The sequence below is a fragment of the Pigmentiphaga sp. genome (genome assembly GCF_033795525.1).
Classification (GTDB): Bacteria; Pseudomonadota; Gammaproteobacteria; order Burkholderiales; family Burkholderiaceae_B; genus Pigmentiphaga.
In genome coordinates this window covers 229,016-284,948 of sequence record NZ_JARYGM010000004.1, presented here as the reverse complement: position 1 = coordinate 284,948, position 55,933 = coordinate 229,016, and the positions used below count along the sequence as shown (strand labels likewise).

Sequence of the window (55,933 nt, the reverse complement as noted above, 5' to 3'; positions counted from 1 at the left end):
GATCTGCCGGAGGGCAGAACGAAGCGTGACCGCCCTGGGGCGCGAAGAGGGCCTCCATGCAACGCCACGCCAATACCTGAACCGCCTATCGGACCTGCTGTTCGTGCTCTCCCGTGCCATCAACCGTAGCGCGGGCCGGCAAGAGGTCTTGTGGCGACCCCGGAGGAACTAGGTTAGGATCGGCCTGCCCGCCGGCGCCACTATCCCTAACCTAAGCCGGCGCTTGTTCACAGACGAGGAGAATATCCATGTTCCGAGCCGTCACGAGGGCGTCGGTGCGCCTGGTCGAACGCTATCTGCCGGACCCGTATATTTTCGTGGTGCTGCTGACCATCATTGCCGCGGCCGCGGCAATGATCTTCCAGCAAGCCTCCCCGGTTGCCGTCATGCGCATGTGGGGCGATGGTTTCTGGGAGCTGCTGACGTTCGCCATGCAGATGCTGCTGGTACTGCTGACCGGGTACATGCTTGCGAGCACGCCGCTGGTCAGGCGCTGGCTGGAAGCGCTGGCTTCGGTGGCCAAGTCTCCAGGCAGCGCCATCATCATCGTCACGCTGGTGTCGCTGGCTGCCAGCTGGCTCAATTGGGGCTTCGGCCTGGTGGTCGGGGCGCTGTTCGCCAAGGCCATCGCCCGCAAGGTTCGTGTGGACTACAAGCTGCTGGTGGCCAGTGCCTATTCGGGCTTCCTGGTCTGGCACGGCGGCCTGGCCGGCTCCGTCCCGTTGACGATCGCCACCGAGGGACACTTCGCCGCCGCGAAGATGGGCGTCATCCCGACCTCGGAAACGATTTTTGCCTTGTTCAACCTGGCCACCGTCGCTGTTCTGTTCATTGTCGTCCCCCTGGTGAACCGATTCATGCTTCCGCCGGAAAACGAATCGGTCTATGTCGATCCGTCCCGGCTGGCCGAGCCCGCGCCCGATCCCACCCTGACGACCGACCGCCCCGCCGACCGCCTTGAAAACAGCCGCATCCTGGCCTGGCTCATCGGTTTTTCCGGACTGGCCTTTCTGTTCGACTACTACGTGGTGCGCGGCCTTGGCCTGAACCTGAACGCGGTCAACTTCACGTTCCTGTTCCTGGCCATCGTGCTGCACGGTTCGTCCCGCAACCTGCTCGCCAGCCTGAACGAAGCGATCAAAGGCGGCAGCGGCATCGTGATCCAGTTCCCGTTCTATGCGGGCATCATGGCCATCATGATCAAGTCGGGATTGGCCGCCAGCCTGTCGGAGTGGATCGTCTCGTTCGCTACCGCCCAGACCCTGCCCTTCTGGACCTTCCTCAGCGCAGGCCTGGTCAACATCTTCGTGCCCTCCGGGGGCGGGCAGTGGGCGGTGCAAAGCCCCATCGTCATTGCCACCGTGCAGGCCCTGGACGCCGACATGGCGCGAGCAGCCATGGCGGTAGCCTGGGGCGACGCGTGGACCAACATGCTGCAGCCCTTCTGGGCGCTCCCGATGCTGGCCATTGCCGGCCTGAAGGCCAAGGACATCATGGGATACTGCCTGATCCAGCTGGTCGTTTCGGGGGTCGTGATCTCGATCGGGCTCACGTATTTCTGACCGGCCGGCCCGGCTGGGACGGCGGCCGTCCGGCTTAGCCGCCCCAGGGCCGCAGGCACTGCCGCTTATTTGCCCGCGGTGGTCGCCACCAGGCGCCGGGCCTGGACCGCCTGCGCCAGGCGCTCGAGCACGCGCACCGAGGCATCCCAGTCGATGCAGCCGTCGGTAATGCTCTGGCCGTAGACCAGGGGCTTGCCCGGCACCAGATCCTGCCGCCCCGCCACCAGGTGGCTTTCCACCATCACGCCGATGATGCGGTTGTCGCCGGCTTCGACCTGGCGCGCCACGTCATCGATCACCTGCGGCTGGTTTTCCGGTTTCTTGCTGCTGTTGGCGTGGCTGGCGTCGATCATGACCCGCTGGGCCAGGCCGGCCTTGGCCATTTCCTGCGCGGCGGCCTCGATGCTGGCGGCATCGTAGTTGGGCGCCTTCCCGCCCCGCAGGATGACGTGGCAGTCTTCGTTGCCGTTGGTCGAGACGATGGCCGACACACCGCCCTTGGTCACCGACAGGAAATGGTGCGGCTGCGAAGCTGCCTTGATGGCATCCACGGCAATGCGGACATTGCCATCGGTCCCGTTCTTGAACCCCACCGGACACGAAAGACCCGAGGCGAGCTCGCGATGCACCTGGCTTTCGGTAGTGCGGGCGCCGATGGCACCCCATGAAACGAGGTCGGCGATGTACTGGGGCGTGATCATGTCCAGATATTCACACCCCGCAGGCAAGCCGCGGGCGTTGATTTCCAGCAGCAGCTGGCGTGCCGTGCGCAGGCCCTTGTTGATGTTGAAGCTGCCGTCCAGGTCGGGATCGTTGATCAGCCCCTTCCAGCCGACCGTGGTCCGCGGCTTCTCGAAGTACACGCGCATCACGATTTCCAATTCGCCGGCGAAGCGGTCGCGCTCGGCCTTCAATCGCGACGCGTACTCCAGCGCCGCTTCGGTATCGTGGATGGAGCACGGCCCGATCACCACCGCCAGCCGGTCGTCCATGCCGTGCAGGATGCGATGCAGCGCCTGCCGGGTGTCGTAGACCGTGTCCGAAACGTCGGGGGTGCAGGGAAACTCGCGCATCAGGTGCGAAGGCGGAGCCAACTCCTTGATTTCTCGAATGCGCAAGTCGTCGGTGTTGTGGGACACGATCCTCTCCTGGAATGTCAATGGTGTCTATTGGGCATGCTGTGTGGTGTTTCGCCCCTTGCCGCATCGTCCAGGCACAAAAAAAGCCGCCAGGACGCTGGCGGCTTTTTTGGGGCAGGAATCCGTTAGATACGACGCTTCCTTTCCTCCGCCAGCGGCTTCGGAAAACCAAAAAAGTAAAAGTAGTAGGAAGTGACGTTCATGAAACATATGGTAGCAGGGACCGGGCGCCTGGGCAAGTGGTGGGCATCTTTCTTGCGGCGGGCCGTGTCCGCATACGCCCCAAGCCCTTCTTGCGCAAGAGGATAAGCACATGGCGACGCATGCTTCGTCCTGGACGCCGGTTCGCAGGAGGCGGCAGCCCTGGTTGTTCACCGTCGTGGCCGTGGCGGTATTGTGGCTGGGCTGGCCCATCATCAGGCCGGCGCTGGAAATTCCGTTGTACGGCCTGCGCCTGGCCCGGATGCCGGCGCCCGAAAGCCTGGCGGTACCGGTCCAGGGCGTGCGGCCGCGCGATCTGCGCGACACCTGGAACGCTGCGAGGCCGGAAGGCCGCCGCCATGAGGGAATAGACATTTTTGCCCGCCGCGACACCCCCGTGCGGGCCACCACCGAAGGCATCGTGACCCGGATCGGCACCAACCGGCTGGGCGGCAACACCGTCTGGATCATGGGACCGGGCCGGCAGATGCACTATTACGCCCACCTGGAACGCTATGCCGACATCCGGCGAGGCCAGCGGATACAGGCGGGCATGCCGATCGGCTATGTCGGCGACAGCGGCAATGCGAAGGGCACGCCTCCGCATCTGCACTATGGCATCTATACCCCGCAGGGCGCGATCAATCCATTTCCGCTGCTGGCCGGGCGCTGAGGGCCGACGGTGGGCGGCGCACCCAGAGGAATAGCCCGCTCCCCAGCACCACGAGAGTCGCCAGCGTGAAGAGGGCCCATGCCAGCTTGAGCGGCCAGCCGGCGAAGTCGCCGTAATGCAGCGGGCCGGAGATCCGCAATGCCGCCACATAGGCAGGCATGTCGCGCTTGGCCGCGAAAGCGCCTGTCTGCGCATCCACCAGCACGGGCGTGATGAGCCGGGATGCGAACATGCCGTCCCCCCGCATGAAGACGGCATAGTGCCGCGGCCCGGCGAGCGGCGTGCCGGGGAAGGCAACGAACGCCAGCTGGCGGCCGGGTGCCTGCTCGCGCGCAACGGCCACCGCCTGGTCTACCGAGGCCTGCGGCGGCGCCGGGCCCAGGCTGCGCCAAGGTGCCGTCATGGCCGCCAGTTCGGTAGCCTGCCACAGCCCGTAGACTGGCTTGGACAGGGCCAGCAGCACGCCGGTCAGCCCGACCAGCAACATCCAGAGCAGCGCGACCATGCCCACCAGGTTGTGCAGGTCGAGCCACTTGATCCGCGCCGACCGGCCGCGCCGAACCGTACCGAACGGAACGCGGGACAGGATGGGCGCATAGACGGCTACGCCCGACACCACCGACACGGCAAAGAGCACGCCCATCGCCGCCAGTACGAGCGAGCCCGGCAGGCCGGCGAACATGTCCGTGTGCAGCTTGGCCAGCAGGCGCATGGCAAGGCTGCGCAGGGCTCCCTCGTGGACCAGTTCGCCGGTCCGCGCGTCATACGTGAACAGCGCGCCGCCGGCCTTCGTGCCGGCCGGGGTCAGCGATATAAAGAGCACGGGCTCTTCGTCGTCCGCTGTCAGGAACCGTACCTGGTAGCCTGGCCGGCGCGCCGAGGCATCAGCCAGGACATCGTCAAGCGGCGCGCGGGCGGCCGGATCAGCCACCGCCGGCAAATCGAAACCTGCGCCCAGGGCATGGTCGATTTCATGGCCGAAGATCAGCGGTAATCCGGTCAGGCACAGCATCAGCAGGAACAGTGTGCAAACCAGGCTGCTCCACCGGTGCACCCAATGCCACCCGACCAGGGTGCGCGGGGAGCGGGACCGCGGCGCCGTGCGGGAACGGATACGCATCGCCGCCGCGCTCACCAGCGGTAGGTGGCCGTGGCCAGTACGGTGCGCCGATAGCCGTAGTAGCAGGTGGTGGCGCTGCCGCACGAGCCGATATAGGACTTGTCGAATAAGTTGCTGGCATTGAGGGCGAAGCCCCAATGCCGGTCGAGCTGATAATGCACGGCGGCGTCGAACAAGGTCGCGGCGCCGACCTTGAAGGTATTGGCTGCGTCGCCCCAGGTCGAGCCCATATAGCGCACGCCGCCTCCCACGCGCAGGCCCTGCAACGGCCCTGAGCGCACGGTGTAGTGAGCCCACAGCGAGGCCATGTGGCGCGGGCGGTTGGTGGGCGTCTTGTGCAGATCGCCCGAGTTGCTGCGGGTCACCTCCATGTCCATATAGGTGTAGGCGCCGATCAGCTTTAGTCCGGTGTCGAACTCGAACACGCCCTCGAGCTCCAACCCACGCGAACGGATTGCGCCCGTCTGCACGCGCGCAGCCGCGCCATGGGAGGGATCCGGGTCCGCGGTCAGCACGTTCTGCTGCCGCAGATCGTAGAGCGAGGCCACCACGTAGCCATCCGAGCCCGGCGGCTGGTACTTGACGCCGATCTCGGTCTGCTTGCCCGTAGTGGGCTTGAACGGCGTGCCCGCGTAGTCGCTTCCGGCCTGGGGCTGGAAGGACGTGGAATGGCTGACATAGGGAGCGACGCCGTTGGCGCCGCGATAAACCATTCCCAAGCGATAAGTAAAGTCGCTCTGGTCCACGGGCGTATGGGTACTCGTTGTCGCGCCCGTAGCTGTCACGATCCGCTCCGACAAGGTGTCCGAACGCGCCCAGTCCTTGCGGCCGCTGGCCACCAATACCCAGCGCTCGCCGAATTTCATCTGGTCCTGCGCATACAGGCCGAGTTGCCGCTGGTTCTGGTCGGCCCGCGTAAACGCGGGGATGGGATTGATGCTCTGGCCGTACTGGGGGGCGAACGGATCAATCAGCCCCAACCCCGCTCCCACCGTTCCATAGCCTTGCAGTTCTTCGAACTTGGCGCGCTGGTAATCGACGCCTGCCAGGGCCGTATGCTTGATTGCACCGGTGCCGAAGTCGGCCTGCAATTGATTGTCGAGCACCACGCTGTCCAGCTTGCCGCTGTCCTGCAGCGACGCTCGACGCAGATGGGTCTGGGCAGCCGACGCCCAACCGGCGGCATAGACGCCGGTGTAGTCCAGGTCGCTGCGCATATAACGGGCACTCTGCCGGAACACCAGCGCATCGCTGAAGCGGTGCTCGAACTGGTAACCCAGCGAATATTGCTTGCGATCGAAAGAGTTGAAGCCGGGCTCGCCGGTGAAGAACGACGACGGAATGGTGCGGCCGTCCACGGTCGGGATGAGCGTGCCCTCGCGCGGCAGGAAATTGATCAGTGTGCCCTGCTTGTCGCGCTGGTAGCTGGCCAGCAGCAGGAGGCGGCTGCGGTCGGACAGTTTCAGGTCCAGCGAGGGCGCAATGAACACGCGGTCATCATGCGCGTAGTCGGTCTGGGTATCGCTGTCGCGGACCAGGCCGGTCAGGCGAAAACGGGCCACGCCGTTGACGTCGATGGCATCGGAGAAATCGAAGCTGCCCTGCAGCCGGCTGTTCGTTCCTGCCTGCAGGTTGATCTCGCGCAGGGGGACATCCGTAGGCCGTTTGCTTACCAGGTTCAGCAGGCCGCCGGGCGCGTTGGCGCCGTACAGCACCGCGCTGGGGCCGCGCAGAATCTCCACCCGCTCGAGCCCGTAGGGTTCGATCAGCGGCATATTGTAGCCGCTGTTGTAGTAGTTGAGATAGAGTCCGTCCAGGAATTGCCGCGCGGCAAACCCGCGGATCACCGGGCGGTCATAGCGCACGTCGGCCGCGTTGTCACCGGTAATGCCGGCCGAGTACAAGATGGCATCGGTAACGCTCTGCACCTCGCGGTCGCGCATTTGCTCGCGCGAAACGACGGAAATGGACTGCGGCGTCTCGATCAGGGATGTGTCGGTCTTGGTGGCGGTCGCGCTGCGCCGTGCCACATAGCCCTCGACCGGGCCCGTGGCGGTCTGCTCCAGGCGTCCCACGACATGCACGGGCGCCAGCGTGCCGGCCTCGACCGCCGACGGCGCCGCCGGGCGCAAGGTATAGCTGCCGAGGTCGGTACGCACCAGTTCCAGGCCGCTGCCCGCCAGTGCCCGCCGCAATGCCTCGGCGGCATCGAAATGCCCGCGGACGGGCGCTCCCATTTTCCCTTCCAGCAGGGACGACTCGACGGCCAGCGCCAGGCCGGCCTCGCGTGCGATGCGGTTGACCGTGCTGGAGAGCGGCGCCGCAGGCAGGTCGTAGTGTCGTGGGGCGTCGGCCTGGGCGTGCGCGCCGGTCGCGGCCAGCGCCGCCCAGGTGAGCAGGCACCAAGCGGCCACTGTAGGCAGCCGGCGCCCGGCAAGACTGGACATGATGGGCAGGCCTGGACGGACCCGGCGGTCGCGGGCGGATGCTGCGGGAAGAGTCACGATTCGGCTCCGTAGGTCGACGGATTGAGGGTCTTTTCCTGTTTGCCGAACGAGAACCGGAAAGTGACAGGGGCGGCGGAAAATTTTTAATCGGCCGCCTCTTCCCGCGAATGAAGCACGTCCAGCCACACACCTGCATAGCTCCGTATGCGCACGGGCAATCCACGCGTCAGCATGGCGAGCGACCGGTCGATATCGTCCAAGGGAACCGTACCGGTCAGCCTGAGGCCGGCGGCGTCTGGCTGCACCGTCATGGGTCCGAACCGATACCGGGCCAGCTCGCGGACGACTTGCGCCAGCGGGCGGTCGTGCACGACGAGCATGCCGTCGCGCCAGGCATCGGCATGGGCATCGGCCGCGGTGGGCGCGGTCACCTCTTGCGGCCGCATGACGGCCTGCTCGCCCTCCCGTACCCGACGAGCCACGGCGCATGCCGCCAGCGCCGTCCCGCAGACCCGGGGCCGAGCCTGCACAGCCGACTCGTACACGGCCAGCCGGGTCACGCCGTCATCGCGGCGAACGGTAAAGCGCGTTCCCTCCGGCAGCAACGCGCCATCGTCGGTACGTACCACCAGGGGCCGGCGCTCCCCAGGCGAATGACCGGTGCGTACATGGATTTCGCCCCTCCTGAGCACCACGAGGCGTTGCTCCGCATCGAACCGGACATCGACGGCCGTGCGGGTATTGAGGTCGAGCTTGGTCCCATCCGAAAGCACGACGTGCTGACGCTGGCCGACGGCGGTCCGGTAGTCCGCCCCCAGGTCGGCCAAGGGCAGTTCGCGGTCCGCCAGTGCGAGCACCGCTGCCGCCAACAGCAGCACGCCCAGCAACGGGCCGGCCTTCTTCAACACGCGCCGGCCCCGCGGCCGCGCGAGCACTTGGCGCACAGCCCGACCGCGCACCGCCTCGAGCCCAGCCTCCAGCTCACCCAGCTGCTGCCAGGCGCGGCGATGATTGGGATGCTCGGCCAGCCACTGCTTCAACGCCGCCCTGTCGCTGTCCGTGGCATCGCCCGAGCCCATCCGCAGCTGCCAATCGATCGCCATATCGAGCACGTCGTCGGATACGGGTACCTGGAGCGAACGTCCGGCCATGAGGATTTCCGTCAGTCCGCTGCGGCCGGATCGGCGTCGGCGTCGGCGGCGCCGAACCGGAGCCGGTAGCAATGCCGCGCCGCCGTGGCAAGATACTGGCGCACCCGGGACACCGAAACCCCCAGGCGCGCCGCGATGTCGGCATGCGCCAAGCCGTCGAGCCGGTTCAGGACCCAGGCCGTCCTGGCCTTGGCCGGGAGGCCATCGAGCATCCTGTCGATTGCCAGCAACGTCTCGAGCACCAGCAGGCGGGTTTCGGGGGACACCTGCACAGGCTCCGGTGCCGAAGCCAGGTCCGCCAGCCATGCGCGCTCCAGCTCGGCACGGCGAAAGAAATCGACCAGCAATCCGTGCGCGATGGTCGTGAGATAGGCGCGCGGCTCGTTCAGCCGGGGCAGACCCAACTGGGCGCGCGTGGACAACAGCCGTACGAAGGTGTCCTGCGTAAGGTCGGCCGCCGCCTCGGCGCAGCCCAGCCGGCGCCGCAGCCATTGGTGCAGCCACGACCGGTGGTCGCTATAGAGAGCCTGTACCACATCGGAGGGGATCGGACGGGAAGCGGACACGGGGATACCGGTACACGTTATAAATGAGAACCACTCTCATTATTATCCGGCAACCGAATTCCCGCAACGCCCGGCGGCTTTCAGCCGAAGAACTCCAACAGCATCCGGTTGGCCGGCCCGGCCTGCTCGTACTGGGCCCAGTGGCCCGCGCCGGCAACCATACGCCATTGCCGTTCGGCACGGCCGTCCACCCACCAAGGCCCCACCCGGGCCGGATCGGCCGTCACGTCGTGCTCGCCCCAGGCGAACAGGATGGGCATGGACAGCTGGTCCAGCAATCCTTTCATCGGCCCGCTCAAGGACAGCGCCTTGCTGCGGAAGCGCGTGGTTTCACAGGCGTGCCGATGCACGGCGACGGCCAAGGCATCGATATGGCGTTCGTCGTGCAGCATCAGCGCCCTGAGGTTATGCCGCAGATCTGCCAGCAGAGCCTCTTCGCCGTCCGCCAGGCGCCAGTTGACCATTGCCATTTTCTGCCGCCGGGGCGTGCCATGGCCGGCAGCGCCAAGCAGCGCGAGCCGTGTCACGTGGCCCCGATGGACTGCCAGGTGCGCGGCGCACAGGCCGCCGAACGAAAACCCGGCCAGCCCCACCGGCGTGCCGGCGCCCAGGAGCCGGTCCAAGGTGGCGGAGGTCGTGGCAACCAGCTGCGGCAGGCCGGCCGGCGCCGGCAGCGTACCCGATTCGCCAAACGACGGCATGTCCGGCATCCAGAGGGTGTGCCGGCTCGCCAGAGCTTCCACGTTGCGTATCCAGTGTCGCCAGCTGCCGTGGCCGCCATGCAGCAACACGAGCGGACTGCCCTGCCCCGCCGACCGCCAGCGCACGGTGGTGCCGCCGTATTCGACGTCATGGACCGTCGTCATGGCCTCCACGGCCGCGATGAACTGGGCAGCCTGCATGTCGGGATGGGGCTGGGTGGGAATCGGCTCGGTGGCGCTCATGAGAATCGACGGCGGAGGACAGAGGAAAAAGCGAAGCTTAACCCGCCGCCGGGCGGCGCCTTGCAGTCCATCCACTAAACTAGCGGCTGCACCGATTCCCAGAAGCAGCCAGCATGTCCGAGCCCGTACGCCTGTCCAAACGCATGTCCGAACTCGGACTGTGCTCTCGCCGGGAGGCCGACGAATGGATCAGCCGCGGCTGGGTGCGCGTCGACGGGACGATCGTATCGGTGTTGGGCAGCAAGGTCCTGCCCCACCAGAAAATCACCGTGGAACGCCAAGCCAGCGCCGAACAGGCACGGCGGGTGACCATCCTGCTGAACAAGCCGGTCGGCTACGTCAGCGGGCAGGCCGAAGACGGCTATCTGCCGGCGGTCACGCTGGTCAAGGCCGCCACGCGCTGGAGCGGCGACCGCTCGCCCACCCGTTTCCAGCCGGGCCAGTTGCGCAGCCTGGTGCCGGCGGGCCGGCTGGACATCGATTCGGTAGGCCTGCTGGTGCTGACCCAGGACGGCCGTATCGCCAAGCACTTGATCGGCGAAGACTCGACCGTGGACAAGGAGTACCTCGTACGCGTGCAATACACGCGGCCCGGGCGGTTTCCCGACAGCAGCCTGAAGCTGCTCAATCACGGCCTGTCGATGGATGGAAAGCCGCTGCGCCCGGCCCAGGTGCGCTGGCAGAACGAGGACCAGCTGTCGTTCGTGCTGCGCGAGGGCAGGAAACGGCAGATACGCCGGATGTGCGAGATAGTCGGCTTGCGGGTGGTGGGGTTGAAGCGGGTGCGCATCGGCGGCGTGGTGCTGGGCGACCTGCCGCCAGGACAATGGCGCTACCTGCGGGCGGACGAAAAATTCTGAACCGCGGCGCCCGCAGGCCGGCCGTCAATCGAGCGATGCGCCCGACTCCTTGACCGCGGTAGCCCAGACCTTGTTGTCCTCGACCAGCTTCTGGGCAAACTGCTCGGGCGTGTTGCACAACACCGATACGCCGATATTGGCGAGCTTGGCGGCAAAGCCTGCATCCTTGCCCGCCTCGGCCAGCGACGACGCAATGCGGTCCACCACTTCCTTGGGCGTACCGGCCGGCGCCGCGATGCCGTTCCACGTTTCCGTGGCAAACCCCGGATAACCCTGTTCGGCAACGGTCTTGACCGAAGGCAGGTCGGCCGAGCGTTTCTCGCCGGACACCGCGACCACACGCAGGCGGTTGCTCTTGACGTAGGGCAGCACTTCCGCGACGTTGGCGAAATACATGGGCACCTGTCCGCCCACCACGTCGGCAATGGCCGGCGCGCCGCCCCGATAGGGCGCGTGGATCATCGACAGCCCGGCGCGCTTGACGAACATCGCCATGGTCAGGTGGCTGACCGAGCCGCTGCCGGCCGACGCGTACGCGACTTGTCCCGGCCGGGCCTTGATGTAGTCCACCAGCTCAGGCAGCGTCTTGGCTTCGAAACCGGGATGAACCGCCAGCGCGAATTCGTTGGTGGCAACGATGGAGACAGGCGCGAAGTCCTTGATCGGGTCGTACCGCACTTTCTGCAGAGAGGGCACGATGGCCATCTGCGGCAAGGTAGCCATGAACAGCGTGTAGCCATCGGGCTTGGCCCGCGCCACGAAATCGGCCGCGATGGCGCCGTTGGCGCCTGGCCGGTTATCCACGACCACGGTCTGCTTGAGTTGCTGCGTCAGCCATTCCGCAGTAATGCGCGCGATGCTGTCGGTATTGCCGCCGGCCGCGAAAGGCACGACCAGCGTGATCGCCCGCTCCGGCCACGCCGCCTGCGCACTGCCCGCCATGAGCAGTGTTGCTGCCAGAAATGCTTTCCACTTCATCTTCATCTCGGTTCTCCCGTGAGTCGAACATCAGGCAGCCGCGTTCATGGCGCGGTAAACATCGCGCGCTTCCGTCTCCGCTGCCTTCACGTGGGCGACGGCGGCTGCGCGCGCGGCCCGCGCGTCGCCTTTTTCCAGTGCTGCATAAATGCTTTCCAGCTCGCGCACGCTGTGCTTGGCGCGACCCGGGCTATCCATGGTCTTGGCCCGCAGGAAATTGATGCGGGTCAGCAGGCCGTGTAGCACTTCCCCCATGACCGGGTTGCCGCAGGCCTCGATAATGACTTCGTAGAAATCGGCGGTGGCCGATATGCGGGCCTTCCAATCCTGCTTTTCGACGGCATCGGCGAAAGCATCCAACGCACCGCGCATGCGCTGGAGGTCGTCAGGCTGGACGCGCGGGGCCGCCAGCGCCGCGGCCTCGCCTTCGAGGAGCGCCCGCAGGTGGTAGATGCCCTCGGCCTCCTCCCAGCTGAGCTCGGCCACCGAGGGACCCTTGTTCGGAACGATGGTGATGAGCTTTTCGGTGGCCAGCACGCGCAGCGCCTCGCGCACCGAAGTTCGGCTCACACCCAGCATGCTGCACAGCTTGGCCTCCACCAGCCGTTCGCCCGGCTTGAAATAGCCGCTGGTAATGGCTTCGCGCACCAGGCGCACTGTTTCCTGCTGCACCGAACGCGGCGATATCTTCAAATCCATATCGGTCTGCTTCCCCTATCAGAGCGGCGGCGTCTGCCGGCTCCCGTGGCGATCGAACAGCCCATATTCGCCCTTGAACCATGGCTGTGCAGCGAGGCGCTCGCGCCACGGCGTGGCACGGGCACGGGCCCGCTCGGGCGACTCCAGGGCGGAGACGTCGTCGAGGTAGTGCAGCGCCAGCCGGTTGTAGCGTCCGGGCTCGCCATCCTTGACGTGGAAACGCCGTACGGCGCGCCATTGCGGGCACTCGAGCAGGATGGGCACGTGGTCCTGTTCGTACCAGGCGTCGAAATCGGCCAGGTGTTCTTCCGGCACGTTGAACCAGACGGGATACAACACCGGAGCGTCGATGGCCTGGGGGGAAGGATCGCCGGCGCTGCTGATTTCCTCGCACAGATAGCGCGTGAATCCCGAGACGTTGCTCAGCATCCAGGCGGTTTCCTCGGAAGGATGCTGCTTGATGGCCTGGTAGGCGACCGTGCGCAAGGCGGCCAGGTCGTCCATTTCATAAACCGCCAGGTAATTGCGTTCGTCCGCCTGGTAGCGCTGGGCGCTGACGAAGCCGCGCAAACCCATGCGGATGGGGATGTGTTCCTCGTCATACCAGCGGTTGAATCTGTCTTCCCACTCGGGGGCCGGCGTCATTTCGGAAAAAAGGATGGCACGTCCGCGCATGGAACTCTCCGTTTTTGGCTTTCGATTGACTTTATGATTGTATGACAATAACATCGTCGAACAGTCAGTACAACAAGAATTTCCAGACCCCTCGCCCTTGGGGGGAACGCCAGACGTCAGGAGCGATGCATGCAAATGAAAGTACGCAGGTGGCAAGCGGTAGTCGAAGAAAAGCTGGAAGAAGCCGGCCGGCCGGCGGACGTACCGCTGCGCAAGGCCGCCATCGTCGCCTTTGTCGAGAACCCGTATGCCGGGCGCTATGTGGAGGACCTGTCCCCCATGATCGAGGCCAGCCCCGAACTGGGAGAGCGCATGGCGGCCAAGCTGATGGAGGTCTACGGCGACCATCCCGTGCTGTCGTACGGCAAGGCCGGCGTGGTCGGCCTGGGCGGCGAGCAGGAGCATGCCAACGCGCTGCTTACCACCCCCGCGGCCGAACCGCTGCGCCGGGCCATAGGCGGAGGCAAGGCATGGATTTCCTCGGTCACCAAGATGGGCGGTCCCGGCACCGTGCTGGACGTGCCGCTCGCCTCCAAGGATGCGCTTTACGTGCGCGGCCTCTATAACGCCATGACGCTCTATTTCCCGGACGGTCCCCTGCCCGACGAAATCGCGCTGGTATTCGCCGTTTCCAACCGCGAGCGCATCAACGCGCGGGTCGGCGGGCTGCAATTGAAAGACGTGCAAGGCAAGGACGGACTCATTTGAGGAGAACGCGATGAAACTGGCTATCGTCAACCTGGGCCGCATCCTCACCGGCGAGTGGCGCGAGCCCTATGCCGCGGGTGACGCCATCCTGATGCAGGACGGTCTGATCTCCAAGGTCGGAACGCTGTCTGCAGACGAGGTCGAAAGCGCCGACGTGGTGATCGATGCGGCAGGCACTACCGCCATACCCGGCCTGATCGATTCGCAGGTGCACAATACTTTCGGCGACTACACCCCGCGCCAGAAAACCGTCGGCTTTCTCGAAAGCTATGTTCACGGCGGCGTGACCACCGCCATCAGCGCCTCCGAAGTGCACGTGCCGGGACGGCCGAAGGACCCCGCCGGCGTGAAGGCGCTGGCCGTGGCCGCACTCAAGTGCTTCGAGCATTTCCGGCCGGGCGGCATGCGTGTCTACGCCGGTTCCATCATCATCGAACCCGGGCTGACCGAGCAGGACTTCGCCGACGTCGCCGCCCAGGGCGTATGGCTGGCCAAGGCCGGTTTCGGCGCCGTCAAATCGCCCTTCGAATACGCCGAGATGGTGGGCTGGGCCAAGAAGCACGGCATGATCACCACGGTCCATACCGGCGGTTCGTCCATCCCCGGCTCCTCGGGCATCTGGGCCGACCACCTGATCGCGATGCAGCCACACGTGTCGTTCCACGTCAATGGCGGGCCGGTGGCCATGCCCGACGAGGACTTCCCCAAGCTTGTCCATGAGTCCCAGATCGCCTTGCAGGTCTGCACCGCCGGCAATCTGCGCACGACGCTCATGCTGGGCGACATGGTGCGCGCCGCCGACCAGTTCGACCGTTTCCTCATCGCGACCGACACGCCCACCGGCAGCGGCATCATGCCGCTCGGCATGATGTACACCATTACGCACCTGGCCAGCCTCACGGACATGCCGGTCGAATGGGCCATCGCGGCGGCCACCGGCAACAACGCCCGGGTCTACGGCATCAACAGCGGCTTCATCCAGCCGGGCAAGGATGCCGACGTCATCCTGCTCGACGCCTGCGTGGGCGGCTCCAAGAGCGACCCGCTGGACGCCCTGCGCAATGGCGACATCGCCGCGGTGTCGGCCGTCGTAACCGACGGCGTGCCGCGCTTCGTGGGCAAGAGCCGCAATACGCCCGCCGGCAACCGCCCGGTGCGCGTGGCCCGCTGCAACATCCCGCAAGACTACTCCACCGGAGGCCATTGAATGACCAAGCATATCGCCATCGTCGGGGCCGGGCCGGTCGGCGTCGTCGCGGCGCTGGCTGCCGTCCAGCAAGGATTCCGGGTCTCGCTGTACGAAGCGGAATCACGCGTCGACGACAGCCCGCGCGCAGCCACGACGCATAGCTCCACGCTCGAGATGATCGCGCGCGTGGGACTGATCGACCGCTTCATCGCCGAAGGGCTGACCGCGCGCTACTTCCAGTTCTGGGACCAGGTGTCCCAGCGCATGGTCGCCCAGTTCGACCATGAAGTCCTGAAAAACGACACGCCCTACCCCTTCGTCGTGCAGACCGAGCAGCACAAGCTCGCCAACATGGGGATAGAGAAGCTGCGCGGCTATGCCGACGCCTCGGTACACTTCCAGCATCGCATCACGGCCGTATCGCAGACCGACGATGGCGTAACGCTGACCGCCGAGGCGCCGGACGGCGAAGTCCGCATCCAGGCCGACTACGTGGTCGCCGCGGACGGCGGCCGCAGCACCTTGCGCAAGGCGCTGGACATCCCGTTCGAAGGCATGACCTGGCCCGAGCGCTTCATCGTCATTACGGTCAAGGACGATTTCGAGCAGTTGATGGGCTGCTGCTACCGCAACTACCTGGCCCACCCCGACGCCTGGACCAATCTCTTCAAGATATCGGGCGACGACATGCAAGGGCGCTGGCGCGCGGTGTTCCCATCCCAGGTCGACGAGACCGACGAACAGGCGCTGAGCGATGCCGCCGTGGCGCGCCGCCTGGCCCACGTGTTCCCGAAAGCAGAGCCCTACGAGGTGCTGCACCGGAACATCTATCGCGTCCACCAGCGTGTGGCGGCCCGGTTCCGGAAAGGGCGCGTATTCCTGGCGGGTGATGCCGCGCACGTCAACAACCCCATCGGTGGGCTGGGACTGAACTGCGGAATCCATGACGCCATGGAACTGGTCGATATGCTGGCCGCGGTGGAACGTGGCGAAGAGGACGCCTCGGTGTTCGACCGCTACGAGCGCCGGCGCCGGCAGATGAATATCGAGTTCGTCCAGCAGCAAACCGTCAACAACAAGAAGCGGCTGGAGGAGAAGGACCCGGTCATCCGCGCGCAGGCGCTGGACGAAATACGCAAGACCTCCGAAGACCCCGACAAGCATCGCCAGTTCCTGCTGCGCAGCTCGCTCATCGATAGCGTGCGCAAGGCCCGGACGGTTGCATAGAGGAGGCGCCATGGACTCGCCTGCTTTGCGCGTCACCTCGCCCTACGATGGCAGCCCGGTCGGCGAGATCCCGTACACCTCGCCGGCGGAGATCCGACTGGCCCTGGACGAGGCCGATGCCCTGTTCCGCAACCGGCCGCGATGGCTGCCCGCCGACGATCGCGTGGCCATCCTGCGCGCGGCGGCGGCGTTCATGCTCGAGCGCCGCGATAGCCTGATCGAGACCGCCATACGCGAAGGCGGCAAACCCTATCGGGACTCTGCCGTGGAAGTGGACCGGGCCATCGACGGCATGCGCAACTGCGCCGAGCTGATCCGCTCCGAGGGCGGCCACGTGGTTCCCATGGGCACCACCGCTGCCTCGCGCGGCCGCATCGCGTTCACCCAGCGCGAGCCCATCGGGCCGGTGCTGGCGCTCAGTGCGTTCAACCACCCGGTCAACCTCATCGTCCACCAGATCGGCCCGGCCATCGCCGCGGGCTGCCCGGTGCTGGTCAAGCCGGCGCGCGACACGCCGCTATCGTGCCTGAACGTGGTGCGCGCCCTGCGCGACGCCGGCCTGCCCGAAGCCTGGTGCCGCATGCTGGTGCCGGCGTCGCACGACGACATCGACATGCTGATACGGGACGGACGGATCCGGTTCCTGTCGTTCATCGGCAGCGCCGAAGTCGGCTGGAACCTGCGTGCCCGGCTGGCGCCCGGCATGCGGTGCGCGCTCGAACACGGCGGCATTGCACCGGTCCTGGTCGACCGGGGGGCCGATCTCGACCAGGCAGCCGCGGCCGTGGCCAAGGGCGGTTTCTATCATGCGGGCCAAGTGTGCGTATCGGTCCAGCAGGTGTTCGTGCATCGCGAGGTGGCCGACGGCTTCCTGGAACGTCTTGCCGTCATGACCAGCGGGCTCAAGACCGGCGATCCGCTGGAACGCGACACCGACGTGGGCCCTTTGATCAAGACCAGCGAAGCCGACCGCGTCGAGGCCTGGATAGCCGAGGCGCGGGACCAGGGCGCCACGGTGCTCGCGGGGGCAACGAGGCTCTCCCCCTCCTTGATTGCGCCGACCATCCTGCGCGACGCCCCCGGGCATGCGCAGGTGTCGTCCAAGGAGATCTTCGGCCCGGTGGTCAGCGTGCAAGTCTACGATGACCTGGATGACGCCTGCCGGCGCGCCAACGTGGGCGGCTACGCTTTCCAGGCCGGCGTGTTCACGAACTCCATCGACATCGCCACCCGGGCCTACGCCGGCTTGAACGCGTCGGCAGTCATGATCAACGACCATTCCGCCTTCCGGGTGGACTGGATGCCTTTCGCCGGATTGAACCAGTCCGGGTTGGGCGTGGGCGGCATTCCCCACACCTACCGGGAAATGACCATCGAAAAAATGATGGTGCTGCGCGGCTGATGCCCGTCAGCTTGCCGCGCAATGCGGCGCCGTGCCGCCGCCAGCCAGCGCACGCTGGCTGGCGACGATCGCATCGGCCACCTGCGCAACCAGCTGCTGATGGGCCACGACGACGTCGCTCACCGACTGCCCGGCGGCCGCCTGCTCGAATCGGCCCAGGCAGACCCGGCTGCGGTCTGCACCGAGCTCCTTCACCGACCACGCCACCGCGGCTTCCACAGGGCCGCCCAGACGCGCGTCCAGCCTCGAGAATTCCACGTTGATACGATAGACAGGCTTGCCGCCGGCGCCGACCTTGGCCACGTCCACCGCGTGCAAACGGCTCTGGAGCGCCGACGACAACGCGTCCTGCAGCTCGTCATCCAAGGACGCGGACCAGCGCTGCTGTTCCAGCGTCCGCACCTGGGCCCCGTCCTCCCGCAGCACGATCTGCCGCCGGCGCAAGCGCTCCGGCAATTCGACCGGGGCAAGATCGATGGACATCCGCGGGCCCTCCGCCGCTGATGCGGGCGGCGCCGCCACGAATTCGCTTTGCAGCGTATAGGTGTCGGGCACCGACGGCGCGGCGCAACCGGACAAACTTCCTGCGGCGGCCAGCGCCGCCATCGACAGAACGAAGTTCTTCATCGGTCTTCCCTGGGCTTTCCACGCAGCAAGGACTGCGGATTCTCTTCGAGGTAGTCGGTCAATTGCCGCAGCGAATTGGCGGTGCGCATCAATTCGCGCAGGGCATGGCGCAGATCCTGCTGCAACGGCGCGTCGGCCGCGAACGTGCTTTCGGCCGCCTTGAGCGTCTTGCGCGCGTCTTCCATGGTGGCGACGATCTCGGGCGCCACCTGGCCATCGAGGCGCCGGACCAGCTGATCGGCCGATGCCATGGTGGCGCGCATGGAGACCAATGCCGACGCGAGGTCCTGGCCAATGGTATCGAAGGGCACCTTGCCGATCTTGTCGACGATCTCGGCCAGCTTGCCCTGCAGCTCGTTCAACGCGCCCGGTATGGTCGGGAACTCCGGCAGGCCCTGGCTCTCCCCTAGCTGCGGAGTCGCCGCGCCCTTGAAGAAGTCGATGGCCACGTACAGCTGCCCCGTCAGCAGGTTGCCATTGCGCAGTTGCGCGCGCAGGCCCCGTCTAACCAGGACGTCCATCAGGTGGCGTTGCGCCGCCTCGTCCAGCGCCCCGGGCTCGCCCGCGTTGCGCAGCCCCAACCGCGAAGGATAGAAATCCACCACCACGGGAAGCCTGAAGGAGTTGGTTTCCTTGCTGAACTCTATGCCGATGGAACGGACCTCGCCGATCACCACGCCGCGGAAATCGACCGGCGCCCCGGCCGACAGGCCCCGTACCGACTGCTCGAAGTACATGACCACGCTGACCGGCGGACCATCCTGGACCCTGAGCGCCGCTTCCTGGTTCTCGGCCAGCTGGAACACGGCGTCGTTCTGCGCCACCTGTCCGGGCGGCAGGTGCGGCGATTCGATGAACGACACGCCGCCCAGGAGGACCGTGGCCATCGCTTCGGTGTGCAGCTTGAGCCCGTCGGCGTCCAGCTTCAGGTTCACGCCGCTGGAATGCCAGAAGCGGGTACTGGTGGTGACGAACTCATCGTAGGGCGACTTGACGAACACACGCACCGTCACGCCTTTGCCGTCCTGGTCGAGATCGTAGGCCACCACCTGCCCCACGTTGACGCGGCGGTAGTACACCGGCGACCCGATGTCGAGCGAACCCAGATTCTCGGCGTGAAGCACGAACTGCTTGCCGGGCGTGTCGGCGGTAACGATGGGGGGCACCTCCAATCCCGTGAACGACGTCGCGCGTTCCTTGGACCTGCCCGCGTCCACACCGATATAGGCGCCCGACAGCAAGGTCCCGAGCCCGCTCACCCCACTGGCCGCGATGCGTGGCTTGACCACCCAGAAACGGCTGTCCTCGACCGCGAAACTCGCCGCGTTCGCGGTCAGCTCGACTTCGGCGATGACGTGCGAGCGATCCTCGGCAAGGCGGACGGACTGTACCTGGCCGATGTCGACTTCCTTGTAGCGGACCTTGGTCTTCCCGGCCTCGATACCCTCGGCGGAACGGAAGCTGATCTCGATGGTCGGGCCGCGGCTGTACCAGCTGTCGATCGCAAAGGACAGGCCGGCGAGCGCAGCCACGATCGGAATCAGCCACACGAGCGAGGGCAGCCAGCGGCTCGGCTTGCGGCGCACGGGATCGTCGGGCATTGCGCCGGGAGGGGTTTCAGGGGTGGGTGTCATGGGTGTCTATCGGGTCCCAGATAAGGCGAGGATCGAAACTCATCGACGCCAGCATGGTCAGTATCACGACCAGGCCGAAGGCAATCGCGCCGGGCTCGGGCCGGACCGTCGCCAGCGCTTCCAGCCGCACCAGTGCCGCCAGCAAGGCCACGACGAACACATCGACCATGGACCAGCGGCCGACCGCCTCGACCATGCCATAGAGCCGGGTGCGCTCCCGCGGCCGCCACGTCGAGCGGGCCTGCGTCGTCACGACCAGCATGAACAGGACCGCCAGCTTGAAGATGGGAATGACGATGCTGGCGCAGAAGACCACCGCGGCGACGAAGTACGACTTCTCATGCCACAGGTAGGTCACGCCGCTCATGATGGTGTTGGTCTGCGTGCCGAGCAGCGTTCCTGTGGTCATGATGGGCAGCAGATTTGCCGGCAGATACAGCGCCATGGCGGCCAGCAGGAAGGCCCACGTCCGTCGCAGGCTGTCCGGCTTGCGGGGATTCAGCGCCGCGCCGCAACGGGTACACCCCTGGCCGGCGCGGGTCCGGGGATGGATGGCGGTGCATTGCGGGCACTCCACTACGCCCGCCTGGGAGGCCGTCTGCACCGGCCTCATCGGGCCTCCCGGGCCGCGGCCGGATAGGCCGGTTCGCCGCGCTCCGCATATTCCCAAAGGTCGGCCGGATCGAGGCCCACGACGATCGCCAGCAATACCGTCAGTACGCCGAACGACCAGAGCGCGACTCCCGGGATGATCGCCGCCATGGCGGACAACTTCACCAACGCCGCGACGATCCCCAACATGAAGACTTCGATCATCCCCCAGGGCCGTCCCAGGCGCATGACACGCACGGCCAGCCCGAAACCGGGGGGCACGCGGCCCAAGCCCATCGGCACCAGCAGGTAGATCAGGAGCGCGAGTTCGAGCAAGGGAAACAGGATGATGGTGGCCAGCACCAGCAGCGATACCGACAGCATCTCCTCCAGCGCCAGCACCCTGACCGCTTCCCAGACAGTCGCTTGGGTGCTCGCTCCCTGGATTTCCATCGTAACGATGGGAAAGACGTTGGAGAGCACGAACACGATGAGGCTGGCCAGCACCACCGGCAGCAAGACGCGATAGCGCCGCTCGTTATTGCGATAGAGCTCCGTGCCGCAACGCCGGCAATAGGCGCGTTCGCCGGGCGCAAGCGCCGTCCGCCGGTAAACGGCATCGCAATGCGGGCACAGCTTCAGGGCCGTATTGGCACCAGAATGGGAAGGATGCGGCATGAATCAGACGACATCGATACAGAGCCGACCTGGCCGGCCGAACGGCGCACATACAAACACAACTGTATGTAAATACCCCTGCATGATATAGCAGAACCGGTCCCGCTCCTTTTCCGTATGTTTCCGCCCCGGCGACCTCCTATTCTCCTGTTGACGGACGCTGGCCATTTACTTATCCTGCATCACATACTTGAGTCTTTTATATCGACATGCTGACGCCTTATCACACCGCCATCGAAAGTTTCCGCCGCGGCACCGACACGCCCCGGGATTATCTCGAGCGAACGCTGGAACGGTTGGAAGAACTGGAGCCCCGCCTCAAGGCCTTCGCATCCCTGGCCATCCCCCGTGCCCGTATCGCGGCCGACATGGCGACCCAGCGCTGGAAAGCGGGCACGCCGCTATCGCCCATAGATGGCATGCCCATAGGCATCAAGGACGTGATCGAAACTTTCGACCTGCCCACAGCGATGGGCTCGCCCACTTACGATGGATGGCGGTCGGGGCGCGATGCCGCGTCGGTATTCGCGCTTCGGGACGCGGGAGCGGTCATCCTGGGCAAGACCAAGACGACCGAGTATGCCGGCAGCTATCCCACCGATACCCGCAACCCTCATGACTATGACCGGACCTCGGGCGGCTCCAGCGCCGGTTCGGCCGCCGCGGTCGGGGCAGGCATCGTGCCCGCGGCGCTGGGCACCCAGGTCATGGGCTCGATCATCCGGCCCTCCAGCTTCTGCGGGGCGTTCGGCTACAAGCCTACCGTCGGCGGCATCAACCGAGGGGGCAGCCACGACTTCCAGAGCCACAGCTGCATAGGCGTAATCGGCGCAAGTCTGCAGGACATATGGGCGACGGCGCATGCCATCGTCGAACGCGTGGGCGGTGACCCGGGCGCCATGGGCCTGGTCGGCACGCGCGATCTGGGCGCCGCTGCCCAGCCCGCACGGCTCGCGCTGTTCGAAACCCCGGGCTGGAATACCGCCACGGCGCAGGCGCGCGAAGGCTTGCTGGACCAGGTCGAGCGCTTGCGCAAGCAAGGCGTGCAGATCATTTCCCGGCGGGATGATCCGCAGATGGAAGCACTGGAAAGCGCGCTGGCCGATATACGCGAGCTGGGATCGGACATCTTCGGTTTCGAGTCCCGCTGGCCTGCCAACAGCGCCATGTACCGCGACAGGCTAGGGCTGAGCCCACTCATCCACGCCAGCATGGAACGCGCCAACAAGCTCGGGCTCGAGGGCTATCGCGCATGCCTGGAAAAACGGGCGCAGCTTCGCCGGCAGTTCGAAGATATCGCGGGCGGGGTCGATGCCTTCATCACGCTCAGCGCGCCGGGTGCCGCTCCGCGCGGCATCCAGTGGACCGGCGATCCCATCTTCAACGTCTCGGCCTCGGTGCTCGGCGCGCCGGCCGTCTCGCTCCCTTTGCTGCAGGACGACGGCATGCCGCTCGGCCTGCAGCTGCTGGGCGCCCAACACACCGACCAGCGCCTGTTCCGGACCGCTCTATGGATCCAGGGACAGAACCGCTGAGCCCCCGGCATTCGCCGTTCTCCACAAGGACTCTCTACATGTCTAATCCGCACGCTGGTATCTCGGGCCCTGGCTTTCTATATTCCGTCGAAGACGGCTGGGGGCACCTGCAACTGGACCGGCCGGACGCCGGAAACCGGGTGGGCCTGGAAATGCTCGTCGCCATGACGGAATTGCTGCGCACCGAGCCTCAGCACGCCGGTGTGCTGCTGATCTCGGCCGCCGGCAAGGACTTCTGCCTGGGCCGGGAGCGTGCGGAACAGACCACCCCGGTCACGCCGTTCGATGCGTTCAGGCCGGTGGCCGCCTTCTATCGCGCGCTGTCCGAATTCCCCGGCCTCACCATTGCCGCCGTGCAGGGCCGCGCAACAGGGTTCGGCGTGGGCATGGCGCTGCGGACGGACCTTTGCCTTGCGGCAGACGATGCCAGTTTCACGCTGGACGAGATTCCGCATGGTATTCCACCAATGTTCGTATTGAGCGAACTGGTCGACCACCTGCACCCCAAGCACTTGATGGAAATGATTTTGACGGGCCGCACGGTCGCGGCGCCGGAAGCGCTTGCCATGGGCCTGGTGTCGCGTACCGCGCCGGCGGCGGAGCTGCTGCCCACCGCTCGCGACACGGCGGCGGGCCTGGCTGGCCCCAAGGCACCGCTCGTGGCCTCCTGCAAACAGTACATCAGGCAGATACGCGCCGTCCCGCATGCAAGCCGGCTCGACGCGGCATTGAGCGCGCAGACGCTTTATGCGGTGGGCAACTGAACGCCGGACCCGCTCACGCCAACTCCAGCCCGTATCCGGCGTAGAAGGCGAAGATCTCCATGGCGGCGCGCTGATCGGCCTCCGAGAGCTTGCTGTGGAAGTACTGCACTTCCTTGTGGAGGTCTTCGACAATGGCGTGCAACACTTCCACGCCCGTGGCGGTAGCGCACGCCCAGGTCGCGCGGCGGTCTTCCTCCGATGGCACGCGGCGCACGTAGCCATTCGCTTCCAGCTTCGTCACCAGCCTCGAGGCCAGCGCCGATGAAGAAATATCCAGACGCTCCGCCACCTGCCCGATCGGCAGGCGCTGGTTGGGCGAACCATAGATCTGGACCAGTGCCTGCTGCTCCAGCGGTTCGAGCCCGTGCTTGCGCACGCAGTCGTCGATGATCCGCTGAACCCGCCGGATGACATACCGGGCGGCCGCCACATTCTGCATGTAATCGTGGAACTCGTAGGAGTGAAAACCGTGGTTCGTGTCCACCCACTTGACGAATCGTAAACCGCTCTTTTCCGGGCTGACGCGCTTTCCGGCCATCTGTCGTCCTCTCGATTTTTTCTGCCGCGCGCATGGCGAGGCGGGCAGCCAGGCAAAACTTGCCTTCAGTAGTGTATCAAAAACACTTACCTGAGACGGGCAGCCCCTACCGCCGCCACCCATGATTCCCCGCCGATGAAGCACCGGAGCGGCATAGCGACGATCTCACACTTTTATATTTGATTTAAGTACGGTATATTAATCATGTATTTTGGGCATTGAGCACGCGGCGTAGCGGCCGTGCATAGCGCGAGAACAAGGCATCCCATGGACAAGACGACGGATGAAGCACTTCCCCGCTGGCCAGAGACGCCAGGCCGGGTTCCCTATTGGGTCTATACCGACCGGCGGGTGTACGAACGGGAGCTGAAGCGCATCTTCAACGGCTCTACCTGGAACTACGTGGCGCTGGAATGCGAGATTCCCGAACCCGGCGACTACAAGCGCACCTTCATCGGCGAGCAATCCGTGCTGGTGGTCCGGGACAAGGAAAGGCGCGTGAACGTGCTCCTCAACCGCTGCGTGCATCGCGGCGTAGAACTGTGCCAGGCATCGTCGGGCAAGGTGAAGGACTTCATGTGCCCATACCACCAGTGGGTCTACGACCTCGAAGGCAGGCTCCGGGGCGTCCCGTTCAAGCGTGGCGTGCAAGGCAAGGGCGGCATGCCGGAGGATTTCCAGACCGGCTCCGTTTCCTTGAAGCGGCTGGCCGTGCACGTACGCGGCGGCGCCATATTCGCCAGCATGGGCGACGATCCGCCGCCCTTCGAAAACTACCTTGGGCCGACCATACTTGGGTTCTATGACCGGGTGTTCGACGGACGCTCCTTGCGGCTGCTGGGCTATCTGCGCCAGAAGATAGGCGGGAATTGGAAGCTCATGCTGGAAAACATCAAGGATCCCTATCACGCCAGCCTGCTGCACGTCTTCTTCGTGACCTTCGGCCTGTTCCGCGTCGACAACCCGTCGCGCGTCGTGATGGACGAGTCCAAGCTCCACACTGCGCTGGCCTCGCAACGCGGCAAGCAGGAACTGAACGACGGGACCTCGCAGATGAAGTCCTTCAACGCCAAGCTGGTCCTGAATGGTCCTGAGCTGCTCGACGTGGAGCGGGAATTCCCCGGCGAATCGACCGTGGTCATGCACACCATCTGGCCTAACCTGATCCTGCAGCAGCAATCCAACACGCTGGCCTGCCGCCAGATCGTGCCCTGCGGTCCGGACGCCTTCGAACTCCACTGGACCTTCTTCGGCTATGCGACCGATAGCGATGAAATGATTCAGCGCCGCTTACGGCAGGCCAACTTGATGGGACCGGGCGGCCTGGTCTCGATGGACGACAGCGAAGTCGTGGCGCGCATCCAGGACGGCATTCGCGCCGATTCCAGCGACGCCGGCATCGTGGAAATGGGCGGACTGGGCACCGAAACCGAAACCGACCACATGGTGACCGAAGTCGCCATCCGGGCCTTCTACGAAGGATATCGAAAGGTGATGGACCTATGAACGTGACCCAGCAAGAGATTTGCGACCGCGTTTATCTCGACTATGCCGATGCGATCGACAACGGATCGCTGGAGACCTGGCCGGATTTCTTCACCTCGACGGCCGTCTATCGCATCGTGTCCAAAGAGAATTACGACCGCAATCTGCCGTTGAACCTGATGTACTGCGATGGGATGGGCATGCTCAAGGACCGCGCCCATGCGAGCGCGAGCCTGAACGTCTACGCGCCGCGGACGTGGCGCCACCTGGTGTCGAACATACGCATACGGCAGAAAGAAACGCTGTTTACCGGCTGCGCCAACTTCGCCGTGTTTGAAACCATAGAAGGCAAATCGACCCATGTCCTGGCAAGCGGCAGGTACCTCGACCTGATCGTATGCGGCGAAGACGGGATACGGCTCGCGCGCCGGACAGTGGTCTACGACACGGGGCTGATTCCGGGATCGGTCGTCTTTCCGCTCTGATCCCGTGTTCCTGGCTGGCCGCCTCGCGCGAGGCGGGTCCGCTCATTCCGGGAAAATGCCCGCCGTTTCCGCGATCTGCTTCCAACTGCCGACCGCTCCCCGCAGCAGGCCGGCAAACTCGTCCGGGCTGGTGCCCAGCGGTTCCGCTCCCTCGGAAGCCAGTAATCGCGCCACTTCTTCATCGCGCAACAGCGCGCGCAATTCGGCATTCAACTTGGCCACGATTTCAGGAGACGTCCCTTTGGGCGCGGCCAGGCCATGCCAGATGCCATTCTCCAGGTCGACGCCCTGCTCCTTGAAGGTCGGCACGTCGGGCAGCAGCGGCGAGCGGCGTCCCGCCGCGATGCCAATGGCACGCAGGCGCCCTTCGCGGATATGGGGCAGGACCGGAACGACGCTGGTCACGCTCATCTGCGTTTCGTTGGAGATCGTGGACAACAGCGCAGGCGCCCCACCGCCATAAGGGACGTGCACCAGTTTCATGCCCATGGTGGTCTGCACCAGTTCGGCAAACAAATGATTGACCGTTCCCTGCCCAACCGAGGAATAGTTCAAGGTGCGGGGCGGCAAGGTATCGGCGTGAGCCTTGAACGTCGCCAGCGAATCGGCCGGCACGCTGGGATTCACCACCATGACGAAGGGCGCCTTGGCGATGAGCGAAATCGGCGCGAAATCGTTCATGGGATCGAACGGCACGGTCTTGAATATGCTGGGGTAGACGGGCAGCGCCGTGCCGGCCCAAAGCAGGGTGTATCCGTCCGGCTTGGCCCGGGCCACGTAGCTGCTGCCTATCATGCCGGCCGCACCGGCCCGGTTTTGGACGACCACGGACTGCTGCAAGCGCTCTTCCAGTTTGTGGGCGATGAGCCGGGCCACCGGGTCGACACCTCCTCCGGCCGCGTATGGCACCACGATCGTGACCGGACGCGATGGATACCGGTCCTGCGTCTGCGCCGGCGCGCCCCACGCAGCCAGGACGAGACCCGCCCCCACGCCCATCGCGCTACGCCTCCACACCGTAGACCGGTACCCGACGACAGACCACGATACGGCAACATGCCCCATGCTCATTTCGCTCTCCGGGACGCCGATCGCGTCCGATAATTACTCAAGTCTCCTATTTAAATAAATATCTCGTATACATAAATAAGCACTGTCGATGATTGACAAGCCTATTCATAGTATTTATCTTAGATAAGACACTCAAGTCATAAAATAAGCGGGTAAGCGATCCGGGAGAGAAGGTCATGATCATCGCCATATCGGATACCGCGGCCAGACAACGCTCGTCGCAACTGGCGGCCGGTGGCGTCATCCCGGCCAACCGCATCGAGTACATCGGCAGCCGCCCCGCGCGCGGCGGCGCCGGGCAGCCGCAGGCATTCACCATCGAAATGTCGCCGGAGCAGGAATTCGGCCCCCATTACCACACGGTGGACCAGTACCAGGTCATTCTCTACGGGGATGGGCGTATCGGCCGCCGTGAACTGTCCACCTATTCCGTCCACTACACCGACCGCTATACCTCGTACGGCCCGCTGGTTGCCGGCAGCGGGGCCATGCACTACATGACCTTGCGCGCCCAGGCCGACCCGGGCCCTCAGTACCTGAGCCAGCCCGGAGCCAGAGAGCGCATGCAGCCCTCGAAGCGGCGGTTCCTGCTGAAAAGCGGGATTCCCACGCTGGCCGCCGGCGAGCTCGCCGAACTCCAGGCTCCCCGCGTCGATACGCTGTTTCCGCTTTATGACGATGGCGTGCAATCGCAGGTATTCAGGCTGGGGCCGGGCATGAGCGTGCCCTTGCCGGACCCCGCGCAAGGAGGCGGCCAATTCCTGCTGATCATGGACGGCGAAGTCCTGCTCGACGAGCCGCTGGAACGCCATTCGACGATCTTCGTGGCGCCCGGTGAACAGAGCCGGCCGCTGCAGGCGGGCGAGACGGGCGCCCAGGTCCTGCTCATGCAATTCGCCAAGCCCGAACCGCCGCAGCCGGCCGCCGCCGATCGCGCGTAGCGGCGGTCCCGCCGGCACGGTTCAACTCGGCAGGCGGGCGAGCCCGTAGCCGTTGAGCTGGGGAAAGTCGGGCGGCAAGGGGCGGCGCTCGCGGCACGTCAGCCAGAGCCGCAACATGTGCCGCTCACGCCCGGGCTCGGGCCAATCCTCGAAATCGGTACGCGAGTGCAGCATCGTGTAGTTGTTGCACAGCTGGATGTCGCCCGGCTGCAAGTCCATGTCGAGGTGCAGGCGCGAATCGCGCGCCAGCTCGTCGAGACAGTCCAGGGCCTCGGTTTCGAGCGTGCTCAGCGGCTGTCCCAGCTTCCTGGCGCCCGCCTCGATCTGCGCGCGCACGTATCGGCAGCTGACCAGGCCATCGACCTGCCCGAATACCGGAACGCGGTGGGGCGTCACGGGTGCGTCGCTCAGCGCGGCTTCGCGCCGGATGTAGTGAAAGCCCCGGTACAGCGGCGGCAGGTATTCCGGGTGGCGGCGCAATAGCTCGTTGTGCAGCGCCAGCGCGCTGACCACGCTGCTGGCCCCGCCCGACTTGGCGCGGCGCAGGCACATCAGCCCGACCTCGTCGCAGCCGTCGGAGTGGAAGGGCAAGTGCGCGTTGGTCTCATAGCCGCGCACATCGATCTTGCCGAACTGGCGCCCGTAATCCTTGACGTGGCCCAGCAGCTCTCCGCGCGGGTTCTGCATGACGGGCATGCCGAGATATGTCCCCAGTCCCCAGAACACCATGCCGGCTTCTTCATCGGTGTAGCGCTCGGCGGGCAAGCCCGTCAGGACAACAAAGCCGCGCCCGCGCTCTACCTCGCGCGCGCAGCGCGCCAGCTTTTCGCTCACCGACGGCAAGAGGAAGGTTTCACGATCGATTCGCGGCAGCTCCAGGCCGCGCTCGCGGACGGCTCGAAGCGCGCGGTCGATCTCGTCCAGCTCCGCTTCGGTGAAAGTCTCCATCCAGTCGCTCCGGCCGGACAGGTCGGCACCGACCCATGCGTCGGGCGATGTGATCGTGTTCATGTAAACCGCAGACATACAAGGGACTCCTCGATCCTCAGGTCGTATCTTTTCCGGCCGCATGCAGCCGGGCGTCAAGCCTCGACCGCCGCCCGCATGGATGCCAGGCCGCCGCGCAGCGTGGCGCCGAGCAGCAAGGTCATCATCATGGTGTGATAGGTCATGCCCATGGCGACATGTTCACGGCATTCATCACCGGAGAACGCGTTGGCGCCCACCGCCACGCCCGCACGCTTGCACGCGGCCACGCACTCGGCCACCGCCTCGCGCACTTTTGGATGATTGCCGTTGCCGCCCACGCCCAGCGAGTACGACATGTCCGTAGGACCGACACACACTGCGTCCACACCGGGCACGGCCAGGATGTCGTCGAGATGGGCCATCGCTTCGGCCGTCTCTATCATCAGGATGACGGCAACGGCGCGATTCGACGCCTCGATATGCGTGCCGCGATCGCCGAATCCGTAGCGGGCCGCCGGCGTCGAGAACGCCACCGAGCGGGAGCCCGCGGGCGGATACCGGCATGCCCGCACCATGCGCGCTGCCTGCTCGGCCGTCTCTACCAGCGGCACTTGTATGCCGCAGGCCCCTGCGTCCAGCAGGCGCGGGATATCCTGCTCGAAAGTCCTGACGATGGGAGCAAGGCCGACGCCATGGGCGGCCCGGATGGCCTCCCCCACGGTCTCCACGCTGGCCGGCCCATGTTCATTGTCGATCACGACGAAGTCATATCCGGCGTACCCGCACATCTGGATCAAGGCGGGCTGCGGCGTCCCGACCGAGATGCCATAGACGTGGCTGCCATCGCGCAAGCGGGGCGCAATGCTGTGTTGCAGATTCATGGTTGCGGCTCCTGTGGCGTCCGGAGGTCATTGCGGTTTCAGGTCCATGGCGCCGGCCAGGGTCCGGAACCGGGCGTTTTCCTTGCGCACGTTGCGCACGGCCGCTTCCCCTACGCTCCACGACGGCGCTAATCCCAATTGCTGCAATTGCGCATTGGTATCGGCATCGCGCGACAGCTTGGCCAAGGCAGCCTCCAGCCGTGCACTCACAGCGGGCGGCACATCTTTGGGCGCGAAGACCCCGAACCAGCCACCGACCTCGAACCCCGGGAAACCCTGTTCGGCGATGGTGGGGATGTCGGGCGCCAGCGGGCTGCGTTGCAGCGACGAGATCCCTAGCGCCTTGATCTGGCCGGTTTTCAAAAGCGGCAGCACGGCAGACGTGTCGGCCACCGTGAATTCGACATGACCTGCCGCGACGTCGGCCAGGCTCGGCCCGGTGCCCTTGTACGGCACATGGAGAAACTTGATGCCCGCCTCGCGCTCGAACATGGCGATGAAGAAAGGATTGGCGCTGCCGCCGGTGGCGGCAGTGACCGGTTCTTTCTTCTTGCGTGTGTAGGTAATCAATTCCTGGATGCTGCCGGCCGGCACCTTCGCATTCACCACGAAGATCTGGACGCCGGTAGCCGCGATGGCCAGAGGCTTGAAGTCGCCATCGGGGTCGTAGCGGACGCTGGCGTTGATCAACGGCAGGATGGATATGGTTGCGGTCGACCCCAGCAGCAAGGTGTAGCCGTTAGGGGCGGACGATGCCACGGCCTGCGCGCCGATTGCCCCACCCGCGCCGCCTTTGTTGTCGACGTAGACCGGCTGTGCCAGCTCCTCGCCCAACTTGTGTGCGAGCAGGCGCCCAACCGAATCCACCGGGCCGCCCGGCGGGAAAGGGACCACGAGCTTGACGGGCGCCGCCGGATAGTCGGATTCGGCGGCGATCCCGGCCGGCGGCGACACGGCAGCCACGGCCAGCAGGACGGAAAAGACGAGACGCCAGGCCCTCATAATTCACCCGCATCAAAGTAGGTTGAACAAAAAAGGTACAAAAATAAGATATTCAAGTACCTTATTTTCGTGAACAGATAATAGGGGGGCGACATATCCGTGTCAATGCCTAGCCGGCACGGCCACATCGGCCGGCACGTCAAGTCGTACAAAAGCATTGATGCACAAAAGTATGGTTTCAAAGTATGATAAATGCCGGCTGCAGCACTTATCATCATGTGAACGGGAAGGATGAACATGGTCTTGGTTGTCCGTACGGCACTCCCGCTATTGGCAGTGGCGCTGGGCTGTGCTCCACACGCATCTGCGCCAGCGCAGACGAGCTATCCGAACCGGGCGCTGACCATGGTGGTGCCCTTCCCCGCCGGCGGCCCGACCGATCTCATCGCCCGGGTGCTGGGCAAGACACTTTCCGACTCGCTCGGCCAGCCCGTTGCCGTGGAGAACCGGCCCGGGGCTACCGGCAACATCGGCGCTGCCCACGTCGCACGCGCCCGCCCCGATGGGTACACGCTGCTTTTGGGTACCAACAATACCCACGGAGGCAATCCCGCCCTGTACAAGTCGACGGGCTACGACGCGGTAGCCGATTTCCGCCCCATCGGCCAGATCGCCTACCAGCGCAACAGCCTGGTGGCATCGCCCCATGCGCCGTTCTCCACCGTCGCTGAACTGGTGCGACGGGCGCGCAGCCAGCCCGAGACGATCCGCTACGCCTCGCTGGGCAACGGCAGCGGCGCCCATGTCGCCGGTGCGCTGCTGCAGCTCTCGTCCCACACGCAGATGACGCATGTTCCCTACAAGGGGATTGCGCCCGCGCTGATCGACCTCATGCGCGGCGAAGTAGACATCATGTATGTCGGCCTGCCGAGCGCGATGCCCTATCTGCGCGAGGGCAAACTGAAGGCGCTGGCCGTCGACGGCGAACAGCGATCTCCCGATCTTCCCCAGGTACCTACCCTGGCGGAGTCGGGCTTTCCCGGCATAGCCATCGAACCCTGGTACGGCCTGCTTGTGCCGGCCGGCACCCCGGATGCCATCGTTCGAAGACTGAGCCGCGAAACGCTCAAGGCCCTGGACGATCCTGCCCTGCGCAAGCAATTCCTCGACGCCGGGTTCCAGATCCGGGGATCGACGCCGGAAGAATTCGGAAACTTCATTCGAAGCGAATTGGCGCAGTGGTCGGAGCGGATCCGGCTTTCCGGCGCCCGCCTCGACTAAGCCGTCCCTCATCCGCGGAACTTGCAGCGCAAGCCGCTTCACTCTCTAGTGGGAGACATCCATGGCCTTACCTCTATCCAAGCAAATCTCCACGGCCGAAGTGCCGGTGGTGGACCTCGCCGCCATGCATGGCGGCAGCCCCGAGGAAAAAGCGCAGCTGGCCACCGAGATGGCCGAAGTCTGTCGGGACATCGGCTTTTTCTACGTCGTCAATCACGGGCTGACGCCAGAGGACATGGAAGCGCCGTTCGCAGCTGCGCGCGAGTTCTTCGCGCTGTCGCCGGAGCGCAAGCAGGCGATCGCCATGGCGAAGTCCCGCGACTACCGCGGATACCTGCCCATGAAGACGCTGGGCGACGACCCTGCGCTGAAAGGCAATATCCACGAGGCGTTCCACTTCTACCTCGAACGCGATCCCACGCATCCCTCCGTGGCCGACGGCAAGCCGCTGCGCGGGCCCAACCAGTGGCCGGAAGACCTGCCGGGGTTCCGCGATACGCTGCTGCGCTACTACGCCCAGGTCGACGATCTGGCATACCGCATGCTCAGTCTGTTCGAACTCGGACTGGGCCTGCCGGAAGGACGGCTGCGCCGCTATTTCAATGACCCCATGACCATGATGCGGCTGCTGCACTATCCGCCGCAGCAGCCGACGGACTCGGGAGACCACATAGGCGTGCGCCCGCACACCGACAACGGGGCATTCACCATTCTTTCGCAGGATACGGTGGGCGGCCTGGAGATCCTTGGCAGAAGCGGCGAATGGATAGCCGTGCCGCCGATTCCGGGCAGCTTCGTCATCAACCTGGGCGAAATGATGAAGCTGTGGAGCGACGGCATCTTCCTCGCCACGCCTCACCGGGTGGTAAACCGCTCCGGCCTGGAGCGCTATTCCGTACCCTACTTCCTGATGCCCGACTACGACACCCGCATCGAACCGCTGGTGAAGAATACGGGCGAGTTCAATGAACCGGTCCTCCACAACACGATCGCCCGCGGCCAGGAGTTGAGCTGCGGCGAGATACTCGGCCGGGTCTGGAATCGTATCTGGCCCAGCCTGGATCGCCAACGAGTCGACTAGGCGTCCCCCGCCCTTTCACGCTGCCCGGCCGCCGGCCGGGCTTTTCCATGGCGGGCCGCGGCGCGCGGCCCATGCATAGCGAGGCATAGATGAGCTGCTATCTGATCAGTGAAATCGAATGGCTGGACACGGAACCGATGAAGCGCTACCTGCCGCTGGTAGCGCTTTCCAAGGAGAAGTACGGAGGCCGCTACCTGGTGCGCGGCGGCAATCCCCGGCTGCTGGAGGGAGAAGGCAACGTCAAGCGCATGGTCGTGACGGAATTCGATTCCGTCGAGCAGGCCATGCGGTGGTGGAACTCACCCGAATACGCGCAGGCCAAGGCCATCCGCCAACCGGTGACGAAATGCCGGGTGGTGCTGGTCGAGGGCGACATCGAACGCGAGCTGCCCGACGCCTGATATGCGCGGCCCGCCCAGGCGGGCCCTTTCATTCGGTCATTCGATCCGCAGGTTGGCGTTGCGGATCAGCGTACGCCACTTCTCGGTCTCCTTGCGCACCCGCTCCCGCGCGGTGGAGGCATCGGTGCCTACAGGCAGCACGCCGGCCGCACGCAGCCGCTCCTGCACTTCGGGCTGCGCCATTTTGGCGGCCAGTTTCGTGGACAGCGTTTCCACCACCGCGGCTGGCGTACCGGCGGGCGCGAACACGCCGAACCACCCGCCGCTCTCGAATCCCTTCAAACCCTGTTCATGCGCCGTAGGCACGGTAGGCACCAACGGATTGCGCTGCAGCGCGGCGATGCCCAGGGGCTTGAGCCGGCCGGCCTCGAGGAACGGCAGCAGCGCCGAAACATCGGCCGCAACCACCGGCACATGCCCGGCCACCACGTCGGCGATCGCCGGGCCGGTGCCTTTGTAGGGCACGTGCGCAAGAGAAATGTCCGCTTCCTTTTCCAGCAGGTAGAGCGCCAGATCGTCCGGCGTGCCGGCCCCGCCGGCGGCTGCGGCCAACGGCACGGACTGCGCCTTGGCATAACGGATGAAGCCGGGCATGTCGTCCACCGGCACCTTGGGATGGACCGCAAAAATGTGGACGCCGGTTGCCACCACGCTGATGGGCACCAGGTCTCGCTGCGGATCGTAGCCGACATCGGCCTTCATCGACGGCAGGATGGAAATCGTGGCGGTCGACCCGACCAGCAGCGTATATCCATCGGGGGGCGAATGAATGGCCGCCAGCGTGCCCACCGTCCCGGAACCGCCGGGACGGTTGTCCACATAGACGTTCTGGCCCACGGCCTCGCCCAGCGTCTTCGCGACCAGGCGGCCGATGACATCCACCGGCCCCCCCGGCGCATAGGGCACGATCAGGCGGACGGGACGGCTGGGATACGAATCGGCGCCGGCAGCCGGCAAAGCGGCAAGACAACCCGCCAAGGCCAGGGCCGTCCCCGCAAACACGCTTCTTGAAGACATTTCGCTCTCGCAACAGGAACGTCGAAAGAAACCACGGTGACCCGCATCAGGCACTGAATGCGACTTCAGCGATCTGGCCGAGACCGTAGCCGTTGTGCTGGGGAAAACCGGCCGCCAGCGGGCGGCGCTGCCGGCAGCTCAGCCACAAGCGCAGCATGTGCCGCCGGCGCTCGGGCTCAGGCCAGTCTTCGAAGTGCGTCCGCGAATGCAGGATGGTGTAGTTGTTGCACAGCTGCATGTCGCCGGGCTGCAGATCCATGTCGAGATGAAAGCGGGGGTCGGCGGCCAGACGGTCCATGCAATCGAGTGCGGCGCGCTCCAGGTCCGTCAGCGTGGTTCCGGTACGCGTATTGGCCGCTTCGATCTGCGCGCGGACGTAGCGGCAGCTGACCACGCCGTCGACCTGGCCGAACACGGGAATACGGGCGGCAGTCACCGGGTCGTCGGTCATGGCGGCTTCGCGCTTGATGTAGTAGAAGCCCCGATACAGCACCGGCAGGAACTCCGGGTGGTGCTCGCGTATCTCGTTATGCAGGGCCAGTGCGCTGACGATGCTGCTGCGCCCGCCCGACTTGGCACGCCGCAAACACATCAGCCCGACCAGGTCGCAGCCATCGGTATGGAAAGGAAGATGGGCGTTGGTCTCGTAGCCCCGTACGTCCAGATTCCCGAACTTGCGTCCGTAGTCCTTGACGTGTCCCATCAGTTCCCCCTTGGGGTTCTGGGTGACCGGCAACCCGAGATAGGTACCGATGCCCCAGAAGACTGCTTCGACGTCGTCGGGCGCGTAGTTCTGCGCGGGGAATCCGCGCACCAGCACGAAGCCCCGCCCGCGCTCGATTTCCTCTGACCAGAGCGCCAGCCGCGCCGACAGCGTAGGCAAGGGGAAGGTCTCGCGGCCGATACGCGGCAAGTCGAGCCCCAGGGCGCGGACGTTGCGCAGCGCGGCATCCAGCTCGTCGAGGTCCTGCTTGCTCAAATGATGGATCCAGTCGTCGGCATCCTGGATGTCGGCGCCTTTCCACGCCGAAGGATGATCGATGGTTTGCTGGTAGACATCGGACATGGGATAGCTCCATGGTGAATCGGAAAAGGCGGGCCGGCCTCACTCCGAGGGCTTGATGCCGAACTCGGCCACCGCGCGCTGCCACTTCACGCCTTCTTCCCTGACGTGCGCGGCGAACTCGGCCCGGCTGCTGCTGGCCGCCGTGACGCCCACGCTGGCCAGCTTGGCCTTGACCTCGGGATCGGAAACGGCGCGCTGCACTTCGCTGGCCAGGCGATCGAGCACGGGCTCCGGCGTCCCGGCCCGCGCGAATACGCCGAACCAGCCTCCGCTCTCGAAACCGGCCAGGCCCTGCTCGGCCACCGTCGGCAACTCGGGCAGCACCGGGCTGCGCCGGGGAGAGGCAATGCCGATCGCGCGCAGGTGACCGCTTTCCAGGAAAGGCAGTGCAGCGGCCAGCTCCACCACCATGAACTGGATGACGCCGCTGGCGAGATCGTTCAAGGCAGGACCGCTGCCGCGGTACGACACCCGCTGCAATTGGATGCCGGTATCACGCGCGAAGATGTAGCCGGCAAGATCCTGCGGCGAACCCAGGAAGGTCCCGAAGCTGACAGGCGTACCCTGCGCCTTGGCGTATGCGACGAACTCCTGCACATTGCGCGCAGGCGTGCGGCTTCCGATCACCAGTACGTGCGGCCCCGTCGCGACCAGGCCTACCGGAGCCAGATCGCGTACGACGTCGTACTTAACGGCGGGGGAAATATTGGGCAGGATGGAAATCGGCGTGGGTGATCCCATCAACAGCATGTAGCCGTCGGGCGAAGACCGTGCGACGACCTGCGTGCCGATGGCACCCGACGCGCCGGCGCGGTTCTCTACCACGACGGTTTGTCCCAGGCCGGCTCCCAGCTTCTGCGCCAGGACCCGGCCAATGATGTCCAAGGAGCCGCCCGGCGGATACGGCACGACCAGACGTACGGGTTTGTCGGGATACGGTGTTTCGGCCGCCGCTACCGCCCACCCCGCCACCACGCAAAGCCACGCGGCACAGCCGCGCACCCACCAACCGTACAGGCGCATAGGTTTCTCCCGACACAGCGAGCGCCGCGATTCCCCTCAGATGGATTTATCGCACAAAAGGAGCTTATTCAAATATCGCACTTAAATTACATACTTGATTCATCAGAGTCAACCGTTTTCTCAAAGCGGCGCCCAGGCCTGGCGGACCGGCAATGCGTCGGGCGTCCGATCGAAGAAGTGGTTTGCGCTCAGTACAGGAAGGACGTACCGGCCGCGCGGCGTTGCGGGCGACCGGTCAATACGAGCGAGGGTACCGAAGAGGCGAGGCCTTGATGGCGAGAGACGCAGATACCCCCGAGTAGCGGGAGCACTGGGAAAAAGAAAGGACCAAGCCGTGGCCGTGGCAGCTCGCTGGGGCCGCCACAGCCAAAACGATCAGGCCGTGCCGCCCACCGTCAGCCCTTCCATCTTCAGCGTGGGCTGCCCCACGCCGACCGGCACGCTCTGGCCGTCCTTGCCGCAGGTGCCCACGCCGGAATCGAGGCGCATGTCGTTGCCTATCATGCTGACCCGGGTCATTGCGTCCGGGCCGTTGCCGATCAGGGTCGCACCCTTGACAGGATGAGTGATCCTGCCGTCTTCGATCATGTAGGCCTCGGAGGTCGAGAAGACGAACTTGCCGTTGGTAATGTCGACCTGCCCGCCGCCGAAGTTGACGGCATAGAGGCCGCGCTTGACCGAGCGCACGATTTCCTCCGGATCCTTGTCGCCCGCCAGCATGTAGGTGTTGGTCATGCGCGGCATGGGCAGGTGGGCGAACGATTCGCGGCGGCCGTTCCCCGTGACCGGGGTCTTCATCAGCCGCGCGTTCAGCGAGTCCTGCATGTAGCCGCGCAGGATGCCGTCTTCGATCAGCACGTTGCGCTGCGACACGTTGCCTTCGTCGTCGACGTTCAAGGAGCCGCGGCGGCCGGGAATGGTGCCGTCGTCGACGACAGTCACGCCCTTGGAAGCGACGCGCTCGCCGATGCGGCCGGAAAAGACGCTCGACCCCTTGCGGTTGAAGTCTCCCTCCAGTCCGTGGCCCACCGCTTCGTGCAGCAGGATGCCGGGCCACCCCGAGCCGAGCACCACGGTCATCTCCCCTGCCGGCGCCGGGCGCGCCTCGAGGTTGACCAGCGCTTCGTGCACCGCGCGGTCCACATACTGGGCGAGCAGCTCGTCCGTGAAATAGTCGAAGCCGGTCCGCCCCCCTCCGCCGCCATGCCCCGCTTCGCGGCGGCCGTTCTGTTCGGCGATCACGGTCAGCGACAGGCGCACCAGCGGCCTGACGTCCGCGGCCAGCCGCCCATCGCTGCCGGCGACAAGAATGACGTCGTATTCGGCTCCCAGCCCGGCCATCACCTGGACTACCCGGGGATCCTTGGCGCGCGCCATCTTTTCGACGCGCTCCAGCAGCGCGACCTTTTCAGGGGCGGACAAGGAGGTCAACGGGTCTTGAGGCAGATAGAGCGAGCGGGCATCGGCTTGTCGGTAGCGGCCGGCCACCTTGGTCTTGCCGGCGCCGCGGCGGGCGATGGAACGAACCGCGTGGGCCGACGACAGGAGCGCGTCCCGGGACAGCGTATCCGAATAGGCGAAGGCGGTTTTCTCGCCGCTCAGGGCACGTACGCCTACCCCCTGCTCGATGGAGAAACTGCCGGTCTTGACGATGCCTTCCTCCAGGCTCCAGCCCTCGCTGCGCGTGTACTGGAAATAGAGGTCGGCGTAGTCGACCTTGTGGACGAAGATTTCGCCCAGGGCCCGGGACAGGTCCGCTTCGGTCAGGCCCCAGGGATCGAGCAGCAGGGACTTGGCGGTTGCCAGCGATTGGATGTTCGGTTCTACGGGTTGCATGAATGGCTGATAAGGATTTCGTTCGGAGACGCGGCACGCCGCAGGGGAATCCAGACTCTACAGTACACGATGGCGCAATGCCGGCAGCGACGCCCGTACATCGGCGATGCGCCCGGGATCGACAACGCCGTCCACGATCCCGGGCCCGTCGGGCAGCAGGTTCTGCACCTCGCCCCAGGGATCGACCAGCATGGTATGGCCCCAGGTGCGGCGGCCGTTGGGATGTACGCCGCCCTGGGCCGGCGCCAGCACGTAGCATTGGTTCTCGATGGCACGCGCCCGCAGCAGGATTTCCCAGTGAGCCTGCCCTGTCGTATAGGTAAAGGCGGCCGGCACCAAAATCAAGTCTACCTGGCCCAGCGCCCGGTACAGTTCGGGAAAGCGGAGGTCGTAGCAGGTCGACAGGCCTACCTCCCCGCACGGGGCCTGGAAGCGGACCGGGTTCGTGCCGGGGCGGATGCTCAGCGATTCATCGTAGGACTCGTTGCCGCGGCGAAAGCTGAACAGGTGGATTTTGTCGTAGCGCGCCACGGCCCGGCCGTCGGGGCCATACACGAAAGCCGTGTTGTAGACCCGGTCCGGATCGGGACACTCGAGCGGCAGCGTTCCTCCTGCCAGATAGATGCCGTGCCTGCGGGCCTGGGCCGCCAGGAACGCTTGTATGGGCCCCTGGCCTTCCCGTTCGCGGATGGCGACCTTTTCGCGGTCGCTGCGGCCCATGAAGCAGAAGTACTCGGGCAAGGCCACCAGTCGGGCGCCGCGGTCGGCGGCTTCGGCGATCAAGGCTTCGGCATCGGCAAGATTGCGCGCGACGTCGGGCGTGGACACCATCTGGACGGCTGCCACGCGAACGGCGGAGGACGCGGCGGTTTCAGTCATGGCGTAGGCTCCTGGCTGGCATGGGAATATTGTCGCCCAGAATGCCCCGCAGCGCCGGCCGCCTAGGGCGTCGGGGCAACCGGTTGCTCCGGCTCGGCCATGGGCGGCGTCCCGTGCTGCTCCGGACTGATGGCATCCGGATCGGCGTTGCCTGCCTTCTGCACCTGGGGATCGGTCCAGGTACCGGTAATCTCGTACTGGTAGGCCAGCACCTTGGAAAGCGGGTCCTTCAGCAGCAACTGGGCCAGGAACACGCTCAGCCCGACGGCCGGGTTGACCGCCAGGCCATATAGCAGCGAAGCGGCGCCCGCATCGAGCTTGGGCACGACCACGACCTGCAACCGCTGGGTCTCCTGCTCGAGGTCGGTCTCGCCGGCGATGACCACCGTGGCGTTGACACCATTCATCTTGAAGTCATCCGTGTGGGCCACGCCATCGGTAATGGTGGCGTGGGCCCGTATGGTGTCGTAGGCAAAGCCTTCGCTGAAGATATCCCGGAAATCCAGGGTTACCCGCCGCGGCAGCGATTGCAGCGACAACACCCCCAGCAGCTTGGCGATGCCCGGCTCTGCCTTGAGGAACTGCCCCTTGTCCAGCGCCAGCTCTACCTTGCCCGACAGGCTGGGCACGTCCAGGTCATAGGGCAGGCCTTGCCATGACACCTGGGCCGACAGCGTGCCGCTGCCGCCCGCCATGGCACCATGCACACCCATGCGTTCGAGGAACTTGCCCGTATCGGCCAGCTTGAGCACCGCGTCCAGGGACATCGAACGCCGGCCCTGCCCGGGCGCCGTTTTCCAGACGCCGGTACCGTCGAGCTCGGCTTCGGGATTTTTCACGTTGAGCTTGCGCAGCCGCCATTCCCGGCCCCGGTTCGAGCTGTGCGCCAGCACTTCCAGGCGCCCCAGCTCCTTGCCGAACAATTCAAAATGCTCGGCCACCAGGTCGATTTCGGGAACGTCCTCGTCGGCGGCTTCGTGGTGAGCCGCATCCGCTTCCTCGCCGCCGCTGCCGGCCTCGGCAATCACCAACCGCGACAAGCGCGCGCTCAGCCGGTTGGGGCCCTTGCCGTCGCGGGGCTCGCCCCACGACAACCGCCCGGCCAATTGGGCCGATTCGATGTCCGCGCGCCAATTGGCATCGCGGCCCGATTCCTGCCGCACGGCAAACAGCCTGACCCGGTCCAGCTGCCGGCCGCGCGCGCGCAGCACAGGCGTGGAAAGGCTGATGCGATTGAACTGCAGCTGCGGTAGTCCGCCTCCGGCGCCCTGCTCCGCCGTTTCCGCCGGCCCACGGAATTCCGCGGCGACCTTGCGCAGGGCATCGACGTCGACTTCAGGCAGTTCCGCGCTCACGCTCAGCCCCGGGCCACTGAGCGTGGCGGCCCGGTTGATACCGATCGCGCCACGCACTTCGGCAATCCCGCCGGCCTGGTAATGGTCCCGCTCGATATGCAAGTTGACGGCCGGGCCGATGCTGCCAGCGATCCAGTCGCGCCTGGCCTGTCCGGCGCCGGCCGGCGTGCCGCTCCACTCCAGCCGCGAGGGGCGGGCCTCCTCGGCGGTCTTGCCGAGCGGCGCCGGCAGGTCGGCCGCCAAACCCACGAGGTCCGACTCGATCAGCAGCGTCGGCGTCTTGCCCGGGTCTATCCGTACCGAAGCCTTGTATGCGGTGCGCCCGGACAACCTCGCCATGCCGGGTGCGTTCCACCACAGCGTCAGGGCCGATGCCGCGGCAGTGCCCTGGGCCTCGAGCAGGTTGCTGCCGTCCGGCCGGGGTCCGCCCGACAAGCGCACCGGCCCGTCCAGCGCCATGCCGGTCACCTCGCGCAGGGCAATACCGTGATTGTCGAAACCCACTACGCCGCTCAACCGGGTCAACGCAGGCGCGGCGGGTGCAAGCCGGAACTCATTGCCCGCCAGCCGGACTTCGCCCTTCACGTCGACTTCGTGCTCCCCGGCGTCCGCGTCGCCGTCGCCCAGCGGGATGCGCAGCGATAAAGGCACGGTGAAATTGCCGCTGGCAGTCGCCTCTTCCAGCGCGCCGCCTATCATGCGGCCCACCGGCGAGCCCTTGACGAAGGCCAGGAAAGCCGGCGCAGGCCCTTGGGTCTGGCCATCGATCTGGAGCACCGGATCATGGTCGAGGCGGGCGATCCGCGCACGCGTGGGCCCCATGGACACGGTCGATGCACGGTCCACGCGCACACGGCCGGAACGCACGTCCACCGCCATCGAAGCGCGGTCGAAGACCAGGTCGCCAGTGAGCTCCTCCAGCCTGGGCCAGCTGTTTCCCTTGGCAAAGGGTTCGGGCAGGTAATCCAGCGTCACCCCGCTGACCTTGCCGGCCACGCGGAATTCGCCCGACTTGTCAGTCCCGTACGGAAAACCGCCGAGGTCGCCCCGCACGCGCACGTCCACGTCCTGGGCCTCGCCCGCGACCAGCGCACGCTGCAGCCAGCTTCGGACCGTCGCCCCCGCCACGATGGGGATATAGCGATGGACTTCGCGCACGTCGGCACGCGCCAGCCTGCCCTGCAGATCGAGCGTTCCGGAATGGGTGCGGCCCTGGCTGGTCCAGCTTCCGCTGACCTGGCCATGCACGCCGCTGCGCGAAAAATCGATGCCGGCCACGTCCACCCGCCAGACTCCGTCGGGCGCCCTGCTCACGGCTGCCTGGCCGCTCAAGGTATCCAGCGGCAGGTCCGGATCGGCAAACACGCCGGGAAACCGCAGCACGGCGTCGCGAGCCTCGATGGCGATACGAGCGCTGCGCTCATCGGCCTCGATCGTGCCTTGCAGGTTCGAGAAACCCGGGCGCTGCGGATGGTGGCCATCGTTGATGGCGGGCTCGGGCGCAGCCGCCATGGACAGGCCGGAGAAGCGGGCGCGCCCGGACAGGTCCGAAGCGGTGTCCGGCAGGCCGCGCCAGGCCAGATGCAAGTCTTCGATGCGGCCGTCGGGCTGCAATTCAGCCAGGGACTCGCGCACGGCCGGCGGCAACGGCAGCCGGTCGGCTAGGCGCCTGCCCGTATCGAGGTCCAGGCCCGCGGCATCCAACGCCATGGTCCAGGGCTCGTGGGGCGCGGCGCGTCGCCAGGATGCCGACAGCCGTTCGGGCCGGATCGTCGCGCCATCGTCGGTACGCGCTTCCAGCCCGGTCAGATGGAGCGCATAGCCATCGGTCGTGGCAGCCAGGTCCGCCTGGGCGTCCAAGCCTGTGACGGCCAGCACCGGCAGGGCCGGGGCCAGTTGCACCCGCAGGTCGCGCATCGCGAGCCGTGCGGTGGCGGTCCGCACGCGGCCCCTTTCGTAGTCGGCCCAGGCCTGCAATGAGCCAGTGCCTTGCTGCGGCTCGACCGGCAACCCCAGCCACGGCTGCCAGCCCGCGAGATCCAGCCGCTCGGCAGACAGATACGCGCGCCCTCGCCACTGGTCCGGGTCGGAGGCATTGAAAGCAAACCAGTTGTGGGTGAAATCGGCCCGCAGATCGAGCCCCGACCCAAGGGCGGCCGGCGGCTCGGCCCGCAGGGCGGCGCGATGATGGCGCCCGGCATTCTGCATGACGAACGCCACATTGCGGATCTCGAGCGGGGGCGCGCCGCGCCCGGCATCGGTCCAGCGCACCAACGCCCCGCGGACGATCACTTCGCGCTGCGCAAGCAGCCACCGCAGGCCCGGCCGGGCCCCGTCGCCGTCATGCAGCTCGACGGACCAGCCGGCGATCCAGTAGCGCCCCTGTTCATCGCGCCGAAGCTCGAGCTCGGGCGCCTCGACCTCCAGGCGCAGCAGGCGCGGCTGGAACACCAGCAGGCTGCGCCAGGAGAAAATCCCCGCGACCTTGGGCAGGCTCAGGGCAGGCCGGCCGGCCGGATCGGAAATTTGCACGGAACCCAGTTCGAAGCTGGGATGCAGGCCTCGCCATTCGGCATCGATACGCCCTATGCCGACCGGCGCGCCGACGGCGCGGCTTGCCAGGCGTTCTATGGCCGGACGGTACTCGTCGATGGCGGGCAGCACGGCATAGCGCACGACCACCAGTGCGACCGCGAGGAGGAAATAGACCGCCAGAACCAGCCAGATGAGCGGCCGCACGACGACGCGATAGAAAAAGGGCAGGTCGATATGCACGAAGAGACGGCGAAACGAACGTTCCGTCGGGGACCGCAACGGCCCGGAGAAACAGAAAGAAGAACAAGAAAGTTGAAGCTTATACCGGCAGGCTTGTCTTATGCTGGCTTCTGCACAAAACTTCTTGGTGGCATACGATTCTGTTACGCAATGCCACATATTCCGCCATGCCAGATACTTCGCTGCTCGCTCCCGCGCTTTCCTGGTCGAGCTATCTTCGCCGGCGCCTGGACGCCCGGCCCGAGTACGGCCGGTGGCTCGCCGAGGCCGCGGCCAAGCCCGTAGACGCCCATGTCCTGTCCTCATGGTTCGCCGAGCTTTGCACCGCCCGCGTTGGCGTCGCGGACACCAACGCCCCGCTGCCGGTAGCCGACTGCCGCGCGGTACTGCGCCAGCTGCGCGAACGGGTCTTCTGCACCGTCATGGCACGCGACCTCGCGGGCCTGGCGCCCCTCGAAGAAGTGGTCTCGGCCATGACCCGGCTGGCAGACCTCGCCATAGAGCAGGCCTATCGCAGCGTGGCGACCGAGCTGGCGGAGGCGCACGGCATCCCGCGCGAAGCAGCGTCCGGATTGCCCCAGGAAATGTTGATCGTCGGCATGGGCAAGCTCGGCGGCGAGGAACTGAACGTGTCCTCCGACATCGATCTCGTCATGCTATACGGCGACGAAGGCGAGACCGACGGTCGCCGACCCATCTCGCATCATGAGTTCTATGGCCGCCTCACCCGCCGCATGATGCCCGTGATCTCCGAGATCGATGCCGATGGCCAGGTGTTCCGTACCGACCTGCGCCTGCGCCCGGACGGGGACTCCGGCCCGCTGGCCTGGAGCCTGGACGCGTTCGAGAACTACTTGGTTTCCCAGGGCCGGGAATGGGAACGCTATGCCTGGCTGAAGGCGCGGCGCATCGAGGTCCGGGCCTTCGAAGGCAGCGACCCGGCGGCCCAGGCCGCGCAGCTCGAAGCCTTGCGCCTGCCCTTCGTGTACCGCAAGTACTTCGACTTCGACGCGCTGGCCGCGCTGCGCGCGCTGCGCGAACGCATACGGGAAGACTGGAACCGCCGCTCCTACAACGGCACCGGCGACCACGCCACTCAGGCCGACAACATCAAACTGGGCGAAGGCGGCATACGCGAGATCGAATTCGTGGTGCAGCTCTCCCAGCTGATCCGGGGTGGCCGCGCGCCTGCCCTGCGCGTGCGGGGGCTGCTGGCCGCGCTGCATGCCGAGCGGGAAGCCGGCCTCATCCCGGCCGAAGATGCCGGACGCCTCGAAAGCGCCTACCGCTTCCTGCGCCGGGTCGAGCATGCGCTCCAGTACCGCGAAGACCAGCAGACCCACTTGCTGCCGGCAGAAGAGGAACGACGCGGCGAACTGGCTCGCGCACTGGGCTTTGCCGACCCCGCCGGGTTCGAGCGGACCCTGGCCGCCCATCGCGAATTCGTCGAGGCGACTTTCCGCGGCGTATTCGGCCAGGCCGACGCCGAGCCTGCCGGCGAGCAGGACATCGCACCCGAGGACCTGCTCGCCCAGCGCATCCGGACACGCCTGCCGGCTCAGGCCGACCACCTGCTGCCCCGGGCCGCCGCACTGCTGAACAGCCCGCGCATCCGCAGCCTGCCCGATGCCGGCCAACGCCGGCTCGCGGCGCTGCTGCCGGCGGTCGTGGACGCCTGCGCGGGGACCAAGGCGCCCGGCCAGGCGCTCGCTCGCATGTTCGACCTGATCGAACACATCGCCCAGCGCAGCGCCTACATGGCGCTGCTGGCCGAATACCCCGACACGCTCGCGCGGGTCGCCCGCATCTTCGCCGCCAGCGATTGGGCCGCGGGCTACCTCACGCGCCACCCCCTGCTGCTGGACGAGCTGCTGGACTGGCGTACGCTGCTGGCACCGCCCGACCTGCCGGCCATGGCCCGCAAGCTCAGCGCCGACCTGGACGCCTGCGTCATCGGCAGCACCGGCGCGCCCGACGTCGAGCGCCAGATGGACCTGATGCGCGACACCCAGCGCCAATGGGGATTCCACTTGCTGGCGCAGGATCTCGAGGGCCAGCTGACGGTCGAGCGGCTGGGCGACTATCTCTCCATGATGGCCGACATCATGCTGGAGGAAACGCTCAAGCGCGTCTGGTATCAGGTATCCAAGGACCAAGGCCGCAGCCCCGCGCGCTTTGCCGTGATTGCCTACGGCAAGCATGGCGGCAAGGAGCTGGGCTATGCCTCGGACCTGGACCTGGTGTTCCTGTATGAAGACCCGCGCGAGGACGCGGGCGAGATCTACGCCCGTTTCGGACAGCGCATCCTGTCCTGGCTCGGGTCCATGACGGCCTCCGGCCGGCTGTACGAGGTGGACCTGCGGCTGCGGCCCGACGGACAGGCAGGCCTGATGGTGATCTCGACCGATGCGTTCGAACGCTACCAGAAGGAACACGCATGGCCCTGGGAACACCAGGCCATTACGCGTGCGCGCTTTGCCGCGGGCGATCCGGAGGTGGGCCGCCGGTTCGAGCGCATCCGGCGCGAGGTCCTGCTCATGCCGCGCGATGCGCGGCAGCTGGCCGAGGAAGTGATCTCCATGCGGCGCAAGATCAGCGAAGGCCACCCCAACCGTACCCCCGACTTCGACGTCAAGCACGATCCCGGCGGCATGGTGGACGTGGAATTCATCACGCAGTATCTGGTTCTGCTGCACGCCCGCGAACACGACATCCTGGTGCAGAACCTGGGCAATATCGCGCTGCTGCGCCTTGCCGGCGAAGCCGGCCTGATCCCGGCGGAGCTGGCCGGACGGGTCGGCGATGCGTACCGCACGCTGCGCCGCGAGCAGCATGCGCTGCGCCTGCAGGACGTGGAAAAGGCCCGCCTGCCCCAGGGCTCGCTCGCCGCCGAACGCGCGGCTGTGATCGAACTCTGGGAACGGGTGCTCGGGCGGCGCGACCAGGCGGCCTGACCCCTTCCTTACCCCACTCCCTCCTGTCGTCCCTTCCCTCTCGTCCTGTCCTTTCCCTCCCGTTCCTTCCTTGCGACGGGGCCGGCGTGGCCCACGGCCGCGCCGGCCGCGGTCAGGGTTTTGCATAGGACGATTTTTTCTGTTTTAGCGTAATATGAAAAAAAGTGGATTTTTTAATCTTATAAATCGACAATTTTTCGAGACAATTCCACAATGAGCAAAAGGCCGGGGCTTTCTTTCAGCCATGTCGGCATCTTCGTGACCGACATTCAACGCATGGCGGACTTCTATTCGCAGGTGCTCGATTTCACGATCACCGACCGGGGCACGCTCGACGGCCCGCATGGCCCCGTCGAACTGGTATTTACCAGCCGCGACCCGGACGTCCATCACCAGATCGTGCTGGTAGCGGGCAGGCCGGCCCAGATCGATTTCAATGTGATCAACCAGTTATCGCTGACGGCCGACTCGCTCGAGACCCTGCAGGATTTCCACCGTCGGCTGCAGGCCGCCCCCATCACCGACCTGGCTCCCGTCACGCACGGCAACGCGCTATCGCTCTACTTCCGCGACCCCGAAGGCAACCGCCTGGAGCTCTACGTCGATACCCCGTGGTATGTCTCCCAGCCCATGCGGGTACCCATGCCCATCGAATTGCCTCCCGACGAGCTGATGGCCTGGGCCGAGCGCCACGCCCGTTCGCTTCCCGGCTTCCGCCCCCGCGCCGAGTGGCGCGCCGACATGGCCCGCCGGATGGGCCTGGCCGATAACGGGGCATGAGCGCCTCCCGCTCGGCCGCCCGAAGGGAGGCGCGTCCTCCCCCGGGGAGGATGTCGCGCAGCGACAGGAGGGTCGTTCGATGAGCGCCTCCCGCTCGGCCGCCCGAAGGGAGGCGCGACCCTCGCCAGAACCCGAGGCATCCTCCAGTCTTGGCCGGATGCTGCGGCTGCTCGACGCCTACACCCACGACCGCTACGCGTGGACCGTGGACGACCTGGCCGCGCATTTCGGCTTCACGCCTTCGTCCACCTATCGCTACGTGAAGGAACTGTGCAAGGCCGGTCTGCTGATCCGGTTGCCCCGCGGCGTCTACGTCATCGGCGCCCGCGTGGTGGAACTCGAGGCACTGATCCGGGAAACCGATCCCGTCACCCGCGCCGGCAGGCCCGTATTGCGCGCGCTGGCGCAGGAAACGGGCTGCCACGTCCTGCTTTCGAACGTATACGGCGAACACCTGCTGAATGTGGTCCACGAACCGGGCGTGGAGACGCTCGCGCTGACCTACCTTCGCGGCAAGAGCCTGCCCTGGTTCCGCGGCGCGCCGTCGCTTTCCGTCCTGGCTTTCTGGCCGCGCGCCCGGGTGCGCAAGTTGTTCGAGCAGATCCACGGCGGCAGCGCCGGCTGGGACGAAACCTGGGCCCGCCTGAAAGCGATACGCAAGGCGGGCTACTGCATCAGCCACGCTGGCCTGGACGCGGGCGTCGTAGGGTACGGCGCGCCGGTTCTGGTGGAAGGCGAAGTGATCGGGACGATATCCCTGGTTTGCTCGGCCCAACGAGCCGAGTTCCTCAACGGCACGGCGCTCGGCGCCGTGCTTCAACAGAAAAGCCGCGAACTGGCCGACCGGCTGCAAGGGACGGCCTGAGCTGCCCCGTCATACAAGGAAGGAGACACCGAATGGACAAGAACACTATGCGCCGCCGCGCATTTATAGCGGCGATGCTGCTGGCGGCGGTGCCGGCATCGCCTGTGCTCGCCGATCCGGCCTACCCGGCCAAACCGATCAAGCTGCTGGTCGGCTTTGCCGCCGGCGGCGGCAGCGATGTGGTGGCCCGACTTGTGGCCAAGCCGCTGGGCGAGCGGCTAGGCCAGGCCGTCATCGTGGAAAACCGGGCGGGAGACGGCGGCAACATCGCCTCGGCCCAGGTGGCCAAGAGCGAACCCGACGGCTATACGCTGGTCCTGATGACAAGCGGCCATGGCACTAACGCTGCCATGCGCAAGGACCTGCCGTTCGATCCGATCAAGAGCTTCAGTTGGATTTCGACGGTAACCACCTACCCGCTTACGCTGGCCGTGGCGCCGGCCTCGCCCATCCGTTCGTTTGGCGATTTCATCCAACGCATCAAGGCTGAACCGGGACGCTACACGTACACGTCGGTGGGGGTGGGCACGGCCATGCACCTGGTCGGCGAATGGATTATGGCCGAGAGCGGTGGCAGCGCGCTGCATGTTCCCTTCAAGGGCGGAGCCGGCCCCATGACCGAACTGCTGGCCGGCCGCGTGGATGTGATGATCGACACGATGACCAATACCGCGCCGCTTTTCAAATCCGACCGGGTGCGGTTGCTGGCCACCACCGCGCCCCGCGGGGTCCAGGCGCTGCCAGGCGTTCCCAGCGTGGCCGACACGCTGCCTGCCGTCGTGTTCGAATCCTGGCTAGGCATTGCCGCCCCTGCCGGCACGCCGGCCGCGGTGGTAGGCCGGCTGAACCGGGAACTGCGCGCCGTACTCGAAATGCCGGCCATACGCCAGCAACTGGTCGACTGGGGGGGTTCGCCCCAGGCTTCCGGGCCCGACGCCTTCCAGGCCCGGGTCGAGCAAGACATCCAGCGGCTGCGGGCAGTGGTGGCGCAGCGGAAGATCCAGGCGGAATGACGGCACACTAGGTTCCCGTCAGCCATCGCAACAGCCACAGCGTGCCCATGCCCGCGGCGATCATCGCGATCGTGCTGCGGGTGGCGAGCATGACCGCGACGGCCACGAGGGCGGCCACCGCCCGCCAGTCGAACACCGGCATGCCGCCGGCCGGCCAGGGCAGCAAGTCCGGCACGATGACCGCGGCAAGCGCAGCCGCGGGCGCATAGCGCAGCGCCCGCCGCACCCCCTCGGGCAATGGCACTTGGTCGCCCAGCAGAAGAAATCCCGCGCGTGTGATCACTGTGCACAGCGCGAGCGCGACGATGACCAGCCAGATATAGAGCCCGTCCGAGACCGGCGGCCAGCTCGACGGCGTCATGCCCGCCCCCCTCGCGCCGCACGGCGCCCCACCGCCTTCTCGGCGATCACGCCGGCCCACACGCCAGCCACCACGGCAAGGATCAAGCCCAGGCGCAGCGGCAGCGGCTGTCCTGCCCAGCCCACCAGCGCCGCGACCGCCACGGCGGCCAGCACCGGCCAGTTCGCCACCATCGGCACGACGATGGCGAGCAAGGCCAGCACCCCGGCGAACTCCAGCGACCAGCCTTGAGGCACCACGGCGCCCAGCAGGATTCCCGCCACCGAGCAAACCTGCCAGGTTACCCAGTTGCCAGCCGCGACGCCGAGGAAAAACCAGGTCTGTTCCGGCGTGCCTTTGACTGCCGCATCGCCATAGCGGGGCATGAACAGGACGAAGCCGATGTCGCTCGTCAGGAAGCCCAGGCCGATACGGCGCGGCGCCGAGAAATGCCTGAAATACGGATGCAGCGCAGCGGCGAAGATGACGAAGCGCAGGTTCACGATGCACCCGGCCACGAACACCAGCCAAACCGGCGCGCCCGCCGCAATCAGGGGCAGCGCCGCCAACTGGGCCGATCCGGCATAGACCAGGAAGGTCATGGCCAGCGCCAGGGCGGGACTGAGTCCGAGCTTGACCATGGCCACGCCGCTCACCACGCCCCAGACGCCGATGGCGATGCCGGTCGGCGCCATGGCCTTGAGCCCCGCCAGGAAGGCGGTCCGCCGCTCTGCCTGGGAAGTGCCGCGCGCAACGGCCGGAGGTGGCGTATCGGGCATGTGGGGAGGTGGAGGGTTCTGCGGCGAAAGCTGCCGGGGAAGGAGTAAAGTTATGGATTCGCAGCTATTGTAAGTGATTACCCGAATCTCTCTGGATCCCCCGGGGCGGTCGGCGGGCCGGCTCGTGTCCGTGCCGCGGCCCTGTATCCAGTCGCAGATTGGTACAATATCTGGTTCATTTCGGAGATCCCAATCATGTCGATGTCAGACCGCGACGGCTTCATCTGGTACGACGGCAAGCTCGTACCCTGGCGTGAAGCCAACACCCATGTGCTTACACACTCTCTGCACTACGGGTTGGCGGTATTCGAGGGTGTGCGCGCATATAAGACCGACCTCGGAACATCGATATTCCGCCTCAAGGAACACACGGATCGCCTGCTCAGCTCGGCCCACATCTACCAGATGGAAATCCCGTACAGCCGCGAAGCGCTGATGGAAGCCCAGAAGGAAGTCGTCCGCGCCAACAAACTGCAATCCTGCTACCTGCGCCCGATCGCCTTCTACGGCTCTGAAAAAATGGGCGTCTCGCCCAAGGGCGCCAAGGTGCACGTGGCCGTGGCCGCCTGGGAATGGGGTGCCTACCTCGGCGCCGAGGCGCTGCAGAAAGGCATCCGGGTCAAGACCTCATCCTACGCCCGCCACCACGTCAACGTCACGATGCCGCGCGCCAAGCTGGCCTCCACCTACGCGAACTCCATCCTCGCGAACCTGGAAGCCACCGAGGACGGCTATGACGAGGCCCTGCTGCTCGACACCGAAGGCTTCGTGGCCGAGGGATCCGGCGAAAACATCTTCATCGTCAAGGATGGCTTGCTGATCGAACCCGAGATCGCCTCGGCCCTGACCGGCATCACGCGCTCGACCATCCATACCCTGGCCGCCGACCTCGGAATCAAGGTGGTGACCAAGCGCCTGACCCGCGACGACGTCTACATCGCCGATGAAGCCTTCTTCACCGGCACCGCCGCCGAAGTCACGCCCATCCGGGAACTCGACCGCCGCAAGATCGGTTCCGGCTCGTGCGGCCCGGTCACCGCCCGCCTGCAACAGGCGTTCTTCGACCTCGTCGCCGGCCGCAACCCCAAGTATGGTCATTGGTTGACGCAAGTTTGAGCAGGGATACAGCCATGAGTACCGAAGCTGCCAACGCCATCATCGAAGTCGATGCCGACGAGCTTCCGATTTCTTGCCCGGGACCGCAGACGCCTCTATGGAATATGCACCCCAAGGTATTTCTCGACGTCGCCACCACCGGTTCGGCCAAATGTCCGTACTGCGGCGCCGAGTACCGCCTGAAAGGCGGCGCCAAGGCAAGTCATTAATCCCCCAGCCCGAGTTGCATACCGCCGACGCTGCCCCGGTCTGCCGGGGTTTCGCTTTTATTGACAGGACACCTTTGTGCAGCACAACGACTACATCCTGACGCTTGCCTGCCCCGATACGACCGGCATCGTGTATCACGTGTCGGGGTTCCTGTACGAGCGCGGCTGCAACATCCTGGATTCCCAGCAGTTCGGGGACGAAGACACCAAGCTGTTCTTCCTGCGGGTCCACTTCTCGTTGCCGCCGGGTGCCGACGCCGAGCAAGTCCGCCAGGACTTCGCTCCGCTGGCGGAACGCTTCTCCATGCAATGGCAGATCCGCGATCCGCATCGGCGCGCGCGCGTATTGCTGATGGTCAGCAAGCACGGCCACTGCCTGAACGACCTGATGTACCGGGCCAAGAGCGGCCAGCTGCCCATCGACATTCCGGCCGTGGTGTCCAACCATCCCGATTTTGCGCTGCTGTCGGCCTCGTACGGCGTGCCGTTCTACCATTTGCCGGTGGCGCCGGGCGGCAAGGAACAACAAGAACGGCAGGTGCTGCAGATCGTCGAACGCGAGAACATCGATCTCGTCGTGCTCGCGCGCTACATGCAGATCCTGTCGCCGGACATGTGCCGCGCGCTGGCCGGGCGGGCCATCAACATCCACCACAGCTTCCTGCCGAGCTTCAAAGGCGCGCGGCCCTACTACCAGGCGCACGACCGCGGCGTGAAGCTGATCGGGGCCACCGCCCACTACGTAACGCCGGACCTCGACGAGGGCCCCATCATCGAGCAGGACATCGCCCGGGTGGACCACAGCATGTCGCCGGAAGCGCTCACCCAGGTGGGCCGCGATGTCGAGTGCCTGGTGCTGGCGCGGGCAGTGCGGTGGCACGTGGAGCACCGCATTCTCTTGAACGGCCACAAGACCATCGTGTTCGCGTAATGGTGCTCAAATCGCGCGGCGCGCCGCTATTCGCTACGTCAGAAGAAGCCGAACAGGCGTTCTACGACGCCCTCGAGCAAGGCGACCTCGCCCAATTGATGGCGGTCTGGTCCGACGACGAGGAAATCGTCTGCATCCATCCGGGCGGGCAGCGGCTGATCGGCCACGAGGCCGTACAGGAATCGTGGCGCGAGATCTTCGGCAACTCTCCCGTGCCGATACGGGCCACGAGGATACATGCCGTGCAAAGCATGATGAGTTCCGTCCATACGCTGGTGGAACAACTCATGGTCGACACGTCCCAGGGCAGGCAGGTCGTCAACTGCTATGCAACCAATGTCTACCATAAAGGTCCCACTGGATGGCGCCTGGTCCTGCACCATTCGTCCCAGGCGCCTGACGATCTCGGTTCGACCGAACCGCAGGATATTCCCGACCTATTGCATTGAGTTGCCGACGCCGAACACCGCATGCCCGCTTACCTGGATACGACCCCCTGCCCTACTCCCGCATGGTTGCCCGAAGGACATAGCCAAACCATCTTCGCGTCGCGATTCTCGTCCCATCACCGGACATCGTTCGTGCGCGAACGCGTCGACACCCCGGATGGGGATTTCATCGACTTCGACTGGACGGCGCCGGGGTTCGGTCCCGGCGCCTCGCTGACGCCGCCCATGTTCGCCCAGCTGTCCGCCTCCGCCGGAACCCCGGCGGTATCGCACAACGCCCTGGTGCTGTTCCACGGCCTCGAAGGCAGCAGCGCCAGCCATTATGCGCAGTCGATCTCGCAGTATTTCCGCGCCCGCGGGTGGACCGTGGTCGTGCCTCACTTCCGTGGCTGTTCGGGCGAACCCAACCGCCTGCCGCGCGCCTACCACTCAGGCGACTCCGCCGACATCGCGTTCATGCTTGCCACCGTGCGCCAGCGGCTGCCCGGCATGCGCTGGCACGCGGCAGGCGTATCGCTGGGCGGCAACGCGCTGCTCAAGTACCTGGGCGAAGCGGGCAGCGAAGCCGGATGGCTGGCGGCCGCGGCCGGCATCTCGGCCCCGGTGGACCTCATGGCCGGAGGACACGCCTTGGGCACCGGCCTGATCAATCGCCGCATCTATACCCATATGTTCCTGCGCACGCTGAAGTCCAAGACGCTCCAGAAAGCGCAGCGTTTCCCAGGGACCATAGACGTCATACGGGTTGCTACCGCGCGCGATCTCTACGAATTCGACGACGCCTACACGGCGCCCACGCACGGGTTTCGCGACGTCACGGATTACTGGACCCGTGCCTCGAGCAAGCCGCTGTTGGCCGGCATCGCCGTTCCTACCCTGGTCCTGAACGCGCGCAACGACCCTTTCCTGCCCGGCCGCTACCTGCCTGGCGTCAACGAGGCCTCGGATCACGTCGTGTTGCACCAGCCCGAGCAAGGCGGCCACGCCGGATTCCCCACCGGACACTTTCCGTCCAACCTGAACTGGCTGCCGCAGCGGCTGGCCAGCTTCTTTCGCACAGGCCGATGAGCGCTGGGCCGGCATCGCGCCGCCCGACTTGCCGCTGCCCATGACAACGGGGAGGTTTTCCCCGACAATGCGAAAAACTTCCCGGATGCTCGCATTCTTCGGACGGACGCTCGCATGATATCGACTCACACGGTTTCCGATGGCCTTGCTCCTACCACCGGAGGCCGCCTCCTGGTCGAGTCGTTGACCGCCAACGGCGTGGACCGCGTTTTCTGCGTCCCCGGTGAAAGTTACCTGGACGTGCTCGATGCCTTGCACGCGCATGCGCGCATAGAAGTGGTCGTCGCCAAGCACGAGGGCGCCGCCGCCAATATGGCGGAAGCCGATGGCAAGCTCACCGGCAGGCCGGGCATCTGCTTCGTCACACGCGGTCCTGGCGCCACGCACGCCAGCATAGGCGTGCATATCGCCCAGCAGGATTCCACGCCGCTCATCCTCTTCGTCGGCCAGGTGCCCCGGCGGCAGCGGGGACGCGAGGCCTTCCAGGAAATCGACTACGAAGGCATGTACGGCGGCATCGCGAAATGGGTTGCGAGCATCGACGACGCCGCCCGCATCCCCGAGTTCGTGGCCCGCGCCTTTGCCTGCGCCACCTCGGGGCGGCCAGGCCCGGTCGTGCTCGCGCTACCCGAAGACGTGCTGAGCGCGCCGTGCTCGGCCGCCGCGACACCGACGGCGGCCACGACGGCCTGCGGGCCGGCCCCGGATGCCGGCCCCCATCTGCAGGCGCTGCTCAGCGCGGCACAGCGGCCGCTGGTCATCGTCGGCGGTTCGAACTGGAGTTCCCGCGCAGCCGCCGACTTCGCGGAATTCATCCGTACCTGGAACCTGCCCGTGGCGTGCGCCTTCCGGCGGCAGGACATCTTCGACAACCGGTTGCCGCAATACGCGGGCCACTTGAGCCTGGGCGTCAATCCCGAACTCGGGGCGCGGGTCAAGAACGCCGACCTGATCCTCGCCATCGGTACCCGGCTGGGCGAGATCGTCACCAACGGCTACACCTTGCTGGTTCCGCCGCGCCCCGCGCAGAAACTGGTCCATATGCATGTGGACGCGGCCGAACTCGGACGGGTTTACCAACCGGACCTGGGCATCCAGGCCAGCCATGAAGCGGGCGCCTCCCTGCTCAAGCGCCTCGGGCCCCCCGCAACCCGTGCATGGGACGACTGGACGCGGGAAGCCGGCCAGTTGCATGCCCGCTTCAGCGAGCTGCCCACGCGAGGCGAATCGCGCGGCGTCGACCTGGGGCAGGTCATCGCCTATCTGGATCGCACGTTGCCCGACGACGCCATATTGGCCAATGGGGCCGGCAACTATACCGTCTGGCTGCACCGTTTCTATCGTTACCGGCAGCCGCGGACCGAACTTGCGCCCACTTGCGGCGCAATGGGATATGGACTGCCGGCCGCGGTGGCGGCCAAGCTGCGCCATCCGGAACGGACCGTGGTGTGCCTGGCCGGAGACGGCTGCTTCCTGATGTACCCGCAGGAACTGGCCACGGCAATGCAGTTCGGCGCGGCGGTGGTCGTCATCGTGGTCAACAACGGCATGTACGGCACCATCCGCATGCACCAGGAAAACCGCTTTCCCGGCCGCGTCAGCGCCACCGAGCTGCAGAACCCCGACTTCGTGGCATTGGCCCGCTCGTTCGGCGCCCATGCGGAACGCGTGGAAAGCGCAGACGCATTCCCGGCGGCGTTCGAACGCGCGCGCTCGGCGGGCGGCCCCGCATTGCTCGAACTGCGCACCGATCCTCGCCAGATTACGCCGCAGTCGCGTCTCGGCAGCCATGGATAGCGACGTACTGGCCGCCATGGCGCGCTGGCCCGACGTGCCGGACGCCTACGGCTGGCTGTCGCTGGATGCCAGGGGCCGGTGGCGGCTGCACCCCGATGGGGATGCGCTGGACGGCGGTCCTGGCGTCTCGATATCCAATGCCGGCATCCTCGCCTTCATCTCGCGCAATTACGACCATGACGACCAAGGACGCTGGTTTTTCCAGAACGGGCCGCAACGCGTCTTCGTCAGGCTGG

General features: G+C 66.0%; 53 protein-coding genes (2 of these 53 cut by a window edge). 27 read left to right on the top strand and 26 right to left on the bottom strand.

The features are described from left to right. On the top strand, positions 1–172 hold the 3' end of the coding sequence (locus tag QHC78_RS13620; RefSeq protein WP_319745380.1) for a cob(I)yrinic acid a,c-diamide adenosyltransferase. The gene continues 377 nt to the left of window position 1, outside the view; 172 of the gene's 549 nt are visible here — the last part of the coding sequence; the start codon falls outside the window, past its left edge; the stop codon is at positions 170–172. Positions 173–248: 76 nt separating this feature from the next. Then, complete coding sequence (locus QHC78_RS13615; protein WP_319745379.1) at positions 249–1,562, top strand: short-chain fatty acid transporter; 1,314 nt, start codon at positions 249–251, stop codon at positions 1,560–1,562. Positions 1,563–1,627: 65 nt separating this feature from the next. On the opposite strand, the gene aroG is transcribed toward QHC78_RS13615, so the two are convergent. Then, on the bottom strand, positions 1,628–2,701 hold the full coding sequence (gene aroG, locus QHC78_RS13610; protein WP_319745377.1) for a 3-deoxy-7-phosphoheptulonate synthase AroG: 1,074 nt from the start codon (positions 2,699–2,701) through the stop codon (positions 1,628–1,630). Positions 2,702–3,014: 313 nt separating this feature from the next. Here aroG and QHC78_RS13605 point away from each other — a divergent pair, with 313 nt between their 5' ends. After that, positions 3,015–3,575 carry a M23 family metallopeptidase gene (locus QHC78_RS13605; RefSeq protein WP_319745375.1) on the top strand — a complete coding sequence of 187 codons (561 nt, stop codon included), beginning with the start codon at positions 3,015–3,017 and terminating at the stop codon, positions 3,573–3,575. Here QHC78_RS13605 and QHC78_RS13600 read toward each other — a convergent pair. The 5 genes from QHC78_RS13600 to QHC78_RS13580 form a co-directional block, all read right to left on the bottom strand. Next, positions 3,544–4,695, bottom strand: coding sequence for a PepSY-associated TM helix domain-containing protein (locus QHC78_RS13600; protein WP_319745373.1), 1,152 nt, complete (start codon positions 4,693–4,695; stop codon positions 3,544–3,546). The genes QHC78_RS13605 and QHC78_RS13600 overlap by 32 nt on opposite strands. A gap of 11 nt (positions 4,696–4,706) precedes the next feature. After that, positions 4,707–7,199 carry a TonB-dependent siderophore receptor gene (locus QHC78_RS13595; protein ID WP_319745371.1) on the bottom strand — a complete coding sequence of 831 codons (2,493 nt, stop codon included), beginning with the start codon at positions 7,197–7,199 and terminating at the stop codon, positions 4,707–4,709. Between the two features lie 86 nt (positions 7,200–7,285). Beyond that, positions 7,286–8,293: a FecR domain-containing protein gene (locus QHC78_RS13590; protein ID WP_319745370.1), complete on the bottom strand. Its 1,008-nt coding sequence runs from the start codon at positions 8,291–8,293 to the stop codon at positions 7,286–7,288. A gap of 11 nt (positions 8,294–8,304) precedes the next feature. Next, positions 8,305–8,859, bottom strand: a complete 555-nt coding sequence (locus QHC78_RS13585) for a sigma-70 family RNA polymerase sigma factor (RefSeq protein WP_319745368.1) — start codon at positions 8,857–8,859, stop codon at positions 8,305–8,307. A gap of 80 nt (positions 8,860–8,939) precedes the next feature. Beyond that, positions 8,940–9,803 carry an alpha/beta fold hydrolase gene (locus QHC78_RS13580; protein ID WP_319745366.1) on the bottom strand — a complete coding sequence of 288 codons (864 nt, stop codon included), beginning with the start codon at positions 9,801–9,803 and terminating at the stop codon, positions 8,940–8,942. A gap of 113 nt (positions 9,804–9,916) precedes the next feature. Between QHC78_RS13580 and QHC78_RS13575 the strand changes: the two genes are divergently transcribed. Then, on the top strand, positions 9,917–10,663 hold the full coding sequence (locus tag QHC78_RS13575) for a pseudouridine synthase (protein WP_319745364.1): 747 nt from the start codon (positions 9,917–9,919) through the stop codon (positions 10,661–10,663). A gap of 24 nt (positions 10,664–10,687) precedes the next feature. Here QHC78_RS13575 and QHC78_RS13570 read toward each other — a convergent pair whose 3' ends face one another. From QHC78_RS13570 to QHC78_RS13560, 3 genes are read right to left on the bottom strand one after another with little or no spacing between them, the layout of a single operon-like run. Then, positions 10,688–11,641 carry a Bug family tripartite tricarboxylate transporter substrate binding protein gene (locus QHC78_RS13570; RefSeq protein ID WP_319745362.1) on the bottom strand — a complete coding sequence of 318 codons (954 nt, stop codon included), beginning with the start codon at positions 11,639–11,641 and terminating at the stop codon, positions 10,688–10,690. 30 nt (positions 11,642–11,671) lie between these two features. Continuing rightward, the gene (locus tag QHC78_RS13565) at positions 11,672–12,340 is read right to left on the bottom strand and encodes a GntR family transcriptional regulator (RefSeq protein WP_319745360.1); all 669 of its coding nucleotides are present in this window, start codon (positions 12,338–12,340) and stop codon (positions 11,672–11,674) included. Positions 12,341–12,358: 18 nt separating this feature from the next. Then, positions 12,359–13,015, bottom strand: a complete 657-nt coding sequence (locus QHC78_RS13560; RefSeq protein ID WP_319745358.1) for a DUF4286 family protein — start codon at positions 13,013–13,015, stop codon at positions 12,359–12,361. Between the two features lie 129 nt (positions 13,016–13,144). Here QHC78_RS13560 and QHC78_RS13555 point away from each other — a divergent pair, with 129 nt between their 5' ends. From QHC78_RS13555 to QHC78_RS13540, 4 genes are read left to right on the top strand one after another with little or no spacing between them, the layout of a single operon-like run. Beyond that, positions 13,145–13,723 (top strand): amino acid synthesis family protein, encoded by a 579-nt coding sequence (locus QHC78_RS13555; RefSeq protein WP_319745356.1) that lies wholly within the window; start codon positions 13,145–13,147, stop codon positions 13,721–13,723. A 10-nt stretch (positions 13,724–13,733) separates the two neighbouring features. Next, entirely contained in the window at positions 13,734–14,930 is a 1,197-nt protein-coding gene (locus QHC78_RS13550) for an amidohydrolase family protein (RefSeq protein WP_319745355.1), read from the top strand. Next, a complete protein-coding gene (locus tag QHC78_RS13545) occupies positions 14,931–16,139 on the top strand; it encodes an FAD-dependent oxidoreductase (RefSeq protein ID WP_319745354.1) in 1,209 nt (402 codons plus the stop codon). Between the two features lie 10 nt (positions 16,140–16,149). Further along, positions 16,150–17,541, top strand: coding sequence for an aldehyde dehydrogenase family protein (locus QHC78_RS13540; protein ID WP_319745352.1), 1,392 nt, complete (start codon positions 16,150–16,152; stop codon positions 17,539–17,541). Between the two features lie 6 nt (positions 17,542–17,547). On the opposite strand, the gene QHC78_RS13535 is transcribed toward QHC78_RS13540, so the two are convergent. From QHC78_RS13535 to QHC78_RS13520, 4 genes are read right to left on the bottom strand one after another with little or no spacing between them, the layout of a single operon-like run. After that, positions 17,548–18,168, bottom strand: a complete 621-nt coding sequence (locus QHC78_RS13535) for a PqiC family protein (protein ID WP_319745350.1) — start codon at positions 18,166–18,168, stop codon at positions 17,548–17,550. Further along, complete coding sequence (locus QHC78_RS13530; protein ID WP_319745348.1) at positions 18,165–19,802, bottom strand: PqiB family protein; 1,638 nt, start codon at positions 19,800–19,802, stop codon at positions 18,165–18,167. Before QHC78_RS13530 ends, QHC78_RS13535 begins: the two co-directional genes overlap by 4 nt. Beyond that, positions 19,786–20,415 carry a paraquat-inducible protein A gene (locus QHC78_RS13525; RefSeq protein WP_319745346.1) on the bottom strand — a complete coding sequence of 210 codons (630 nt, stop codon included), beginning with the start codon at positions 20,413–20,415 and terminating at the stop codon, positions 19,786–19,788. Before QHC78_RS13525 ends, QHC78_RS13530 begins: the two co-directional genes overlap by 17 nt. Next, complete coding sequence (locus QHC78_RS13520; protein ID WP_319745344.1) at positions 20,412–21,071, bottom strand: paraquat-inducible protein A; 660 nt, start codon at positions 21,069–21,071, stop codon at positions 20,412–20,414. Before QHC78_RS13520 ends, QHC78_RS13525 begins: the two co-directional genes overlap by 4 nt. A gap of 209 nt (positions 21,072–21,280) precedes the next feature. On the opposite strand from QHC78_RS13520, the gene QHC78_RS13515 reads away from it, so the two are divergent. Beyond that, positions 21,281–22,606 (top strand): amidase, encoded by a 1,326-nt coding sequence (locus QHC78_RS13515; RefSeq protein WP_319745342.1) that lies wholly within the window; start codon positions 21,281–21,283, stop codon positions 22,604–22,606. Between the two features lie 38 nt (positions 22,607–22,644). Further along, positions 22,645–23,370, top strand: coding sequence for an enoyl-CoA hydratase/isomerase family protein (locus QHC78_RS13510; protein WP_319745340.1), 726 nt, complete (start codon positions 22,645–22,647; stop codon positions 23,368–23,370). Positions 23,371–23,383: 13 nt separating this feature from the next. Here the strand turns inward: QHC78_RS13510 and QHC78_RS13505 are convergent, their stop codons facing one another. Continuing rightward, entirely contained in the window at positions 23,384–23,908 is a 525-nt protein-coding gene (locus QHC78_RS13505; protein ID WP_319745338.1) for a MarR family winged helix-turn-helix transcriptional regulator, read from the bottom strand. Between the two features lie 267 nt (positions 23,909–24,175). On the opposite strand from QHC78_RS13505, the gene QHC78_RS13500 reads away from it, so the two are divergent. Continuing rightward, positions 24,176–25,414: an aromatic ring-hydroxylating oxygenase subunit alpha gene (locus tag QHC78_RS13500; RefSeq protein WP_319745336.1), complete on the top strand. Its 1,239-nt coding sequence runs from the start codon at positions 24,176–24,178 to the stop codon at positions 25,412–25,414. Then, positions 25,411–25,878 carry an aromatic-ring-hydroxylating dioxygenase subunit beta gene (locus QHC78_RS13495; RefSeq protein ID WP_319745334.1) on the top strand — a complete coding sequence of 156 codons (468 nt, stop codon included), beginning with the start codon at positions 25,411–25,413 and terminating at the stop codon, positions 25,876–25,878. Before QHC78_RS13500 ends, QHC78_RS13495 begins: the two co-directional genes overlap by 4 nt. Before the next feature lie 42 nt (positions 25,879–25,920). Here QHC78_RS13495 and QHC78_RS13490 read toward each other — a convergent pair whose 3' ends face one another. Continuing rightward, positions 25,921–26,949: a Bug family tripartite tricarboxylate transporter substrate binding protein gene (locus QHC78_RS13490; protein WP_319745332.1), complete on the bottom strand. Its 1,029-nt coding sequence runs from the start codon at positions 26,947–26,949 to the stop codon at positions 25,921–25,923. Between the two features lie 176 nt (positions 26,950–27,125). On the opposite strand from QHC78_RS13490, the gene QHC78_RS13485 reads away from it, so the two are divergent. Further along, positions 27,126–27,890 (top strand): hypothetical protein, encoded by a 765-nt coding sequence (locus QHC78_RS13485; protein WP_319745330.1) that lies wholly within the window; start codon positions 27,126–27,128, stop codon positions 27,888–27,890. 21 nt (positions 27,891–27,911) lie between these two features. Here QHC78_RS13485 and QHC78_RS13480 read toward each other — a convergent pair whose 3' ends face one another. Genes QHC78_RS13480 through QHC78_RS13470 form a run of 3 tightly spaced genes read right to left on the bottom strand, consistent with a single transcriptional unit; the run spans position 27,912 to position 30,742 of the window. Beyond that, positions 27,912–28,916 (bottom strand): TauD/TfdA family dioxygenase, encoded by a 1,005-nt coding sequence (locus tag QHC78_RS13480; protein WP_319745328.1) that lies wholly within the window; start codon positions 28,914–28,916, stop codon positions 27,912–27,914. A gap of 56 nt (positions 28,917–28,972) precedes the next feature. Next, complete coding sequence (locus tag QHC78_RS13475; RefSeq protein WP_319745326.1) at positions 28,973–29,740, bottom strand: HpcH/HpaI aldolase family protein; 768 nt, start codon at positions 29,738–29,740, stop codon at positions 28,973–28,975. Positions 29,741–29,767: 27 nt separating this feature from the next. After that, the gene (locus tag QHC78_RS13470) at positions 29,768–30,742 is read right to left on the bottom strand and encodes a Bug family tripartite tricarboxylate transporter substrate binding protein (RefSeq protein ID WP_319745325.1); all 975 of its coding nucleotides are present in this window, start codon (positions 30,740–30,742) and stop codon (positions 29,768–29,770) included. 237 nt (positions 30,743–30,979) lie between these two features. Between QHC78_RS13470 and QHC78_RS13465 the strand changes: the two genes are divergently transcribed. The 3 genes from QHC78_RS13465 to QHC78_RS13455 all read left to right on the top strand — a co-directional run bounded on the left by QHC78_RS13465 (position 30,980) and on the right by QHC78_RS13455 (position 33,445). Then, entirely contained in the window at positions 30,980–31,963 is a 984-nt protein-coding gene (locus QHC78_RS13465; protein ID WP_319745323.1) for a Bug family tripartite tricarboxylate transporter substrate binding protein, read from the top strand. Between the two features lie 61 nt (positions 31,964–32,024). Next, positions 32,025–33,044 (top strand): isopenicillin N synthase family dioxygenase, encoded by a 1,020-nt coding sequence (locus QHC78_RS13460; protein WP_319745322.1) that lies wholly within the window; start codon positions 32,025–32,027, stop codon positions 33,042–33,044. A gap of 89 nt (positions 33,045–33,133) precedes the next feature. Next, positions 33,134–33,445 (top strand): DUF1330 domain-containing protein, encoded by a 312-nt coding sequence (locus QHC78_RS13455; protein ID WP_319745321.1) that lies wholly within the window; start codon positions 33,134–33,136, stop codon positions 33,443–33,445. Between the two features lie 36 nt (positions 33,446–33,481). Here the strand turns inward: QHC78_RS13455 and QHC78_RS13450 are convergent, their stop codons facing one another. From QHC78_RS13450 to QHC78_RS13425, 6 genes are all read right to left on the bottom strand, one after another. Next, positions 33,482–34,462, bottom strand: coding sequence for a Bug family tripartite tricarboxylate transporter substrate binding protein (locus tag QHC78_RS13450; RefSeq protein ID WP_319745320.1), 981 nt, complete (start codon positions 34,460–34,462; stop codon positions 33,482–33,484). A gap of 46 nt (positions 34,463–34,508) precedes the next feature. Next, a complete protein-coding gene (locus QHC78_RS13445) occupies positions 34,509–35,528 on the bottom strand; it encodes a TauD/TfdA family dioxygenase (protein WP_319745319.1) in 1,020 nt (339 codons plus the stop codon). A 39-nt stretch (positions 35,529–35,567) separates the two neighbouring features. Beyond that, the gene (locus QHC78_RS13440) at positions 35,568–36,551 is read right to left on the bottom strand and encodes a Bug family tripartite tricarboxylate transporter substrate binding protein (RefSeq protein ID WP_319745318.1); all 984 of its coding nucleotides are present in this window, start codon (positions 36,549–36,551) and stop codon (positions 35,568–35,570) included. 375 nt (positions 36,552–36,926) lie between these two features. After that, a complete protein-coding gene (gene tldD / locus QHC78_RS13435) occupies positions 36,927–38,387 on the bottom strand; it encodes a metalloprotease TldD (RefSeq protein WP_319745317.1) in 1,461 nt (486 codons plus the stop codon). Between the two features lie 57 nt (positions 38,388–38,444). Then, the gene (locus QHC78_RS13430; protein WP_319745316.1) at positions 38,445–39,266 is read right to left on the bottom strand and encodes a carbon-nitrogen hydrolase family protein; all 822 of its coding nucleotides are present in this window, start codon (positions 39,264–39,266) and stop codon (positions 38,445–38,447) included. Positions 39,267–39,328: 62 nt separating this feature from the next. Beyond that, the gene (locus QHC78_RS13425; RefSeq protein WP_319745314.1) at positions 39,329–43,396 is read right to left on the bottom strand and encodes a YhdP family protein; all 4,068 of its coding nucleotides are present in this window, start codon (positions 43,394–43,396) and stop codon (positions 39,329–39,331) included. 167 nt (positions 43,397–43,563) lie between these two features. Between QHC78_RS13425 and glnE the strand changes: the two genes are divergently transcribed. The 4 genes from glnE to QHC78_RS13405 all read left to right on the top strand — a co-directional run bounded on the left by glnE (position 43,564) and on the right by QHC78_RS13405 (position 49,008). Next, positions 43,564–46,350, top strand: coding sequence for a bifunctional [glutamate--ammonia ligase]-adenylyl-L-tyrosine phosphorylase/[glutamate--ammonia-ligase] adenylyltransferase (gene glnE / locus QHC78_RS13420; RefSeq protein ID WP_319745312.1), 2,787 nt, complete (start codon positions 43,564–43,566; stop codon positions 46,348–46,350). 213 nt (positions 46,351–46,563) lie between these two features. After that, positions 46,564–47,130, top strand: coding sequence for a VOC family protein (locus tag QHC78_RS13415; protein ID WP_319745310.1), 567 nt, complete (start codon positions 46,564–46,566; stop codon positions 47,128–47,130). Between the two features lie 79 nt (positions 47,131–47,209). After that, on the top strand, positions 47,210–47,995 hold the full coding sequence (locus tag QHC78_RS13410) for an IclR family transcriptional regulator (protein WP_319745308.1): 786 nt from the start codon (positions 47,210–47,212) through the stop codon (positions 47,993–47,995). A 32-nt stretch (positions 47,996–48,027) separates the two neighbouring features. Next, a complete protein-coding gene (locus QHC78_RS13405; RefSeq protein WP_319745306.1) occupies positions 48,028–49,008 on the top strand; it encodes a Bug family tripartite tricarboxylate transporter substrate binding protein in 981 nt (326 codons plus the stop codon). Positions 49,009–49,015: 7 nt separating this feature from the next. Here QHC78_RS13405 and QHC78_RS13400 read toward each other — a convergent pair whose 3' ends face one another. Both QHC78_RS13400 and QHC78_RS13395 read right to left on the bottom strand, forming a co-directional pair. Next, entirely contained in the window at positions 49,016–49,369 is a 354-nt protein-coding gene (locus QHC78_RS13400; protein WP_319745304.1) for an AzlD domain-containing protein, read from the bottom strand. Continuing rightward, positions 49,366–50,127, bottom strand: a complete 762-nt coding sequence (locus QHC78_RS13395) for an AzlC family ABC transporter permease (RefSeq protein ID WP_319745302.1) — start codon at positions 50,125–50,127, stop codon at positions 49,366–49,368. Before QHC78_RS13395 ends, QHC78_RS13400 begins: the two co-directional genes overlap by 4 nt. A 195-nt stretch (positions 50,128–50,322) precedes the next feature. Here QHC78_RS13395 and QHC78_RS13390 point away from each other — a divergent pair, with 195 nt between their 5' ends. The 7 genes from QHC78_RS13390 to QHC78_RS13360 form a co-directional block, all read left to right on the top strand. Beyond that, positions 50,323–51,243: a branched-chain amino acid transaminase gene (locus tag QHC78_RS13390; RefSeq protein ID WP_319745300.1), complete on the top strand. Its 921-nt coding sequence runs from the start codon at positions 50,323–50,325 to the stop codon at positions 51,241–51,243. A gap of 14 nt (positions 51,244–51,257) precedes the next feature. Continuing rightward, positions 51,258–51,452 carry a zinc-finger domain-containing protein gene (locus QHC78_RS13385; protein WP_319745298.1) on the top strand — a complete coding sequence of 65 codons (195 nt, stop codon included), beginning with the start codon at positions 51,258–51,260 and terminating at the stop codon, positions 51,450–51,452. A gap of 76 nt (positions 51,453–51,528) precedes the next feature. Beyond that, entirely contained in the window at positions 51,529–52,383 is an 855-nt protein-coding gene (purU, locus tag QHC78_RS13380) for a formyltetrahydrofolate deformylase (protein WP_319745296.1), read from the top strand. Beyond that, the gene (locus QHC78_RS13375) at positions 52,383–52,832 is read left to right on the top strand and encodes a YybH family protein (protein WP_319745295.1); all 450 of its coding nucleotides are present in this window, start codon (positions 52,383–52,385) and stop codon (positions 52,830–52,832) included. The genes purU and QHC78_RS13375 overlap by 1 nt, the downstream gene beginning before the upstream one ends. Before the next feature lie 21 nt (positions 52,833–52,853). Beyond that, the gene (locus tag QHC78_RS13370) at positions 52,854–53,900 is read left to right on the top strand and encodes a YheT family hydrolase (RefSeq protein ID WP_319745293.1); all 1,047 of its coding nucleotides are present in this window, start codon (positions 52,854–52,856) and stop codon (positions 53,898–53,900) included. A 114-nt stretch (positions 53,901–54,014) separates the two neighbouring features. Next, positions 54,015–55,697, top strand: coding sequence for a thiamine pyrophosphate-binding protein (locus QHC78_RS13365; RefSeq protein ID WP_319745291.1), 1,683 nt, complete (start codon positions 54,015–54,017; stop codon positions 55,695–55,697). Further along, positions 55,690–55,933: the beginning of a DUF2946 family protein gene (locus QHC78_RS13360; protein WP_319745288.1), read on the top strand. It continues 380 nt past the right edge of the window; 244 of the gene's 624 nt are visible here — the first part of the coding sequence; it begins with the start codon at positions 55,690–55,692; the stop codon falls past the right edge of the window. The genes QHC78_RS13365 and QHC78_RS13360 overlap by 8 nt, the downstream gene beginning before the upstream one ends.

What these genes read in the sequence shown, in the direction of transcription:
- QHC78_RS13530 (WP_319745348.1), bottom strand. Translation starts at nt 19,802, where the DNA reads ATGACACCCACCCCTGAAACCCCTCCCGGCGCAATGCCCGACGATCCC.
- QHC78_RS13545 (WP_319745354.1), top strand. Translation starts at nt 14,931, where the DNA reads ATGACCAAGCATATCGCCATCGTCGGGGCCGGGCCGGTCGGCGTCGTC.
- glnE (WP_319745312.1), top strand. Translation starts at nt 43,564, where the DNA reads ATGCCAGATACTTCGCTGCTCGCTCCCGCGCTTTCCTGGTCGAGCTAT.
- QHC78_RS13365 (WP_319745291.1), top strand. Translation starts at nt 54,015, where the DNA reads ATGATATCGACTCACACGGTTTCCGATGGCCTTGCTCCTACCACCGGA.
- QHC78_RS13505 (WP_319745338.1), bottom strand. Translation starts at nt 23,908, where the DNA reads ATGGCCGGAAAGCGCGTCAGCCCGGAAAAGAGCGGTTTACGATTCGTC.
- QHC78_RS13455 (WP_319745321.1), top strand. Translation starts at nt 33,134, where the DNA reads ATGAGCTGCTATCTGATCAGTGAAATCGAATGGCTGGACACGGAACCG.
- QHC78_RS13440 (WP_319745318.1), bottom strand. Translation starts at nt 36,551, where the DNA reads ATGCGCCTGTACGGTTGGTGGGTGCGCGGCTGTGCCGCGTGGCTTTGC.
- QHC78_RS13500 (WP_319745336.1), top strand. Translation starts at nt 24,176, where the DNA reads ATGGACAAGACGACGGATGAAGCACTTCCCCGCTGGCCAGAGACGCCA.
- QHC78_RS13430 (WP_319745316.1), bottom strand. Translation starts at nt 39,266, where the DNA reads ATGACTGAAACCGCCGCGTCCTCCGCCGTTCGCGTGGCAGCCGTCCAG.
- QHC78_RS13445 (WP_319745319.1), bottom strand. Translation starts at nt 35,528, where the DNA reads ATGTCCGATGTCTACCAGCAAACCATCGATCATCCTTCGGCGTGGAAA.
- QHC78_RS13495 (WP_319745334.1), top strand. Translation starts at nt 25,411, where the DNA reads ATGAACGTGACCCAGCAAGAGATTTGCGACCGCGTTTATCTCGACTAT.
- QHC78_RS13555 (WP_319745356.1), top strand. Translation starts at nt 13,145, where the DNA reads ATGCAAATGAAAGTACGCAGGTGGCAAGCGGTAGTCGAAGAAAAGCTG.
- QHC78_RS13480 (WP_319745328.1), bottom strand. Translation starts at nt 28,916, where the DNA reads ATGTCTGCGGTTTACATGAACACGATCACATCGCCCGACGCATGGGTC.
- QHC78_RS13580 (WP_319745366.1), bottom strand. Translation starts at nt 9,803, where the DNA reads ATGAGCGCCACCGAGCCGATTCCCACCCAGCCCCATCCCGACATGCAG.
- QHC78_RS13590 (WP_319745370.1), bottom strand. Translation starts at nt 8,293, where the DNA reads ATGGCCGGACGTTCGCTCCAGGTACCCGTATCCGACGACGTGCTCGAT.
- QHC78_RS13475 (WP_319745326.1), bottom strand. Translation starts at nt 29,740, where the DNA reads ATGAATCTGCAACACAGCATTGCGCCCCGCTTGCGCGATGGCAGCCAC.
- QHC78_RS13540 (WP_319745352.1), top strand. Translation starts at nt 16,150, where the DNA reads ATGGACTCGCCTGCTTTGCGCGTCACCTCGCCCTACGATGGCAGCCCG.
- QHC78_RS13565 (WP_319745360.1), bottom strand. Translation starts at nt 12,340, where the DNA reads ATGGATTTGAAGATATCGCCGCGTTCGGTGCAGCAGGAAACAGTGCGC.
- QHC78_RS13465 (WP_319745323.1), top strand. Translation starts at nt 30,980, where the DNA reads ATGGTCTTGGTTGTCCGTACGGCACTCCCGCTATTGGCAGTGGCGCTG.
- QHC78_RS13510 (WP_319745340.1), top strand. Translation starts at nt 22,645, where the DNA reads ATGTCTAATCCGCACGCTGGTATCTCGGGCCCTGGCTTTCTATATTCC.
- QHC78_RS13415 (WP_319745310.1), top strand. Translation starts at nt 46,564, where the DNA reads ATGAGCAAAAGGCCGGGGCTTTCTTTCAGCCATGTCGGCATCTTCGTG.
- QHC78_RS13535 (WP_319745350.1), bottom strand. Translation starts at nt 18,168, where the DNA reads ATGAAGAACTTCGTTCTGTCGATGGCGGCGCTGGCCGCCGCAGGAAGT.
- QHC78_RS13490 (WP_319745332.1), bottom strand. Translation starts at nt 26,949, where the DNA reads ATGAGCATGGGGCATGTTGCCGTATCGTGGTCTGTCGTCGGGTACCGG.
- QHC78_RS13385 (WP_319745298.1), top strand. Translation starts at nt 51,258, where the DNA reads ATGAGTACCGAAGCTGCCAACGCCATCATCGAAGTCGATGCCGACGAG.
- QHC78_RS13395 (WP_319745302.1), bottom strand. Translation starts at nt 50,127, where the DNA reads ATGCCCGATACGCCACCTCCGGCCGTTGCGCGCGGCACTTCCCAGGCA.
- QHC78_RS13400 (WP_319745304.1), bottom strand. Translation starts at nt 49,369, where the DNA reads ATGACGCCGTCGAGCTGGCCGCCGGTCTCGGACGGGCTCTATATCTGG.
- QHC78_RS13460 (WP_319745322.1), top strand. Translation starts at nt 32,025, where the DNA reads ATGGCCTTACCTCTATCCAAGCAAATCTCCACGGCCGAAGTGCCGGTG.
- QHC78_RS13575 (WP_319745364.1), top strand. Translation starts at nt 9,917, where the DNA reads ATGTCCGAGCCCGTACGCCTGTCCAAACGCATGTCCGAACTCGGACTG.
- QHC78_RS13560 (WP_319745358.1), bottom strand. Translation starts at nt 13,015, where the DNA reads ATGCGCGGACGTGCCATCCTTTTTTCCGAAATGACGCCGGCCCCCGAG.
- QHC78_RS13390 (WP_319745300.1), top strand. Translation starts at nt 50,323, where the DNA reads ATGTCGATGTCAGACCGCGACGGCTTCATCTGGTACGACGGCAAGCTC.
- QHC78_RS13550 (WP_319745355.1), top strand. Translation starts at nt 13,734, where the DNA reads ATGAAACTGGCTATCGTCAACCTGGGCCGCATCCTCACCGGCGAGTGG.
- QHC78_RS13515 (WP_319745342.1), top strand. Translation starts at nt 21,281, where the DNA reads ATGCTGACGCCTTATCACACCGCCATCGAAAGTTTCCGCCGCGGCACC.
- QHC78_RS13520 (WP_319745344.1), bottom strand. Translation starts at nt 21,071, where the DNA reads ATGCCGCATCCTTCCCATTCTGGTGCCAATACGGCCCTGAAGCTGTGC.
- QHC78_RS13525 (WP_319745346.1), bottom strand. Translation starts at nt 20,415, where the DNA reads ATGAGGCCGGTGCAGACGGCCTCCCAGGCGGGCGTAGTGGAGTGCCCG.
- tldD (WP_319745317.1), bottom strand. Translation starts at nt 38,387, where the DNA reads ATGCAACCCGTAGAACCGAACATCCAATCGCTGGCAACCGCCAAGTCC.
- QHC78_RS13405 (WP_319745306.1), top strand. Translation starts at nt 48,028, where the DNA reads ATGGACAAGAACACTATGCGCCGCCGCGCATTTATAGCGGCGATGCTG.
- QHC78_RS13600 (WP_319745373.1), bottom strand. Translation starts at nt 4,695, where the DNA reads ATGCGTATCCGTTCCCGCACGGCGCCGCGGTCCCGCTCCCCGCGCACC.
- QHC78_RS13605 (WP_319745375.1), top strand. Translation starts at nt 3,015, where the DNA reads ATGGCGACGCATGCTTCGTCCTGGACGCCGGTTCGCAGGAGGCGGCAG.
- QHC78_RS13450 (WP_319745320.1), bottom strand. Translation starts at nt 34,462, where the DNA reads ATGTCTTCAAGAAGCGTGTTTGCGGGGACGGCCCTGGCCTTGGCGGGT.
- QHC78_RS13615 (WP_319745379.1), top strand. Translation starts at nt 249, where the DNA reads ATGTTCCGAGCCGTCACGAGGGCGTCGGTGCGCCTGGTCGAACGCTAT.
- QHC78_RS13485 (WP_319745330.1), top strand. Translation starts at nt 27,126, where the DNA reads ATGATCATCGCCATATCGGATACCGCGGCCAGACAACGCTCGTCGCAA.
- QHC78_RS13570 (WP_319745362.1), bottom strand. Translation starts at nt 11,641, where the DNA reads ATGAAGTGGAAAGCATTTCTGGCAGCAACACTGCTCATGGCGGGCAGT.
- QHC78_RS13375 (WP_319745295.1), top strand. Translation starts at nt 52,383, where the DNA reads ATGGTGCTCAAATCGCGCGGCGCGCCGCTATTCGCTACGTCAGAAGAA.
- QHC78_RS13470 (WP_319745325.1), bottom strand. Translation starts at nt 30,742, where the DNA reads ATGAGGGCCTGGCGTCTCGTCTTTTCCGTCCTGCTGGCCGTGGCTGCC.
- QHC78_RS13410 (WP_319745308.1), top strand. Translation starts at nt 47,210, where the DNA reads ATGAGCGCCTCCCGCTCGGCCGCCCGAAGGGAGGCGCGACCCTCGCCA.
- QHC78_RS13370 (WP_319745293.1), top strand. Translation starts at nt 52,854, where the DNA reads ATGCCCGCTTACCTGGATACGACCCCCTGCCCTACTCCCGCATGGTTG.